The sequence below is a fragment of the Pontibacter litorisediminis genome (assembly GCF_029360645.1).
GTDB lineage: Bacteria > Bacteroidota > Bacteroidia > Cytophagales > Hymenobacteraceae > Pontibacter > Pontibacter litorisediminis.
Genome location: NZ_JARDUA010000001.1, coordinates 459,330 through 517,000, shown reverse-complemented (window position 1 = coordinate 517,000; position 57,671 = coordinate 459,330). Strand labels below are relative to the sequence as shown.

At 51.6% G+C, this 57,671-nt stretch carries 48 protein-coding genes (2 of these 48 cut by a window edge); 38 read left to right on the top strand and 10 right to left on the bottom strand.

Annotation, left to right across the window (positions count from 1 at the left end; translation table 11 throughout):
• Positions 1-489 carry the beginning of an acetyl-CoA carboxylase biotin carboxylase subunit gene (gene accC / locus PXG97_RS02270; RefSeq protein WP_276496098.1) on the bottom strand. 1,017 nt of this gene lie to the left of the window's left edge, so 489 of the gene's 1,506 nt are visible here — the first part of the coding sequence; its start codon is at positions 487-489; its stop codon lies off the left edge, out of view.
• Between the two features lie 208 nt (positions 490-697).
• Between accC and PXG97_RS02265 the strand changes: the two genes are divergently transcribed.
• Together PXG97_RS02265 and PXG97_RS02260 are read left to right on the top strand one after the other, a co-directional pair.
• Positions 698-1,936, top strand: a complete 1,239-nt coding sequence (locus PXG97_RS02265; RefSeq protein WP_276496097.1) for an aminotransferase class I/II-fold pyridoxal phosphate-dependent enzyme — start codon at positions 698-700, stop codon at positions 1,934-1,936.
• A gap of 105 nt (positions 1,937-2,041) precedes the next feature.
• Positions 2,042-2,233 carry a histone H1 gene (locus PXG97_RS02260; RefSeq protein ID WP_276496096.1) on the top strand — a complete coding sequence of 64 codons (192 nt, stop codon included), beginning with the start codon at positions 2,042-2,044 and terminating at the stop codon, positions 2,231-2,233.
• A 77-nt stretch (positions 2,234-2,310) separates the two neighbouring features.
• Here PXG97_RS02260 and tyrS read toward each other — a convergent pair whose 3' ends face one another.
• Positions 2,311-3,615: a tyrosine--tRNA ligase gene (gene tyrS / locus PXG97_RS02255; RefSeq protein ID WP_276496095.1), complete on the bottom strand. Its 1,305-nt coding sequence runs from the start codon at positions 3,613-3,615 to the stop codon at positions 2,311-2,313.
• 241 nt (positions 3,616-3,856) lie between these two features.
• Between tyrS and PXG97_RS02250 the strand changes: the two genes are divergently transcribed.
• Positions 3,857-4,243, top strand: coding sequence for a hypothetical protein (locus PXG97_RS02250; protein WP_276496094.1), 387 nt, complete (start codon positions 3,857-3,859; stop codon positions 4,241-4,243).
• A 75-nt stretch (positions 4,244-4,318) separates the two neighbouring features.
• On the top strand, positions 4,319-4,999 hold the full coding sequence (locus PXG97_RS02245) for a hypothetical protein (RefSeq protein ID WP_276496093.1): 681 nt from the start codon (positions 4,319-4,321) through the stop codon (positions 4,997-4,999).
• A gap of 69 nt (positions 5,000-5,068) precedes the next feature.
• On the opposite strand, the gene PXG97_RS02240 is transcribed toward PXG97_RS02245, so the two are convergent.
• A complete protein-coding gene (locus tag PXG97_RS02240; protein WP_276496092.1) occupies positions 5,069-6,217 on the bottom strand; it encodes a hypothetical protein in 1,149 nt (382 codons plus the stop codon).
• A gap of 212 nt (positions 6,218-6,429) precedes the next feature.
• On the opposite strand from PXG97_RS02240, the gene holA reads away from it, so the two are divergent.
• From holA to trmB, 9 genes are all read left to right on the top strand, one after another.
• On the top strand, positions 6,430-7,476 hold the full coding sequence (gene holA, locus PXG97_RS02235; RefSeq protein WP_276496091.1) for a DNA polymerase III subunit delta: 1,047 nt from the start codon (positions 6,430-6,432) through the stop codon (positions 7,474-7,476).
• 224 nt (positions 7,477-7,700) lie between these two features.
• Positions 7,701-10,844, top strand: coding sequence for a tetratricopeptide repeat protein (locus PXG97_RS02230; protein ID WP_276496090.1), 3,144 nt, complete (start codon positions 7,701-7,703; stop codon positions 10,842-10,844).
• A 33-nt stretch (positions 10,845-10,877) separates the two neighbouring features.
• On the top strand, positions 10,878-12,566 hold the full coding sequence (locus PXG97_RS02225; protein WP_276496089.1) for a TonB-dependent receptor: 1,689 nt from the start codon (positions 10,878-10,880) through the stop codon (positions 12,564-12,566).
• 9 nt (positions 12,567-12,575) lie between these two features.
• A complete protein-coding gene (locus tag PXG97_RS02220; protein WP_276496088.1) occupies positions 12,576-13,673 on the top strand; it encodes an HU domain-containing protein in 1,098 nt (365 codons plus the stop codon).
• Position 13,674: 1 nt separating this feature from the next.
• Positions 13,675-14,385, top strand: a complete 711-nt coding sequence (locus tag PXG97_RS02215) for a MotA/TolQ/ExbB proton channel family protein (protein WP_276496087.1) — start codon at positions 13,675-13,677, stop codon at positions 14,383-14,385.
• 2 nt (positions 14,386-14,387) lie between these two features.
• Positions 14,388-14,789, top strand: a complete 402-nt coding sequence (locus PXG97_RS02210) for an ExbD/TolR family protein (protein WP_276496086.1) — start codon at positions 14,388-14,390, stop codon at positions 14,787-14,789.
• Between the two features lie 11 nt (positions 14,790-14,800).
• On the top strand, positions 14,801-15,727 hold the full coding sequence (locus tag PXG97_RS02205; RefSeq protein WP_276496085.1) for a hypothetical protein: 927 nt from the start codon (positions 14,801-14,803) through the stop codon (positions 15,725-15,727).
• 61 nt (positions 15,728-15,788) lie between these two features.
• Complete coding sequence (locus tag PXG97_RS02200) at positions 15,789-17,039, top strand: bifunctional folylpolyglutamate synthase/dihydrofolate synthase (RefSeq protein ID WP_276496084.1); 1,251 nt, start codon at positions 15,789-15,791, stop codon at positions 17,037-17,039.
• 2 nt (positions 17,040-17,041) lie between these two features.
• Positions 17,042-17,701, top strand: a complete 660-nt coding sequence (trmB, locus tag PXG97_RS02195) for a tRNA (guanosine(46)-N7)-methyltransferase TrmB (RefSeq protein ID WP_276496083.1) — start codon at positions 17,042-17,044, stop codon at positions 17,699-17,701.
• A 138-nt stretch (positions 17,702-17,839) separates the two neighbouring features.
• Here the strand turns inward: trmB and trpF are convergent, their stop codons facing one another.
• Positions 17,840-18,463, bottom strand: coding sequence for a phosphoribosylanthranilate isomerase (gene trpF / locus PXG97_RS02190; protein WP_276496081.1), 624 nt, complete (start codon positions 18,461-18,463; stop codon positions 17,840-17,842).
• 232 nt (positions 18,464-18,695) lie between these two features.
• Here trpF and mnmA point away from each other — a divergent pair, with 232 nt between their 5' ends.
• From mnmA to PXG97_RS02165, 5 genes are read left to right on the top strand one after another with little or no spacing between them, the layout of a single operon-like run.
• Complete coding sequence (gene mnmA / locus PXG97_RS02185) at positions 18,696-19,823, top strand: tRNA 2-thiouridine(34) synthase MnmA (RefSeq protein ID WP_276496079.1); 1,128 nt, start codon at positions 18,696-18,698, stop codon at positions 19,821-19,823.
• Positions 19,823-20,557, top strand: a complete 735-nt coding sequence (locus PXG97_RS02180) for a hypothetical protein (RefSeq protein ID WP_276496078.1) — start codon at positions 19,823-19,825, stop codon at positions 20,555-20,557. The genes mnmA and PXG97_RS02180 overlap by 1 nt, the downstream gene beginning before the upstream one ends.
• Positions 20,558-20,559: 2 nt before the next feature.
• Positions 20,560-22,221 carry a S8 family serine peptidase gene (locus tag PXG97_RS02175; protein WP_276496077.1) on the top strand — a complete coding sequence of 554 codons (1,662 nt, stop codon included), beginning with the start codon at positions 20,560-20,562 and terminating at the stop codon, positions 22,219-22,221.
• A 47-nt stretch (positions 22,222-22,268) separates the two neighbouring features.
• Positions 22,269-22,922: a ribulose-phosphate 3-epimerase gene (gene rpe / locus PXG97_RS02170; RefSeq protein ID WP_276496076.1), complete on the top strand. Its 654-nt coding sequence runs from the start codon at positions 22,269-22,271 to the stop codon at positions 22,920-22,922.
• Positions 22,923-22,933: 11 nt separating this feature from the next.
• Positions 22,934-25,366, top strand: coding sequence for a TonB-dependent receptor (locus tag PXG97_RS02165; RefSeq protein ID WP_276496074.1), 2,433 nt, complete (start codon positions 22,934-22,936; stop codon positions 25,364-25,366).
• Between the two features lie 87 nt (positions 25,367-25,453).
• Here the strand turns inward: PXG97_RS02165 and PXG97_RS02160 are convergent, their stop codons facing one another.
• Both PXG97_RS02160 and PXG97_RS02155 read right to left on the bottom strand, forming a co-directional pair.
• Positions 25,454-26,326: a DUF2911 domain-containing protein gene (locus PXG97_RS02160; protein WP_276496073.1), complete on the bottom strand. Its 873-nt coding sequence runs from the start codon at positions 26,324-26,326 to the stop codon at positions 25,454-25,456.
• A gap of 1,049 nt (positions 26,327-27,375) precedes the next feature.
• On the bottom strand, positions 27,376-27,708 hold the full coding sequence (locus PXG97_RS02155) for a hypothetical protein (RefSeq protein ID WP_276496072.1): 333 nt from the start codon (positions 27,706-27,708) through the stop codon (positions 27,376-27,378).
• Positions 27,709-27,874: 166 nt separating this feature from the next.
• Here PXG97_RS02155 and PXG97_RS02150 point away from each other — a divergent pair, with 166 nt between their 5' ends.
• The 5 genes from PXG97_RS02150 (at position 27,875) to hisB (ending at position 36,725) form a co-directional block, all read left to right on the top strand.
• Complete coding sequence (locus PXG97_RS02150) at positions 27,875-31,594, top strand: MBG domain-containing protein (protein WP_338088589.1); 3,720 nt, start codon at positions 27,875-27,877, stop codon at positions 31,592-31,594.
• A 742-nt stretch (positions 31,595-32,336) separates the two neighbouring features.
• Entirely contained in the window at positions 32,337-33,188 is an 852-nt protein-coding gene (hisG, locus tag PXG97_RS02145) for an ATP phosphoribosyltransferase (protein WP_276496070.1), read from the top strand.
• A 4-nt stretch (positions 33,189-33,192) separates the two neighbouring features.
• Complete coding sequence (gene hisD, locus PXG97_RS02140) at positions 33,193-34,482, top strand: histidinol dehydrogenase (RefSeq protein WP_276496069.1); 1,290 nt, start codon at positions 33,193-33,195, stop codon at positions 34,480-34,482.
• Positions 34,475-35,521 carry a histidinol-phosphate transaminase gene (hisC, locus tag PXG97_RS02135; RefSeq protein ID WP_276496068.1) on the top strand — a complete coding sequence of 349 codons (1,047 nt, stop codon included), beginning with the start codon at positions 34,475-34,477 and terminating at the stop codon, positions 35,519-35,521. The genes hisD and hisC overlap by 8 nt, the downstream gene beginning before the upstream one ends.
• Before the next feature lie 100 nt (positions 35,522-35,621).
• Complete coding sequence (gene hisB, locus PXG97_RS02130) at positions 35,622-36,725, top strand: bifunctional histidinol-phosphatase/imidazoleglycerol-phosphate dehydratase HisB (protein WP_276496067.1); 1,104 nt, start codon at positions 35,622-35,624, stop codon at positions 36,723-36,725.
• A 58-nt stretch (positions 36,726-36,783) separates the two neighbouring features.
• On the opposite strand, the gene PXG97_RS02125 is transcribed toward hisB, so the two are convergent.
• The gene (locus tag PXG97_RS02125) at positions 36,784-37,194 is read right to left on the bottom strand and encodes a hypothetical protein (RefSeq protein ID WP_276496066.1); all 411 of its coding nucleotides are present in this window, start codon (positions 37,192-37,194) and stop codon (positions 36,784-36,786) included.
• A 277-nt stretch (positions 37,195-37,471) separates the two neighbouring features.
• Here PXG97_RS02125 and PXG97_RS02120 point away from each other — a divergent pair, with 277 nt between their 5' ends.
• The 9 genes from PXG97_RS02120 (at position 37,472) to aroF (ending at position 46,831) form a co-directional block, all read left to right on the top strand.
• Complete coding sequence (locus tag PXG97_RS02120) at positions 37,472-38,959, top strand: M20/M25/M40 family metallo-hydrolase (RefSeq protein WP_276496065.1); 1,488 nt, start codon at positions 37,472-37,474, stop codon at positions 38,957-38,959.
• A gap of 262 nt (positions 38,960-39,221) precedes the next feature.
• Positions 39,222-40,634, top strand: coding sequence for an anthranilate synthase component I family protein (locus PXG97_RS02115; RefSeq protein WP_276496064.1), 1,413 nt, complete (start codon positions 39,222-39,224; stop codon positions 40,632-40,634).
• A gap of 1 nt (position 40,635) precedes the next feature.
• Entirely contained in the window at positions 40,636-41,199 is a 564-nt protein-coding gene (locus PXG97_RS02110) for an anthranilate synthase component II (RefSeq protein ID WP_276496063.1), read from the top strand.
• Between the two features lie 65 nt (positions 41,200-41,264).
• Positions 41,265-42,272, top strand: a complete 1,008-nt coding sequence (gene trpD / locus PXG97_RS02105) for an anthranilate phosphoribosyltransferase (protein WP_276496062.1) — start codon at positions 41,265-41,267, stop codon at positions 42,270-42,272.
• A gap of 45 nt (positions 42,273-42,317) precedes the next feature.
• On the top strand, positions 42,318-43,133 hold the full coding sequence (trpC, locus tag PXG97_RS02100; protein WP_276496061.1) for an indole-3-glycerol phosphate synthase TrpC: 816 nt from the start codon (positions 42,318-42,320) through the stop codon (positions 43,131-43,133).
• On the top strand, positions 43,130-43,750 hold the full coding sequence (locus PXG97_RS02095) for a phosphoribosylanthranilate isomerase (RefSeq protein WP_276496060.1): 621 nt from the start codon (positions 43,130-43,132) through the stop codon (positions 43,748-43,750). Before trpC ends, PXG97_RS02095 begins: the two co-directional genes overlap by 4 nt.
• Positions 43,751-43,862: 112 nt before the next feature.
• A complete protein-coding gene (gene trpB / locus PXG97_RS02090; protein ID WP_276496059.1) occupies positions 43,863-45,053 on the top strand; it encodes a tryptophan synthase subunit beta in 1,191 nt (396 codons plus the stop codon).
• Positions 45,043-45,819: a tryptophan synthase subunit alpha gene (trpA, locus tag PXG97_RS02085; protein ID WP_276496058.1), complete on the top strand. Its 777-nt coding sequence runs from the start codon at positions 45,043-45,045 to the stop codon at positions 45,817-45,819. The genes trpB and trpA overlap by 11 nt, the downstream gene beginning before the upstream one ends.
• A 1-nt stretch (position 45,820) precedes the next feature.
• Positions 45,821-46,831, top strand: a complete 1,011-nt coding sequence (gene aroF, locus PXG97_RS02080) for a 3-deoxy-7-phosphoheptulonate synthase (RefSeq protein ID WP_276496057.1) — start codon at positions 45,821-45,823, stop codon at positions 46,829-46,831.
• A 503-nt stretch (positions 46,832-47,334) separates the two neighbouring features.
• Here the strand turns inward: aroF and PXG97_RS02075 are convergent.
• Positions 47,335-49,383 (bottom strand): S9 family peptidase, encoded by a 2,049-nt coding sequence (locus tag PXG97_RS02075; protein ID WP_276496056.1) that lies wholly within the window; start codon positions 49,381-49,383, stop codon positions 47,335-47,337.
• Positions 49,384-49,751: 368 nt separating this feature from the next.
• Between PXG97_RS02075 and mgtE the strand changes: the two genes are divergently transcribed.
• The 5 genes from mgtE to hisIE all read left to right on the top strand — a co-directional run bounded on the left by mgtE (position 49,752) and on the right by hisIE (position 54,334).
• Positions 49,752-51,095: a magnesium transporter gene (gene mgtE, locus PXG97_RS02070; protein ID WP_276496055.1), complete on the top strand. Its 1,344-nt coding sequence runs from the start codon at positions 49,752-49,754 to the stop codon at positions 51,093-51,095.
• A gap of 397 nt (positions 51,096-51,492) precedes the next feature.
• Positions 51,493-52,074, top strand: coding sequence for an imidazole glycerol phosphate synthase subunit HisH (gene hisH / locus PXG97_RS02065; protein ID WP_276496054.1), 582 nt, complete (start codon positions 51,493-51,495; stop codon positions 52,072-52,074).
• A complete protein-coding gene (hisA, locus tag PXG97_RS02060) occupies positions 52,071-52,793 on the top strand; it encodes a 1-(5-phosphoribosyl)-5-[(5-phosphoribosylamino)methylideneamino]imidazole-4-carboxamide isomerase (RefSeq protein ID WP_276496053.1) in 723 nt (240 codons plus the stop codon). The genes hisH and hisA overlap by 4 nt, the downstream gene beginning before the upstream one ends.
• Positions 52,787-53,545 carry an imidazole glycerol phosphate synthase subunit HisF gene (gene hisF / locus PXG97_RS02055; RefSeq protein WP_276496052.1) on the top strand — a complete coding sequence of 253 codons (759 nt, stop codon included), beginning with the start codon at positions 52,787-52,789 and terminating at the stop codon, positions 53,543-53,545. Before hisA ends, hisF begins: the two co-directional genes overlap by 7 nt.
• A gap of 177 nt (positions 53,546-53,722) precedes the next feature.
• Positions 53,723-54,334, top strand: coding sequence for a bifunctional phosphoribosyl-AMP cyclohydrolase/phosphoribosyl-ATP diphosphatase HisIE (hisIE, locus tag PXG97_RS02050; protein ID WP_276496051.1), 612 nt, complete (start codon positions 53,723-53,725; stop codon positions 54,332-54,334).
• A gap of 61 nt (positions 54,335-54,395) precedes the next feature.
• Here the strand turns inward: hisIE and PXG97_RS02045 are convergent, their stop codons facing one another.
• A complete protein-coding gene (locus tag PXG97_RS02045; protein ID WP_276496050.1) occupies positions 54,396-55,271 on the bottom strand; it encodes an alpha/beta fold hydrolase in 876 nt (291 codons plus the stop codon).
• Positions 55,272-55,426: 155 nt separating this feature from the next.
• On the opposite strand from PXG97_RS02045, the gene PXG97_RS02040 reads away from it, so the two are divergent.
• Positions 55,427-57,100 carry a hypothetical protein gene (locus PXG97_RS02040; protein WP_276496049.1) on the top strand — a complete coding sequence of 558 codons (1,674 nt, stop codon included), beginning with the start codon at positions 55,427-55,429 and terminating at the stop codon, positions 57,098-57,100.
• 16 nt (positions 57,101-57,116) lie between these two features.
• Here the strand turns inward: PXG97_RS02040 and alr are convergent, their stop codons facing one another.
• Positions 57,117-57,671, bottom strand: the 3' end of a protein-coding gene (gene alr / locus PXG97_RS02035; RefSeq protein WP_276496048.1) for an alanine racemase. It continues 597 nt past the right edge of the window; only the last 555 of its 1,152 coding nucleotides appear in the window; its start codon lies beyond the right edge, outside the window — the gene reads right to left on this strand; the stop codon is at positions 57,117-57,119.

Genomic DNA, 57,671 nt, shown 5'->3' with positions numbered 1-57,671 from the left:
GGCACTGGCTTTGATAAGAATCGGGAAACCCACACGCTCCGCGATTTGCTTTGCTTCTTCTACATCCGTGATAGCGTGCTCGGTACCCGGTACCATGGGGATGTTATATTTAGCCACAGCCGCCTTGGCAGCCAGTTTGCTCCCCATAAGCTCGATTGCCTCAGGTGAGGGGCCTATGAAAATAATACCGGCTTCCTCCGCCGCTTTCGCAAAGCCAGCATTCTCAGACAAGAATCCATAGCCGGGGTGAATGGCATCTACTCCAAGCTCTTTACAAATCTGTATGATCACGTCTCCCCGGAGGTACGATTCGCTGGATTTCGGACCGCCCACGCAAACGGCCTCATCGGCAAACCGCACGTGCAGGGCATTTCGGTCTGCCTCGCTATATATGGCTACAGTCTTGATACCCATTTCTTTAGCGCTACGCATCACGCGCAGGGCGATCTCACCACGGTTGGCTACCAGAATCTTGTTGATTTTTCTCATGCAGAAGCTACGGTATATTTTACTCAAAGAAACGTTTTTGAGGGCAAAGTTAAAAATGCTATCTTAAAAATGCCTCCTACAGTATAGGGCAACAATTGTATATGAGATGAATAAACCATAACTTTGCGCTGCAATATACCTTATTGGATGCAGTAAGGAATGAGGCATTGAGATCAGAAATTATCCCGAAAACCTAATTATTACACAAGTGGATTTATTTGAAAAGTTGTTGACCAACCGTGGTCCGTTAGGCAGCCACTCACATTATGCACATGGCTATTTTACGTTTCCTAAACTGGAGGGCGAAATTGCCCCGAGAATGAAGTTCAGGGGGAAAGATGTGCTGACGTGGAGCCTGAACAACTACCTGGGCTTGGCTAACCACCCGGAGGTGCGCAAGGCGGATGCTGACGCTGCGGCGGAGTGGGGCATGGCGACACCAATGGGTGCGCGCATCATGTCTGGTAACACGAACCTGCACGAGCAACTTGAGGCTGATCTGGCTGACTTTGTGAAGAAGGAAGACGCGATGCTGCTGAACTTCGGTTACCAGGGCGTATTGTCTATTATAGATGCGTTGGTTGACCGCCACGATGTGATTGTGTATGATGCCGAGTCTCACGCCTGTATTATTGACGGGCTGCGCCTGCACCAGGGCAAACGCTTTGTGTACGCCCACAACGACATGGAAAGCTTGGAGAAGCAACTGGTTCGCGCCACGAAATGGGCAGAGAACACAGGCGGTGCAATCTTGGTGATCACTGAGGGTGTGTTCGGTATGTCCGGCAACCTTGGCAAGCTGCATGAGGTAGTGGCTCTGAAAGAGAAATTCAACTTTCGCCTGTTTGTAGACGATGCCCATGGCTTCGGTACAATGGGCGCTACTGGCGCTGGCACAGGGGAGCATCTGGGCGTGCAGGACGGTATCGACGTATACTTCTCCACGTTTGCCAAGTCTATGGCCAGCATTGGTGCCTTTGTGGCCTCTAACGAGCAAGTGATCGAGTATCTTCGCTATAACATGCGTTCCCAGATCTTTGCAAAGTCGCTGCCGATGCCATTAGTAGTGGGTGCCCTGAAGCGCCTGGAGCTGCTACGCACTAAGCCGGAACTGAAAGATAAACTGTGGGAGATTGTGCATGCCCTGCAGAGCGGCCTGCGTGAAAAAGGCTTCAATATCGGTACAACAGAATCGCCTGTTACGCCAGTGTTCTTGAACGGCCAAATTCCGGATGCCACACAGCTGACGTTGGACCTGCGTGAGAACTACAGCATCTTCTGCTCAATCGTGGTGTACCCGGTTGTGCCTAAGGACGTGATCATGCTGCGCCTTATCCCGACTGCGGCACACACACTGGCTGACGTGGAGGAGACGATCAACGCTTTCGAGAAAATTGCACAAAAGCTAGACAAGGGACTATACTCTTCGCCAGCAGTTACGGCTTAATGGCTCCTAGAGGCATATATTAAAATTTGCTAATCTTTGCTTGTTTGTAACAAATGTGTATATTAGAGCTATAAAATCAAATGTTTCACTATAACAATTGCTCTAATGAACAACAACTTTAGCAAACTGAAGGACTTGGTTATGTCACTGGAAAGCGACTTCGAAAAGTTCTATGAGAAAGGCAATGCCGCTGCTGGTACTCGCGTACGCAAAGGCATGCAGGACCTGAAGAACATGGCGCAGGACATCCGTAAGGAAGTTCAGGACATGAAAAACAGCACTGCTGACAAAAAATAAGTTTCAGACAGACTGAATAAAACAAAAAAGGAGGCCAATTCTGGCCTCCTTTTTTGTTTTATTCTATTGAATTTCAGTTAATTAACTGAAATTAAGTAGTAGTTTTTCTTTCCTTTCTGCACGACCAGGTATTTTCCCTGCAGCAGTTCGAATGCTACGGCCTCATCAGCGTTCTGCACCTTCTGACGGTTCACGCTCACGCCCCCGTTCTTGATCATGCGGCGCGCCTCACCCTTCGACTCGAACACCTGTCCCCCCGTTACCTCCGACAATAGGTCTGTTACGGTTGGAGCATTGGCATAATCAGCCTGGCTTACCTGTATTTGCGGCACACCCTCGAACACAGACAGCAAAACGTCCTCTTTTAGGCCTTTTAACGTCTCTAAATCACCTTTTCCAAATAAAATTTCAGAGGCATCTACGGCAGCGTTGTAGTCTTCCTCGGAGTGTACATGAATTGTAACATCTTTAGCAAGGGCTTTCTGCAGTAAACGCATGTGGGGGGCCTGTTTGTGCTCTTCAGTTATCTTTTCGATCTCCTCCTGTGGCAGCAAAGTATACACTTTTATAAGCTTCTCCGCCTCCTCATCCGACAGGTTAAGCCAGAACTGGTAGAACTTGTATGGAGAGGTCAGGTTCGGGTCGAGCCATACGTTACCGCCCTCAGACTTGCCAAATTTAGTACCATCCGATTTGGTTACGAGCTTGCCAACCATGGCGTACGCTTTGCCGCCATCCATGCGGCGGATCAGCTCAGTGCCCGTGGTGATGTTGCCCCACTGGTCGGAGGCGCCCATCTGCAGTTTCACCCCTTTGTTCTTATAGAGGTGGTAGAAGTCGTAGCCTTGGATGAGTTGGTATGCAAACTCCGTGTAGGAGAGGCCCTCGGCGCGGTCACCGTCTTCGTCGGCGTTGATGCGCTTCTTCACGGAGTCCTTGCTCATCATATAGTTTACGGTGATGTGCTTGCCCACTTCGCGCAGGAAACCCAGAAAGCTGAATTCCTTGAACCAATCATAGTTGTTCACGATCTCGGCAGAGTTGGCGCCGCAGTCAAAGTCGAGGAACTTCTCCAGCTGCTTTTTAATGCCATCCTGGTTTTCGCGCAGGGTAGCCTCGTCCAGCAGGTTGCGCTCCGCTGATTTACCGGAAGGGTCGCCGATCATGCCGGTGGCACCACCCACCAGGGCTAAAGGTTTGTGGCCGGCACGCTGCAGGTGCACCAGCAGCATGATGGTGGCGAGGTTGCCAATGTGCAGCGACTTTGCCGTGGGGTCGAAACCAATGTAACCGGAAGTCATTTCCGATGCAAGCTGCTCTTCGGTACCTGGCATGAAATCATGGAGCATGCCTCTCCAACGCAGTTCTTCAATAAGATTCATCTATACCTTCGTTCATCTGTTCTAGGCAAAGATAAAAAAGAGTTGGCAGATTGGGGTGGGGTTGGAGCGGAAAGGGTGAAGGAATGGTGGGGATTATCCTAATATGCTATATTAGAAGGGGAAGAAACTTGAATCTTAGATTAAGCTTCATACCGAACGATACCATACATAGAGCAGAGAAGCTGAATAGGAGTTCCGTTTAGCTGCTAGTTGACTTTAATTAAAAGTATAGAACTTCCCTATGAATAAGAAAAAGAACTGGATAATACATAAGCTTATACCAGGTATCCTTTTCTTTGGCAGCTTATCAGCAATTGTAGTTTATATCCAATGGGAGCAAAACCTTTTGAGTGAGTACCCTCGATATACAATAGGAGTTGCTACTGAAACTTATTGGACTGTAGCATCGGGCAAAAAGCTTCGTTTTGAATATGTTGTGAACGGAGAAAGTTACCTTCGTTTAAACCGCTACAATGATAGAAGTCGAGTTCCTGGTAAGTACTTTGTGAAATTTAGTGCGGAAAGACCAAGTGTAAGTGAAATTCTTCAAGATATACCTGTACCAGACAGCATAATAGCAGCCCCATCAGAAGGCTGGCAAGAAATTCCAGTAAAGCTTGAGAACTAAAAATAACTGAAGTCAACAAAACCTATAAGTTAGCTACGCCATCTTATAGCCAACCCCGTTAGGCACTAGTTAAAAATGAAAATAATAGTTCTATTAATATTTACTCTAGCTTTATTGTCTTGTAATGATTCAAGTCAAAACAATAACACCATTGGCCCTGATGTTGAAGAAAGCCCAAGAGACACAGTATTGATTAAGATTGACAATACAGAAGACAAGTCGTACGATGTTGGCTTCTATTCAAAGTCATTTACATACTGTTGGATTGCTGATAAAGACACACTAGATCTTAAAATTGGAGTGACAGAACATGTTAGGGACAGCTCGGTACAGCTCAGGATATTTCACCGTAATCCAATTTTATTTTCAGATGCATTGGATAAGATAAATGAAAGTTTACCCCTAATTAAGCAAGATTTTAATTTAAGTAAGCTTAGCTACCTCTATTTCGAACCGCCAATTTTCTACAAAGACATGACAAAAGAGCTTACCAAGAGCTATGAAATTCAGTTCGGACAGAAAATTATTAAATATGAGCAACTGAATGAGTTTTTAATGGATTCATGGTTAGAAAAAAAAGTTGGTGCCTTCCTGAGTCAGTTTAACAAGAGCACAAGAAGATATGGAATAGAAAAATTTCAGTTATTAGAAAGAGAAGATTATAAAAAGTATATCCCCAAATCTGACTTGAGTGAATATCCTTCATTTTCAATCCACGGAATGGGAGTATCAGTGATCATAAAAAAAGAAAAATAAAAGCGGGCACCCTACAATGTGCCTAAGCCATGCGTCGCCTGAAGGGTTCGCATGACTCATATAAGCCCGTTATAACCTCCTCAACTCCTCCGCAATCTTTTTGTTCCACCGCTCCTGCGCCACTTTATCTAAGCCATGCCTGGTTTCGGCGTCGTACTGGTCCTGCAGCTGGTTCATCTCCCGAAACGACTCAATGTAGTGGTACTGGATAATGCTATTGTAGTCTTCCACGGATAGAATGTCAGGTGTGATTTTCTTTTTAAAACGCTCTGCCACCAGCTTTACCAGGTCGAAGTGTTTTTGTTCGTGGTTTAAGGTATAAGCATTGCGTGAATCTGATTTCGCCCAGGAAGAGCTTTGCAGTACGTATACCTGCATGTCGAGGTGGAGGCGTAGTTCGCCGTTCACGACTTCGCTCCGGCCTTTATAGGCAAAACCCGGGAATACAGCCGCCGCATATTTACTTGGTTTGGAAGGGCTACCGGTAAAATCGCTCCAGACAAGCGGGCGGTCAGGCGAGAAGAAAACCGTGTCCGGCGCGGAGGCAGCAGTATAGTCCTTGAAGATTACTTTTATACTTCTGGCCAGCCTTGAATTGGTGCTGGCGTTTTCTTCTATCCACTTGTTAAAGTAAGCCAGCACCCCTGTCAGCGACTGCCGCAGCGCCGGCTCCACTGCCTCTACCTGGCTGGCCGGCCTGTTGTAGCGCACGCCGCCTTTATACTCGGTCAGGGGGATGATCTCGCCGTCGCCCTGCAGCTCAAACTTCATGGCCGTTACGGCCTGGCCCTGCACGCGCCCGTTGGCGGCAGGCGCTTCCTTTACTTCAAATTCTTTCAGCGTGATGATGACCGGGCGCAGTTTTTTATTGACAGGGATGCCCTTGCCGATAAACTGCTGTACCGCCTGCAAGCCACCCCCTTGCAAATCCACGGGTACGGCAGTAGTGGCGGGAGCTTTGCCGGGAGCGGGGGCAGGTATGACGTGCGCCACCGCTTTCTTGTCGGCACGCTCATCCTCCACACGGGCCACATAAAACTCCTTGGGGGTAAAACCAAGCGCTTCTGCCTTCAGCACAATAGGGGCAATGCCGGTGTCTGGCCTAATTGCCGAGAGCATACTTACCAGCAGGAGCACGACCACCCCCCAGAAGGCCAGTTGCTTTACAAATCTTCTGCTGCGCTGCGCCGTGCGGCTGTTTTTATAGGAGAAAATCATGGAAATAAATTATAAAGCAGCCTAGAACTATGCCTCTGAAACGTATGTTCCTGGCTGTGTGGTATAAAACACTTAAAGCTGCGAGAGAGTTCTGCTTTCAACAGCTGCCATTATTCCGGTTTTATACTTTGTGTTTCGGGGGGATGCCTTAATTTTGTAGGAGTGGGGCTGCAAGTATAAATGGCCCTGTTTTTAGCAATCCCTACATTCCTATGGCCCAAACACCCGAAGGCATTCTAGAGCAACTAGAGCAAAGGCAGTTCGCCCCTGTATACTTTCTGCAGGGCGAGGAGTCGTACTACATTGATACCATTGCCGACTACATCGAGGAGCACGCGCTGCAGGAGCACGAGAAGGGTTTTAACCAGGTTGTGCTGTATGGCAAGGATGTGGATGTGTCGCAGGTGTTGCTGCAGGCCAAGCGCTTCCCGATGATGTCGGACAAGTCGGTGGTGATCGTGAAAGAGGCGCAGAGCATCCTGGACATTGAGAAGGAGGAGGGGATGCGCCAACTGGAGGCTTACCTGCAAAACCCACTTGCCTCCACCATACTTGTCTTCTGCTACAAGCATAAGTCGCTGGATGGGCGTAAGTCGCTGGCCAAGGCGGTGCAGAAGCATGCGGTGCTGCTCACCACCAAAAAGCTCTACGACAACCAGGTGCCGGCCTGGGTAAACGGTTACCTCAAGAGCAAAGGCATGAAGGCTACCCAGCCCGCGGTGCAGCTTCTGGCAGAGTATATCGGCTCTGACCTCTCTAGGCTGGCCAACGAGATCGATAAGCTGCTGATCAACCTGAAGCCGGGGGCAACGGTGGACGAGGGGCTGGTGCAGGAGAATGTAGGCATCAGCAAAGAATACAACATCTTTGAGCTGCAGTCGGCACTCATTGCCCGCGACGCACTAAAGGCCAACCGCATCATCCATTACTTTGAGGCCAACCCCAAGAATAACCCGCTCATCCCGAACCTGACGATGCTGTTCACCTTTTTCACCAAGATCCTGACGCTGCACACGCAGGCCGATAAGTCGGAGGCGGGCCTGAAGAAAAGCCTCGGCAACCAAGCCTGGAAGGTGAAGGACTACATGCAGGCCATGCGCGTGTACCCGTTGCCACGTTGCGTCGATATCATCCATTTCATCCGGGTGGCCGACTTGCAAGTGAAGGGGATCACGGGCGGCGATATGAGTGAGGCGGATATCCTGCGCGAGCTGGTTTTCAAGGTGCTGCACCCGGTGCCCCGCGCATTGGCTTCCTAGGTTTTTTTATCCACAGGTACAATATTTTAGGCTTTCGGCCATTGTTATAGTGATTCTGCTATACTTAGCGGCTTGTCCTTATAAAATGTGCAAAGGCCGTTGCGGCTTTCCAAAAATTACTAACTTTGAGTGAGGTAGTATGAGGAGCAGGAAATAACAGTTGTTTGATACTTTCTCCTTTAATCAGAATAAAACGATGTGCCCTGCGGGGCGAACACGCAAATATGAAGATAGGTTACAAAATAGCACTTGCATCGGTCCTGACGGGCGGCTCCCACGTGGTGGTGGCGCAGCACACGCAGGCTTTCACCTCCGAGGAGCGATACTTTCATGAAGGCGTAGAGCTTTTTGACCGTGCCAAGTATGGCGCGGCGCAGGAGGCCTTCAAAAAGTATATCGAGCTCATCGGCAACGACGCCAAAACTGCTGATGCGCAGTATTATTATGCCCTGAGCGGCTTGTACCTGCTGCACCCGGATGCCGAGCAACTGGTGCTAAACTTTGCCCGCAAGTATCCGACGCACCCTAAAACAGCCCTGGCCAACTATGAGTTGGGTCTGTACTACTTTGAGCAGAAGGATTACAAGAAAGCGGTGGAGCTGCTGAAGGATGCGCCTACGCACCTGCTCAGCATCAAGCAGAACAAGGAGCTGGAGTTTAAGCTGGGTTATTCCTACTTCGCTACCAAAGATTTCGATAACGCCAAGATCTGGTTCGATAAAAACAAGACTACTGGTTTCCGCGAGGACGACCACCGTTTTGCCTATGCCTCTAACTACTATGCCGGCTACATCTCCTACCGCAAAGGGGATTACGCCGCGGCGAAAGAGGATCTGAAGATAGCCGAGAAAAACGAGGCTTATGCCCGCATTGTGCCTTATATGATCACGGAGATCCTGTACAAGGAGAATGATGTGTACGAGGTGATCCGTTACGGTGAGGCGGCGCTGGCCAAAAAGCCGGAGGTGCAGCAGCGCGATGAGATTGCCCTGCTGGTGGGGGATGCCTACTACCAGCGCGCTGAGTACAAGACTGCAGAGAAATACTTTAGCCAGTATGCCGAGGGGAAACGCTCGCTGGACCCGGTGATACAGTACAAGATCGCTTTCACGGATTACAAGAACAACAACTACAAAAACGCCATTGCCAACTTTAAGTCAGTAGCGCTTAAGAAGGATACTTTGGGGCAGAACGCGGCTTACTACCTGGGCCTGAGCTACCTGAAGGAGAATAACAAGCAGTTTGCCCTCACGGCTTTTGACCAGGCGCGCAAGAACGACCTGGATAAGGCCGTAACCGAGGCGGCTACGCTGAAGTATGCGCAGGTGAACTTTGACCTGGGTAACTTCCGTGAAGTGATCAACTCCCTTTCTGATTTCTCGGCCAAATACCCTAAATCGGAAGAAGCCGAGGAAGCAGACCGGTTGCTGAGCGAGTCATACTTTGGCTCAAATGACTATGCGGCTGCCATCCGCCACATCGAGGCCATGGACAAGAAAAGCTGGCGCATCCTGCAAACCTACCAGCGCGTGACCTACTTCCACGGCGTGAACCTGTTTAACGACAGCAAGTTCCCGCAAGCAGTGGCCATGCTGGATAAGTCGCTGCAGTACCCTTATGATAAGGAAGTGACGGCTGCCAGCCATTTTGTGAAAGGCGAGGCCTATTCTATCGGGCAGCGTTACAACGATGCGATCAACAGCTACGCAGCGGTGTTCCGTACGGCGCCAAACAACAAAGAGGATTACTACATCAAGTCGCGCTACGGCATTGGGTACGCATACTTCAACACCAAAGAGTACGACAAGGCCCTGACGCACTTTAAGGCGTACCTGGACAACGTCCAGCCAAGTAACCCGAACTATAACGACGCCACGGTGCGCCTGGCGGATACCTATTACGTCAACAAGAATTACAACGAGGCCCTGCGCCTGTACGAGCGCGTCATTTCCAGCAGCTCACCAGACCGTGATTACGCCTTGTTCCAAAAAGGGGTGGTGCTGAGCATTCAGAACCAGAACGCCAGGGCCAAAGACGCGCTGCAGGAGCTGATCAACAACTATAAGACATCCCGCTTCCGCGATGATGCGATGTACCAGTATGCCGTGATCGACTTTGAGGCAGGTAACTACCAGGCGGCAGTGCAGGGCTTTACCAGGATGATCAACGATGTGCCGGACAGCAGGCTGGTGCCTAACGCGCTGCAGAAGCGTGGTCTGGCCTACTCTAACCTGCGCCAAAACGACCTGGCTATTGCCGATCAGAAACGCGTGCTGGATGAGTACCCGGATTCCAAAGTGGCGAGTGGAGCGCTTTACAGCCTGCAGGAAGTACTGGGGCAAGAGAACCGCAGCAGCGAATTCGACAAGTATGTAGACCGTTACAAGTCTGCCAACCCGGAGAGCAACGCTTTGGAAAGCATAGAGTTTGAGGCCGCTAAGACCTTGTACTTTAACCAAAACTACAAAGAGGCGGCCGCCAAGCTGGAGAAGTATGTCAACACCTATCCAAAAAGCTCTTTCCTGCCGGACGCCCGCTACTACCTGGCCGACTCGTACCTGCGCAGCGACAGAAAGCAGGAAGGCGTGAAGGTGATGAAACAGGTGGTACAGGAAAACCGCTCCGAATTTGTGAACCGCGCGATACAGCGTGTGGCTGACCTGGAGTTTGAAGTGGGCAACTATCCGGAGGCCATCAAATACTACAGCCGCCTGCGCGATTTGGCTACCAACCGAAAGGAGCAGCAGACAGCGCTGCTTGGCCTGATGCAAAGCTATTTCCGCACCAACGACTATGCCGCCACCAAGCGGGTAGCAGGCGAGTTGATCAGCCAGGGCAACGCCTCGCTTAACGCTTACAACTCGGCGTTGCTGTTCAGGGCCAAGGCAACGCTGGCGCAGGGTAACCTGAGCCAGGCGATGACGGAGTTGAAGGAAACCACTGCTTCAGCAACCGACATCCACGGGGCAGAGGCTCATTACCTTATCTCAGAGACGATGTTCAAGCAGAAGCAGTACCAGCAGGCGCTTGACCATGCCTTTGAGTTCAGCAACAAGTATGGCAGTTACGACTTCTGGTTGGGCAGGACCTTCCTGCTGATAGCCGATATTTATACTGCACAAAATGAGATGTTCCAGGCGCGTGCCACGCTTAACTCCATTATTGAGAATGCGCCTAACCAGGAAGTTGTGGCGGAGGCGAAGCAAAAGCTGGCCAAGCTGGAGGGAAAGCCTCAGCAGCAGCAGCAAGCGCAGCCGCAAAACCTGCAGCAACAGCGCCAGCGGAAGCAGCAGAACCAGGACGCAGTAATCCTGGAGCCGGTGGATACTACCACCCAGCCGATCGACACAACTGGGCAGCAGAACTAATCCGATTATCAGATTTAGAAGAGAAGCATCACCATGAAAAATAAATTAAGATTAGCATCGCTTGCCATTGTTCTGAGTGTAGGCTACAGCTACTTAAACACAGCACAGGCGCAGAATCAAGGCTGGTCCGAGGGAGGAAAACTGGAGGACGCTGAGGTTGTGGTGGAGAAGAACCGTGTGATCGAGCTGCCACAGGCAGCCCGTAACTATGAAAAGTTCCGGATCAACCCGCCTGAGATCGCTGACCGCAACGTTCGCTACCGTTTCTCAGACTACCGACTGCCAGACCAGGACGTGGACCTGCAGATGAAGGTGCTGACAATAAAGCAGGACGAGTTAACCAAATTGTACGGCAACTATGTAAAAGCTGGCTTGGGTAATTATGGTACCTTATACTTAAAAGGGTACTTCCATAACAAGCGCAGTAAGGATGCGAGCATCGGTGCCAACGTGAGCCATGTGTCTTCATCCAGAGGTCCGGTAGACAGGGCTAACTCTGCTGTAAGCCAATCTGATATCGGCCTGCACGGGGAGCGTTACCTGCAGGGCCTTACTGTTGGCGGCGACCTGAAGTATGGCCGGGAGAAACGCTATTTCTACGGCTACGAGCCGGTAGAGGGTGTGGAGGTAGATCGGGACACGATTAAGCAGGTGTTTAACCGCATTCATGCGCAGGGCTATTTCCACAACCACAATTCTAATTCGCCTTTCCTGTACAGGACTAACGCCCGCTTCCGCTATATCAATGACAACTATGAGATGAACGAGAGCAACTTTGCTGTGGACTTCCGCAGCGAGTATGGCATCGACGACATCTCAGCATTTAAAGTGGATGCCGACCTGTCGGTGCTGTCGCATAAAGACTCTGCCGATGTGAGCCGTGGTCTCTTTAAACTGACCGCTGCCTACGAGCGCCAGTTCGAGGTGGTGCGCCTGACGATAGGTGCGCGGGTGGCTTACACGGGCGACGAGGTGAACGATGCCCGCCAGATGAACGTGTACCCTATGGTGCGCGTAGGGTTGGAGCCGATAAAAGGAAACCTGCTGATATACGGTGGTATTGGGGGCGACCTGGAAAGAACTACTTTATATGAGCTGACGCAGGAGAATCCGTTCCTGGCGCCAAACGTGCAGGTGGCCGACGTGAACAAAGGGCTGGAGATTTACGGTGGCTTTCAGGCAAACATCGCCAACTATGTGCACCTGAACGGCCGCGTGGCATACCAGAACTTCCGCAACCTGTACTTTTACAACAACTCCGTGGCAGACCCTGCTAAGTTTGAGCTGCTGTATGACGACGGTGTGACAAATGTTTTCAATATTTATGGCGAGGCCTCTTTCAACTATTCGGATGAGGTGCGGCTGGGTTTAAAGGCTGATTATAACAGCTATAACATGGCTAGCTTGGAGCAGCCCTTCCACCGTCCGGAGCTCATGGCCAGCGTTTACGGCACCTACAACTTCTACGACAAGATTCTGTTTAATTCAGAACTTTACTATATTGGGAGTTCATTTGGCCGTATTACCCGCCCGGATGGTACCTTTGAGTTACGTGAAACTGACTCGATCGTGGACCTGAACCTGAAGGCGGACTACAAGTTCACCAATAACTTTACTGTGTTCCTGATGGCCAATAACTTGTTTGGGAAAAAGTACGAGCGTTTCGTAAATTACCCGCACAAAAGTATAAACCTGATAGGAGGCGTAACTTACTCATTCTAAACTTTGCTTATGGTTGAGAAGCACATCAAGTCACTGCTGTATGATCACGACTGCGTCATCATCCCGGACTTTGGCGGGTTGATCGCACGTTACGTGCCTGCCCGTATAAACCCGGTAAAGCATACGCTCTCGCCGCCATCTAAAAAGATAGCTTTTAACGAGAAGCTTATTCTGAACGACGGGCTGCTTATCAGCACCATTGCGCACCATAACCAGATACCAAAAGCGGAGGCGCAGCAGCGGGTGGCAGAGTTTGTGCACAGAGCCAAAAGCAATCTGCAGCAGGCCAACAAGTATGAGCTAAGCGATATCGGCGTTTTTCGCTACAATGCGGAGCGGCGCCTGGTGTTTGAGCATACGGAAGCGGATAACATGCTGGAGGAGAGTTTCGGTTTGCCAGAGCTCTCTGCAAGGCCTGTGAAAGTAGAGGAACCGGCCGTGCTGCGAACTCTTATCAAGGAGCGGCAGCAGGAACTGGTGGAGGAGAGGCAACCGCTTCGCCGTCGCATCAAGCGTGCGTACAACGTTGCCGCCGGACTTGCCTTGGCAGGCCTTTCGGTGTCGGCCCTGTACTTCCTGTCGCTGCAGGACGGGTATAACCTGAGCAGCCTGAATCCAATGGCAGTCTTCGCCTCGAGCGGCCACACCACCACCGTCGTAGATGAGCAGGAGCCGCTGGTTGAGGAGGGAACGCCATCTTTGCAAGAAAGTCCTGTTGCCCCTGAAGCTTATACTTCGGAGGCAACAGAAGCGGAAAGTTTAACTTCAGGAAGCGATGCGGATGCATTTGCGCCTGAGGAGGTTGCAGAGGCCGAGGTGCCTGTGGCGGCAGAAGCAGAAGAGACAGCCCCGGCACACATAATTTATACAAGAGACGGACGTTCTTATATCATCTCGGGAGGGTATGCCCGCCTGGAGAATGCCGAGCAATACCGTGCCACCCTGCTAAAGGAGGGCCACGAAGAGGTGCACATTCTGTTGCCACAGCCTGGCAGCAGGCTGTTCCGTGTCTCGCTAGCAGGTTTTAACTCTGGCGAGGAGGCACAGGAAGCCCTGAACAACTATAGAAAGAAATTCGGAGAAACACTTTGGGTACTTAATAATTAACATGACATCGCTGTTATTACAAATCACAACCGCGGCTGACGCCGACACAACCGTAGCACTGGCAGAGGGGGCTGAAGCTGCTGCTGAAACTTCCGTTTCACTTTTAGATTTGGCCATGAATGGCGGGTGGGCCATGATTCCGCTCGCGCTCCTGTCTTTGGCAGGCATTTATATTTTCGTGGAGCGCTACCTGACGCTGAAGAAGGCGGCGAAGAATCCGGAGGGCTTCAACGACCGCATCAAAAGCATGGTGCTGGCCGGCGATATCAATGGGGCTAAAATGCTTTGCGCACAGACGAACACCCCCGTATCCCGCATGATCTCTAAAGGCATTACGCGCATCGGGCACCCGCTGAAGAATATCGAGACCTCTATTGAGAACCAGGGTAAGATCGAAATCAGCCAACTGGAGAAGAACCTTGCCGCGCTAGCCACGGTTGCCGGTGCTGCGCCTATGCTGGGTTTCCTGGGTACGGTAACGGGTATGATCGGTGCCTTCATCGCCATTGCGCAGGCAGAGGGCTCTGTTAGCCCGAAGTTACTTTCCAGTGGTATCTACGAGGCCATGGTAACCACAGCAACTGGTCTGATTATTGGTTTGCCAGCCTATGTTGGGTATAACTACCTGGTGTCTAAGATAGACAGCATTGTGCATGCCATGGAGTACTCTTCTATAGAGTTCCTTGATCTATTACAAGAACCACAGCTTTAAGGATGAACATTCGCTCTAAAAACAGGATTAACGCAGAGTTCAGCATGTCGTCTATGACCGACATTATTTTCCTGTTGCTGGTTTTCTTCATGCTGACGTCTAACTTCGTGACGCCTTCCGGCTTGCCTGTTAGCCTGCCAAGCAGCAAGACCTCCGACATTGTGATGCAAAAGATCAGCATTACGATCTCTGAGGACCTGAAGTACTACCTGAATGATAAGGAAATTGCGCCGGAGGACATCGAGCCGCAGCTTACCGCCTTGCTGCAGGACGCTGGAACAGAGCAGGGGGCTGTGGTGTTACACGTAGATAAAAGCGTACCGGTAGAGCACCTGGCAAGGGTAGCCGGCATCGCCAAAAACCTGAACGCAAGTGTAACACTGGCCACTGTGCCAAATGAATAAGAACGCATACTATGGCAATTGCCCTTTCTAAGGAAGAAGAGAAGAATAAACGCATCGCCGCCGGTGTCAGCATCGGGGTGCATGTGCTTATCCTGCTTTTCCTGATCTACATGCTGGCTTGGCGCGCGCCAGACCCACCTGCACCGGAACTCGGCATCCAGCTGAACTTCGGCACAGATAACGTGGGCAGTGGCAATGTGCAGACCAAGGCCGTGCCGAATGAGTCTAAGAACGTAGAGGACAGCAAGCCTGCGCCGACACAGCCAGACCCTGAGCCGGAACCGCAGCCAGAGCCAACGCCGCAGCCAACTCCTCCGGCACAGCCTGTGGAGACACCGAAGGTAACTACGACCACGGCCCCGGAGCCGGTTTCGGTGAAGGAGGAAGTGAAGCCAGTACCTAAGCCGCAGCCTAAAAAGGAGGAGGTGAAGAAGCCGGAGCCAAAACCTGAGCCTCCAAAGGAGGAAGTGGTGAAGAAAGAGCCCGAGAAGCCACGGGCCCTTTACCCAGGCCAGCCTACCACTAGTTCGGGCACGGGTAAAAACGGCTCTTCGGATGCTGCCACGGGCAACAACAACGGCGACGATACCGGCAAGGTAGGCGATAAGGGCAGCCCGGACGGAGATGTGAACGCCAAAGCACTGTATGGCAAAGCGGGTGGTGGAGCCGGCGGCTCCTTGAACATGCCTGGCTGGCGTTACGACATTGAGCCGAAGCGAGACCCATACAGCAACGAAACAGGTGTGATCCGCTTTAAGATACAAATCGATGCTGACGGTAACCTTGTCAGCGTGGAGCGTGTCGAAAGCACAGTTTCGCCGCAGGTGGAGAAATGGTATCGCGACCAGCTTTACAAGACCACCTTTAGCCGTACAGGCTCGGGCGCTGCCACTTCGGGGGCTTCCGGTGTTGTTACGTTCAGAATTACGTCCCGCTAATTTTTATTTTCTTTTGATGACCTATCAAGAGTGTCTTGATTATTTATACCAGCAATTGCCGATGTACCAACGCATCGGCAATGCTGCTTTTAAGAAGAGCCTGGACAATATTCTGGCTCTTTGCGAGGCGCTAGGGCAGCCGCAGCACCAGTTCAAGAGTATCCATGTGGCAGGCACCAATGGCAAGGGCAGCAGCTCGCACATGCTGGCGGCGGTGCTGCAGGAGGCCGGTTACAAGACCGGGCTCTATACTTCACCGCACCTCAAGTCGTTTACTGAGCGCGTTCGCGTAAACGGGCAGGAGCTCCCGCAGGATTACCTTATACAATTTGTAGAGCAGCACAAGCAGCTGTTCGAAAGGATACAGCCGTCGTTCTTTGAGATGACGGTGGCGCTCGCTTTTAAGTATTTTGCCGAGGAACAGGTGGATGTGGCGGTGGTAGAGGTTGGCTTAGGCGGCCGCCTGGACTCCACTAATATCATCACGCCTGAGGTCTCGCTCATCACCAACATCAGCTTTGATCACCAAAGTATGCTGGGCGATACCATTGCTGCGATAGCTGCGGAGAAGGCCGGCATCATAAAACCGAATGTGCCGGCCGTGATAAGCATGCGGCAGCCTGAGGCGGAGGAGGTGTTTATTGCCAAAGCAAGCGAAGTAAAGGCCCCTCTATACTTTGCCCAGGACTTTTATAGTTTGGATCTGACGGAAAGCACTTTGCTGCGGCAAGTGTTCCATGTATCACGGGAAGGTAAATTATACTTGCAAAACCTGGAACTAGACTTGGCAGGGGGGTACCAGAAGTATAACCTGCCGGGGGTATTGCAGGTACTGCAGGTGCTGCAAGATCAGAAAGGGCTTCTTATACCTGAGGCGGCCATTCGAAGCGGGCTTGCTAACGCCAAAAGCATCACTGGCCTGAAAGGGCGCTGGCAGGTGCTGCAGCAGGAGCCGCTTACCATCTGCGACACGGGCCACAACGAAGATGGCATCCGGCAGATACTGCAAGGGCTGGAGCAGCTGCATCCAAAGCAGGTGCACATGGTTTTCGGTGCTGTGAATGATAAGGATGTGATGAAGATCCTGCAGCTGTTGCCTCAAAGGTATACTTACTACTTTTGCCAAGCCAACATACCGCGCGCGCTTCCGGTGCAGGACTTGGTGCAACAGGCTGAAGCGTCGGGCCTAAAAGGAAGCTTCTACCATTCGGTGCCGGAGGCCATAGCGGCGGCCAAGGCAAATGCTGCCCCGGATGAGGTTATTTTTATCGGAGGTAGTACCTTTGTGGTCGCAGAAATTGAAGAACTATAGGCATGGGAAGATCTAAACTAGCAAAATTTGCCGCTATTGCTGAGCGGGAGAATGTAATAGAGCCCGGGGATGAGCTGTATGGCCAACTGGCGGGTAAATGGCGTGAGCAGCATTTCGAGAATCAGAACCCCATTATTCTGGAAGTTGGCTGTGGACGCGGTGAGTATACCGTTGGGATGGCACGCCTGTTCCCCGAGAAGAACTTTATTGGCTCCGACATAAAAGGGGCGCGTCTTTGGAAAGGCAGCACGCTGGCAGAAGAGGAGGGACTGGAGAACGTAACGTTTCTGAGAACCTTCATCGAAAACATCCAGGAGAATTTTGCTGAGAACGAGGTGGACGAGATTTGGATCACGTTTCCGGACCCACGCCCCCGTGACCGCGACATCAAGCGTCGCCTTACTTCGTCTCGCTTCCTGGACCTGTATGAGCATATCGTGAGGCCCGGCGGCATCATTCACCTGAAGACGGATAATTTAGGCCTTTACGAGTATACCCTGGAGGTGCTGCAGGAGCGAAAGGTAAAGGGCCTGGTTAACACGGCAGACCTTTACAAATCTGATCTCCAAGCGCATACCATGGGTATCTACACCACCTATGAGAAGCGCTATCTGGCCGAGGGTGTTCCGATCAAATACCTGCAGTATACGGTGAGTTACTAAGCATAATAAACCTTCTGTTCCGGGTAAAAGATAAGCGGCCTGATGAAATGTAGTTTCATCAGGCCGCTTTGTTTATACTTCTGAGAAGCTCAGGTGTGGTGTTCTTTAAGCAATTAGATCACAACGCTTCCTAACTTCCTATGCTTCCTCTATTTCCTCAAAAATGTCGGCCAGTTCATCAAAGTCTTTCAGGCCTGGCTTTATCTCATGGCCGCCTGTCAGTCCAATGCCTTTCGGCTTGATAGATTTCAGCACAGAGGTAACGTTTTCTTTCTCTATTCCGAAGCCTAGGTACACTTCGAATTTCTTTGCAAGTTCGGCCAGAAAGCTGGAGTTGGTTTCATCGATCGAATCGAAATCGTCGGAGAAGATGATGAAGGAGTGCACGTAAGGGCTGTAAAGCTCCATCATTTCCTGTAATTCACTTTCAACGGTGTCTTTGTTGATGAACACCTTCTGTATGACCGGGCGGTTGATTTCCTCTATCTCGTCTATCAGGTAGGGCACGTCCAGCTGAATAAGGTCCAGGTTATACTCATCTGCCAGCTCATTGATCATGTCTGGCCTGGCGCGCAGGAACTCACCCGCAGTCTGTACGCCCGCTACCCAACCCATTATCTCCTTCAGGGTTTGCGGTTGCACACGCTCCGGGTCATCCAATTTCAGGTTGAATCCAATTATGTCTACACCCATGCCAGCGCAGTAACGCGCATCGCTCAGGTTGTTTATGCCGTTCACTATCACAGAGGTACGTAGGCCCATACAAATTAATGCTTTATGATTAGTTTTAGATTTTTACACAGAGTTTCAGAGGCCAAAGTAAAGGCGATTTTCCTTTAGAGCCAACCTTTTTCAGATTTTTCCGGGGTATTTATACTTTAGGCCTGTCAGGGTAAAGGTATAAATTAGAACCTGAAACTTAATAAGTGTGTTGTTGTTGCTATATTTGTATCAAATTGCTAAATTTTTTATTCGACATACACTTTTTAGATAGATGAGTACTAAAGGAAGGGTATTGGTGGCGATGAGCGGTGGTATCGATAGTTCGGTGGCGGCCGTTATGCTGCATGAGCAAGGCTACGAGGTAGTGGGGATGACCATGAAGACCTGGGACTACGCCTCCAGCGGCGCCAGCAAAAAGGAAACAGGCTGCTGCTCACTCGATTCCATCAACGATGCCCGTAATATTGCCGTTCAACTAGGTTTCCCGCACTATATCATAGATATCCGTGATGAGTTCGGTGATTTTGTAATCAACCATTTTACGGATGAGTACTTGGCTGGCCGTACGCCAAACCCGTGCGTGCTGTGTAACACGCATATTAAATGGGATGCCCTGCTGCGCCGCGCCGACAAACTCGGCTGCGAGTTTATTGCAACCGGCCACTATGCTAACCTTCGCCAGGAGAATGGGCGTTATGTTATTTCCAAGGGCTTGGACGAGACCAAAGATCAGTCGTATGCCTTGTGGGGTATTTCGCAGGAGAGCCTGAGCCGCACCATTTTTCCGCTGGGTGGCCTGCATAAAACTGAGATACGGGAGATGGCTAAGGAGCGAGGCTTTACTGAACTGGTGAACAAGCCAGAGTCCTATGAGATCTGTTTTATACCTGACAACGATTACCGTGGGTTCCTGAGACGCCGTGTAGAGGGCTTGGAAGAGCGCGTTGCTGGTGGCGAGTTTGTACTGGAAAACGGTACCGTGGTAGGCAAACACGAAGGCTATCCGTTTTACACCATCGGCCAGCGGAAGGGCTTAGGTGTCGCTTTAGGCTTCCCGGCTTATGTCACACGCATTGAGAAGGATACCAACCGTGTAGTGCTAGGCAATTACGATGAGCTGGCCAAAAATGCCATGACGGTGGGTAAGCTGAACATGTCTAAGTATGAGAACCTGATCGGGCAGCCCATCCCCACGGTAACGAAAGTACGTTATAACGATCCGGGCACGGAGGCAATCATTGAGCAGGAGGGAGACAAAATGAAAGTTCACTTCCTGAGCGGCGTACATGCTATTGCCCCTGGTCAGGCTGCTGTTTTCTACGAAGGCAACGACGTGGTGGGCGGTGGCTGGATTGAGTCGAACTATAATTCAGAATATAACCTGAACGTGTTGCAATAATGAGACGAGCCCTGTTGCTTTTGGTTGTTCTGGTCGGCCTGGTGGCTGCCTGCGAGGATAAGTATAAAGACCCGGACCCAAAGGCGATGGGCTATGACTACTACCCGCTTGAGGTGGGCGACTGGCGCATCTATAATGTGACGGACATCCGCTACATGAGCGATGTGGGCGATACCACTCGTTTCCAGTTGCGTGAGCGCGTGGATACAACTTTCGTTGATCAGACGGGGCAACTTAATTACAAGATCATCCGTTCAATTCGCGCCAACGAAAACATGAACTGGGTGGATGACTCAGTGATGACTGTTGTGAAGACAGATGCCATGGTCATGCTGACTAAGAATAATACGAAGTATGTGAAGCTTGTTTTTCCTGTAAAGGAGGGAAATCAATGGACAGGAGATGCCTATAACAATAACAGGGCTCCAGGCTATGCTTTGCATACGTTACATGGGAAGGAACTGTATACTTATTCGGCTGTCGGAGCTCCTTATAGTGTTAATGGACAAATCTTTTCTAATACAGTTGAAGTAATTCAGGGTGATTATACCTCATACGATGTAACCTTAGACGAGCGCAAAGAAGTTTATGCTGAAGGAGTTGGTATGATTTACAGGCTTTTTACTCGTATTATCTATACTTCCTGTTCCGATGATGATTGTGAATTTGGACCTGAATACAAAATTCACGGCCATGAACGCCACGAAGAATTAGTTGACTACGGAAAAGAATAAATATGCGTCATCTGCTCCTCTTCCTCTGCCTGTTGCTGTACCTGCCTGTAGTGGCGCAGGATGCTGGCACTGCAGAAGGAGAGGAGCAGAAGCGTTTAATCTTCTTCAAGGATAAAGCTAACTCCCCGTATTCCCTCTCTAAACCCCTTGAGTTTTTATCCTCTAAAGCGCTGGAGCGGCGTCAGAGGCAGAAGATTACCCTTTCTTCCCGAGACCTCCCGGTAAACCCATCTTATGTAGCTGCGCTTACAGACGCTGGTGCCACTGTTTGGTATACTTCGCGCTGGTTTAATGCAGCAGTGGTGCAATGTACGGCAGAGCAGCTACAGCAGCTGGAGGCGCTTCCTTTTGTAAGAAAGGCACAAACACTAAACAGAATAGCCGCACCCGTTGATAAGCGGCAACAGGGAGTGCAAAGTATGGCAACAGTGGCGGCCGTGGCAGAGAATTCTTTACCCATTCCTGAACCCAGTGACTACGGACCCGCTTTTCACCAAGCGGACATGCTGGGCGCTGATGAACTGCACTCCGACTTCTATAACGGCAGCGGTATGACCATTGCCGTTTTTGACGCCGGCTTTCCGGGGGTACAGAATATTCCGGCATTTGCCCATCTTTTTGAGAATAATCAGCTGAAGGGCACCTATGATTTTGTACGGAAGCAGGAGAGCGCGCTGACAGCCGATGCACACGGCACTGCCGTGCTCTCTACCATGGCGGCCTATGAGCCGGGTGTACTGATAGGTACGGCCTACGGCGCCAACTACCTGTTGCTGCGCACAGAGGATGCCGCCACTGAGCATAATATAGAGGAGGTAAACTGGCTTTTGGCCGCGGAGTATGCCGATAGTGCCGGAGCGGACGTGATCAACTCCTCCCTTGGTTATACTATGTTTGATGCACCTTCCCAAAGCTATACTTACGAGGACTTGGACGGCAACACCTCCATTGTTTCCAGAGCGGCAGATTATGCGGCCGCCACGGGAATGCTGGTGGTGACAAGTGCCGGAAACGAAGGGAACAAAACCTGGCGCTTTATTTCGGCCCCGGCTGATGGGGACTCCGTCCTGGCTGTGGGCGCTGTAGACTCTTTGGGCGTGAAGGCTGGTTTCAGCTCTTTCGGCCCAACTGCGGATGGGCGCATCAAGCCGGACGTGGTGGCGCTGGGGCAGGGGGCATACTTCATCCTTCCCAACGGAAACCTGGCGCGTGGCAACGGCACTTCTTTTGCCGGGCCCATCATAGCAGGTTTTGCGGCGAGCCTATGGCAGGCTTATCCTTTTAAAACGAATATAGAGCTGATCCAAATGCTGCGTAACAGCGGCAGCAATGCCAGTAGCCCCAATAACAGCATCGGCTATGGCATACCGAACTACAGCCGCACCGTTACCTCGGCACCTGTACCCCAAGGCAAGACGTCGCTGTTCATCACAAATCCGGTGCAGCAGGAGCCTATTTTACTTTACCTGGGGCAGGAGTGGTTGCAGCAGGTGGAGGTCCTTATCCTGGATGCCACCGGCAAGCAGGTGTTCCGCCAGAATATAGCGCAGGCCCAACCGGAGCAGCCACTCAAGCTAGAGCCGCAGCGTCTAAAAAGTGGCTTATACTTGTGCCGCATCCGCTCCGGAAATAAAATAGCAACCCTTCGGTTCGTGAAGCTGTAACTACACTTCAGCACCTGAATCTTAAATAAAAATTTACCTTTGCAGGTATGAGACCTATTATTGCCCCTTCTGTACTAGCTTCTGACTTTGCTAACCTGCAGTCGGAGGTGGAGATGCTTAACAGTAGCCAGGCCGATTGGCTGCACATCGATATTATGGACGGCCGCTTTGTTCCGAACATTTCGTTTGGTTTTCCGGTGATGGAGGCGATTAAGCGCTACGCGCAAAAGCCAATGGATGTGCACCTGATGATCGTGGAGCCTGAGCTGTACATAGAGCGTTTCCGGGAGGCGGGTGCCGACACAATTTCTGTGCATGTAGAGGCCTGTACGCACCTGCACCGCACGCTGCAGCAGATCAGAGCCACTGGCGCCAAGGCGGGCATTGCCGTAAATCCGCATACTTCGGTGCAACAGTTGGAAGATGTAATTGCTGATGCTGATCAGGTGTGCCTGATGTCGGTGAACCCGGGCTTCGGCGGCCAGAAGTTTATTGAAAATACTTACAGGAAAATTGAGGCGCTGAAGAACCTGATCATCCAGCGAAACTCTCAGGCTCTGATTGAGGTAGACGGTGGCGTGAACCAAGACAACGCACCGCTGCTGCTGGAGAGGGGGGCTGATGTTCTGGTGGCCGGAAGCTTCGTTTTCTCTTCTGCCGATCCAGTACAGACCATCGCTACGCTGAAATCATCAAAATAAAGACTCCCCGGATGCTGAGATATCTATCGGTGTGGTTATTCATACTTTTGCCTTTAGGTGTAGCAGCACAACAGGCCAGGCTTACCGGACAGGTGCTAAACCAACGCGGGGAGCCGCTGGAGTTGGCCACGGTTGCCGTGAAGAACAGCAGTATCGGCACGCAAACAAATGCAGCCGGCGAGTTTGTACTTGCTGTGCCGGCGCAGCGCGAGGTGGTGGTGCTGGTTCGCTACCTGGGCTATAAAGAACTGGAGCAGACCTTAAGGTTACAGCCTGGTGAAAGTAGAACACTGAATTTTACACTGGAAGCTGATCCGCAGCAACTGCAGACGGTGGATGTGCGCGGCAAAAGCGATGAGGACCGGGAGCAGGTGAGCGTAACGACCCTGGACCCGCGCGAGATCCGCCATTTGCCATCTGCCTTCGGTGATTTTAACAAGGTGCTGGTTACGCTGCCAGGCGTAACGAGTAACAATGAGCTCTCCAGTACATACTCCGTGCGCGGCGGCAACTACGACGAAAACCTGGTCTACGTCAATAACATCGAGATTTACAGGCCATTTTTGATTTCCTCGGCGCAGCAGGAGGGGCTTTCTTTCGTGAACCCGGATCTGGTGGGGGATATACAGTTCTCCTCCGGTGGGTGGCAGCCCAGGTATGGCGATAAGCTGTCGTCGGTGCTTAACATCAAGTATAAGCAGCCTACTGCCTTTGCGGCCTCGGTTAGCGGCGGCCTTACCGGCGGCACGGTGCACCTGGAGTCCGCCTCGAAAAACAAGAAAGTATCTTACCTCTTCGGAGCCCGCCATAAAAACGGGCAATATATTTTAAAGGGGCTGCAGACCGACGGCAAGTACAACCCGATTTTTACGGATGCACAGGCCTATGTACATGTTGACTTAACCAAAGACTCGCTTGACCGCGGGCGCACCACCCTGGGCGTGCTTACGAGCTATGCCAACAACGACTTTAGGGTAGAGCCCGAAACACAGGTTACAACCTTTGGCACCCGCAACACGCCGCTGCGCCTGCTCATTGCCTTCGACGGGCAGGAACGCATGGAGTATGCCACCTACCAGGCCGGTATTAACCTGGCACATCGCTTCACGGCTGGCTATACTTCTGAGCTTATACTTTCCGGGGTGCACTCGCGGGAGCGGGAGTTCCGGGATGTAGAAGCCGGCTACCGCCTCTGCGACGTAGGCACCAACGGCAATAACTTTGGCGAGTGCCAGCAGGAGCGCGGGGTAGGAAGCACCTTTAACCATGCCCGCAACACCTTGCTTGCCCGCATCCTGTCGGCGGAGCTACGGAACACCTTGCGTTTTAGCCAACGCAGCAACCTTCAGTTTGGGGCAAAGCTTGGGATTGAGAAGATAGAGGACCAACTGCAGGAGTATGGCTTCTCCGACTCTGCTGATTACGTGACGCAGGATTTCTACCTCAGTTCTCAGCTCAACCTGAGTACACTGCGCTACAGTGGCTTTCTGCAGCACACGGTTGAGCTGGATTCTCTGAAGACGATCACTTACGGCATCCGCGCCACCTACTGGGACTATAACCAGGAGCTTAATGTATCGCCAAGGGTGCAGTATTCCTTTATCACCCGCCGCAACCCGAACCTTTCCTTCAAAGGGGCGCTCGGGTTATACTTTCAACCCCCTTTCTATCGCGAGCTACGTGACTTTAGCGGTGTGTTGAATCCCGGTCTGAAGGCCCAACGCGCCATACATGCTATTGTAGGGAGCGATTACCTGTTCCAAGCCTGGGGCCGAGACTTTAAGCTGACCACCGAAGCATACTATAAATGGATGACCAACGTGATCCCGTATGATCTCGACAACGTGCGCCTGCGCTACTATGCCAAAAACAACGCGAAGGCTTACGCGGCAGGGTTTGATGTGCGCGTGAATGGAGAGTTTATACCCGGTGCGGAATCGTGGCTGAGCCTGGGGGTGCTCTCTACCAAGGAGAATGTCGAAGGAGACTCCATATCTATCTACAACGGGCAGGGCGAACGTATCGGCATGCAGGAGCAGGGCTTCATCCGCCGGCCCACGGACCAGTTGCTGAATGTGGGAGTATTCTTCCAGGATCATTTGCCGGATAACCCAACGGTGCGCATGTACCTGAACCTGGTGTATGGCAGCGGCCTTCCTTTTGGACCGCCACGGCAGCCTGAGTACCGAAATGCCTTTGACGGTCGCTCGTACAAGCGCATCGACATTGGCTTCTCGAAGGTGATCGTGGTGGAGAGCGATGTGGTGCAGCGCAAGAAGCTAGGTCTGGAAAGTTTATGGGTAGGCCTGGAGGTGCTTAACCTCATCGATGCAAAGAACTGGGTATCCTACAACTATGTGAGCGATGTAAACAACGTTACCTATGCCGTTCCGAATTACCTGACGGGTCGTCGGCTAAACCTGCGTTTTGTGGCTAAATTTTAAAGTATAAACCAGTTGCTTAGAGTATAAGCACCTTATAAAAAGAAATGGGAAGCAACATGTTGCTTCCCATTTCTTTTTAAGGCTTAGTTAGCGCCGCTTCTTCCATTCGCTATAAGCTGTCTCTATTTGCTTCGCGTAAGTTTTGTAGCTATCTGGCTCTGAGGTACCCAACTGCATCGCTTTCGCCGATAAGGAAGCGGCCATTTGATACTCGTTATTGTAGGCAAAAAGCTTTGCCTTGATCCAGTTATTATAAAAATTCTCTTTGATAGCAATGGACTTATTGATCCATTCCAGGGCTTTCTGGTGATGCTCTTTGCGTGGCAACATGTACTCCGCACATTGGGCCCAAGTATACCAATCATCTGGGGCCGCGTTTGCCAGGGCGTAATTGATGTTCTCCAAAGCCTTTTTCTCAATATCCGTTTCTATACTAAGGGATATCATCGTGTTTTCCCACGCCAGGTTTAGCTTGGCTTTGTTCATGCTGATATCGGAAAAAGAGAACAGCATTGTTTCTGTGAACTCTTTTGTTTTAGATGGCTTTACCTCCAGGTAAGCCACATCGTCCAACTCGTTGTACCCTTCCAAGCCCCAGAGGGTGGTGTCCCTGTTTAGCACCACATGCCAAAGCGAATCGCTCTGCGGGAAAATGAAAAAAGAGTAAGTACCAGCTGGCACCCGTTCATTGTTTAGGAAAAGCTCGTCCTGGAATGTAACCAGCGTTGCTTCGTTGGCACCTGCCCGCCACAGCTGCCCATAAGGCACCAAGCCTCCAAACACTTTGCGGCCTCTAACACTAGGTGCATGGTAGTTTACAGTGATGTCGGTTAGCCCTACAGTTTGGCGCAGCATGGCAGCCGGACTGGCCTGTGGCAGCTTTACCTGGGCAGATGCCTCGGTGCCCCCAAACAAGTATGTGGCTGAAAGTATAAAAAAGAGTAGCAGGTATCTTCTCATGGTAGTAGGAACATTACTTGGTGCTTATATACAGTAAAAACTATGCCAATAAACCAGTAGTTCGCGCCTGCAAAGCTAATAAACTTTTCAAGATGCGTTTTTGACATTTGCCTTCCTATTCTAACTCTTTACCGTCTTACAACTTTTCCAGCATGTAGTTACACTCTATTATTCTAACCATTCACATAATTTTAATACTATAGCTAGTTATAGTAAAATAAATAGTTGTAAAATTGCAACTACAATTATAATATATAGTATAGGAATCAGAATAAATATAACTGATGTAACGGCTAGGTTATTTCTTGCTTAGCCATACGTTCCCATTCGCTTTTTGAACTTTCTATAGCATAGTAATCTATGGCCCATCCGGGGCTGTGTGGAACCTCTGCGTGTGTAGGCACTTCTTCTGGAGGTGTACATGCTATAGTTATGTATTAGCCGGTAAAGAAACATTTTAACCTTTTACATATGAATGCTAAACGTTTACACGCGCACAATTTTACTGGGCCCAAGCTGTTCTGGCTACTTTGGCTGGTAACAGGGCTGATGCTGTTCGCTGCTACAGGGGCTGTAGCGCAGACGGTGACAACAGACAAGGATGATTATCAGCCAGGGAATTACGTAATAGTGACTGGTACGGGCTGGGAGCCAGGCGAAACAGTTGTTCTCGACTTCCACGAAACGCCTCAGGTTTGCAGTACAGACAATCATGAAAGAAGCACAGTTGCCAAAGAGGATGGAAGCATCTATTATGACCAATTCTTGATAAATACCTGGCATCTGGGTGTGGCGTTTGAGCTGACTGCAACAGGGCAGACTTCTGGCTTAATCGCCAAAGCATATTTTACAGATGGAAACATCAGCTTCGCTGCTTCTGGCCTGCCGGATGGGGTTTCGATTGCAGTGAAATGGGAACATCAGCAAGGGCAGAATATCAGAACTGGCAGTTCAGATTTTGTCACGCCAAACTCTTCTTCAACGGTTGGTTTAAACAATGTATCATTAAACTATACTTATCCAAGTACAGTAGTTGCCAATCAAATTACCTACAACTTTACCTCAGGGTCTCCAGCTAGTGGATTCAATACAGGTACGGGAAGTTCGGTCATCAATGTTGTAGGTAATTTCCAGCCTGCTGCCCCAACAATCACTGGTATTTCTCCTGATACAAAACCAGTTGGCGTAGCAACCTTTACCTTAACAATTACCGGTACCAACTTCTTGCCAACCTCTGTAGTACGGTTCAATGGCTTCGACAGGCCAACAACACGAATAAGTGCCTCAGAATTGAAAGCCACTATCTCAGCTGAAGACATCACTTCAGTAGGATCATTTCCGATTACAGTATTTACCCCGGCTCCGGGTGGAGGAACTTCCAATGCTTTGCATCTAGCCGTTACAAAAGCTCCTCAGACCATAGCATTTGATCAACTGGCAAGCAGGACGTTTGGGGATAATGCATTTGAACTAGGGGCAGTAGCAAGTAGCGGGCTGGCAGTAAGTTATAGCAGCAGCAACACGAACGTAGCCACTATAAACGGGAATATGGTTACAATTGTGGGTGTAGGCACAACCACAATCACTGCCTCACAAGCCGGAAATAGTAATTATAATGCTGCAATACCCGTAGAGCAGACGTTGATGGTAGATAAAAAGACAACCACTATTACGCTCAACAATCTTCTACAGGTGTATAACGGATCTGCACGTACGGTCTCGGCAACCACTCCCGAGTTAGGTACGAACGGCATTTCCGTTTCTTACAATGGTTCTGACGTCGCTCCGACAAATGCTGGAAGTTATGCAGTAACAGCAAGTTTAAATAATCCCCATTATACAGCCGAGGTGGCAAGCGGTACCATGGTTATCAGTAAAGCGTCCGCTACAATCAACGTTGGAGCGTTACAGCATATTTATGATGGCCAGGAAAAACCAGCTTCCATAAGCATTGACCCCACAGGCATAACAGGGCTCACCGTTACCTACAACGGCTCCTCTTCAGTGCCAGTTAATGCTGGGGAGTATGAGGTGGTGGCTTCTTTAACAAACTCCAACTACGAGGCTGAGGAGGTTAGCCGTAAACTGGTGATCGCGAAGGCCGACCAGGAGATCAGTTGGGCGAACCCACAGGGCATCGTATACGGAACTGCCTTATCAGCAAATCAACTCAATGCTACCTTAACTTCAGGTGATGGAGGACTGGCATATAGTCCTGCCACAGGAGCTATACTTGCCGCAGGCACCCATACATTACGTGTAACGGCTGCTGGCACGTCGAATTATAATCCTGCAGCGGCTACGGTTTCGTTGAATGTTGCTAAGGCCACGCCAGTGCTAACACTAAATGTAGGCGGCCCCTACACCTATGATGGTACATCCAAAGTCATTGCCAGTGCAACGCTTGAGGGTGTTTTGGAAAGTGATGACTTAGGAGCGGCCACCATTACCTACAGCAAAGAAGGTACTCCGGTTGCCTCCCCTGTTGAGGCAGGCACTTATGCGGTATCAGCCACATTTGAAGGAAACGACAACTATACTGCTGCGCAGGCCACCGGATCCCTTCTTATCAGGAAAGCAAATCTTGTCGTGAAGGCAAATGATGAGAGCAGGGTTTATGGAAATCCTAACCCGACCCTAACCGGAGATATTATAAGTGGGGCGGCGGCTGGTGACGCGCTTACGGTGACTGCGTCTACCACGGCAACGCCGGCATCAGGGGTTGGCCAATACCCTATAACAGTTTCTGTTTCTGGAGCAATGATAGCCAACTATACTGTAGAAGCGCAGGAAGGAACGCTAACGGTTACTCCTCGCCCTGTTACGGTGGCTGCCTATGCTGCAGCAAAGACTTACGGGGATGCTGACCCAGCCCTGAGGCACCAGATCACTTCAGGTTCTCTGGTGAATAACGACACGTTCTCAGGCGCCCTGGAGAGAGAAACAGGAGAGGATGCCGGGGAATATGCGATCCGCATCGGCACCTTGAGTCTAAGTGGCAACTATGCTATGTCTTTCTCAGGTGCTGTGTTTACGATCAACGCTAAGCAGATTACCGTAACACCGCTTGCGAACCAGTACAAGGTTTACGGGCAGGACGATCCGGTTCTTAAGTATGAGCATACCGCTTTGGTGGGCAACGATGTATTCTCAGGCTTGTTGAGCAGGGAAGCAGGCAGTAACGTAGGCGCGTACAAAATCTTGACCGGCAGCCTGCGCCTGAGTAGCAACTATACTTTAACTTTTACTGAAGGTGTTGATTTTGAGATTGCGCCAAAGCAGGTGACAGCCTCTATTCAAGCAGAAAACAAGGTATATGACGGCTCCGTTGCCGCTACTGCCACAGGTAGAGTGCCTGCAGAGGAGTTGATAGCAGGGGACGAGGTGCCTGTAACCGTACAAAATGCCCGCTTTGCCGATAAGAATGTGGGTGTTGGCAAAACGGTACTGGCAGATGTTTCCATCGGCAACCCTAATTACAGCTTAACCGCGGCTACTGCCACTACCTCTGCCGCTATCACACCAAAACCAGCTTCTGTCACACCTACAGCCAACGCCAAAGTGTACGGTACTTCAGACCCAATTCTGAGTGGAACGCTTGCTGATTTTGTAGCGGCGGATGGCATCGTAGCTACGTATGGTCGTGAACCGGGTGAGCGGGTAGGATCCTACGGTATTCGCGCTAACCTAAGCCCAGCGGCTGAGCTCGGCAACTACAACATCACCTATCACCCAGCTACTTTTGAGATTACACCTGCTCGATTGGTGGTGGTGGCTGACAACGCTAGTAGAGCCTACGGTGATGAGAATCCTGCGCTGGCAGGCAGCATGACTGGTGTGGTGCAAGGCGATGACATCTCGGCCATCTATACCACGGCTGCAACGACGAAAAGTGCGGTAGGAACCTATGAAATCGTGCCACAGGTGAGTGGTGGCGCCATAGCGAACTATACGGTAGAGACCTCTAAAGGCACGCTAACAGTGACAGCCAGAGCAATCAGCGTTACCGCAGACGCGAAGGCCAAAATGTTCAACCAGGCTGACCCAGCGCTGACGTACCAGGTTACTACCGGGGCATTGGTAAACGGGGATGCCTTCAGCGGATCATTGGCCAGGGTAGCCGGTGAGACTCCAGGGGTTTACGCGATAAACCAGGGATCCTTGACAGCCGGAACGAACTATGCGCTTTCCTACAACGGAGCAAGCCTCACAATCTATGCGATCCCTACGGTTAGCATCGAGAATCCAGCTCCTGTGCAATACGGCTCTACAGTGAATGTTGCAGCTAAATACACAGGCATCGTAACCGCACCAAAGTGGGTATGGGGCTTCACATCCGATACCAACGGCTCTTTCAGCGGGGAAAGCACCATTACAGGATCTACCACTGTGCCTAATTTGCCAGGGGTGTATACATTGGTGCTAAAGTATAAGAATGCCGTAGGTGATGAGTTGACCACCGAGCCCGTCTTCATCTCTGTCTTCGACCCGGAAGGTGGTTTTGTAACCGGGGGTGGCTGGATCAACTCTCCGTCAGGAGCACTTTCCACAGAACCGGATGCAACCGGAAAAGCCAACTTCGGTTTCGTGGCCAAGTATAAAAAAGGTAAAAACGAGGTGGAAGGTAACACAGAGTTCCAGTTCCAGGCCGGGAAGCTAAACTTCAAAAGCTCAGTGCACAACTATGGATCGCTGGTGATTTCCGGTGCTAAGGCCACCTATAAGGGCAAAGGCTACATCAACGGCGGCACCACAGAGTATGATTTCATGGTGGTTGCCACAGATGGCCAGGTAAGCGGCGGCGGAGACAACGACAAATTCCGCATCAAGATCTGGAACGGGGGCGAGGTGGTATATGACAACGCCCGGGGTGAAGCGGAGAATGCAGAACTGGGCGTGGCCACCATTCTGGGAGGTGGCTCTATCGTGATTCACGAGAACAAGCCGCTGGCAGGGGGCTCGAGCACTAAGAAAGTTGTAGCGGCAACCGAAACACTTGAGGTAGAGGGTGCCCGTTTCCACAACTACCCGAACCCGTACAACGACAAAACAACCATTTCTTTCACGTTTGAGAAGGAGGAAAGCTTTGCGTTGGAGGTGTTCGATGCAAAAGGAGCCCGTGTGATGAAGTTTGCGGAAGGCATGGCCGAGGCAGGGAAGGCTTACGAGTATGAGTTCGCCGCTGGAAACCTGCCGGAGGGAATATACTTCGCCAGACTGGCTACGGCATCCGGGGTAAAAACAATCAAAATGGTGCTGAAGCGTTAACTTCTGTTTTAACATCAGTATTCACAAAAGCCGGCGGGTAACCCTGCCGGCTTTTGTGTTATCAGCAAGTATAAGCAGCACAAGGAGGCTTCGTTTCTTGTTTCGCGATAGCTGTGGCTCCAGATTTTTTTAAATAATTCAGCATATGAAGTAAAACTTTAGCAGGCAATATATGTGGCTGAATATGATGCTTCTAAGGTTAGCACTATGAAGCAAGCTTCTTCTATATAGAAAATGTAGATGTTTTCTGTTCACTAAAAAGAGGCAACATTTTATTTAAACGGGGGTATAGTAAGCCAGACACTGCAGAATGATGTGGTGTTACCTTAAATTTTAGCCAGATAAAAGTAGCTTACTAAATATGATTGTTTGTAGATTTATTTTGCAAAAACTAATAAGGCTCATTGCTGAATAAGCCTTGCTTACTATAACTGCTCTTACCCGGTCTGATCAGGACGTATCACCAAACTGAAGTTTTAGCTTCTGTTTCATTTTTTTTTCAGCACAAAAGGTATTTACTTTGTGCCAAGTACATGAGCAACGTTTATACACATAGCACCTCTTATAGCTGGACAACGCCTGTTGCCCCGGCTGCGCATGTACATTTCCATCACATCCACCATTCCTCGTAAGAGGAATCCATACTACTATATTGCCCCCGACGGGCGTTGACCCGTACTATACTTTGCCAGTGGCAGGGTATACAGCCTCATTATTGTTCATACTACACGTACACTATAAAATGCTAAGAATAGCAATCCAGAAATCTGGTAGGCTCAGCGACGATTCACTGAACCTGATCCGCGAGTGCGGCATTTCTTTTATCAACAGCTCTCTCAAACTAAAAACAGAATGCACCAATTTCCCGCTGGAGATCCTTTTCCTGCGCGACGATGACATACCGGGCTATGTAGCCGATGGCGTGGCAGACATTGGCATAGTAGGGCAGAATGTGCTGGTGGAAGAGGGGAAAGCACAACTGACTGTAGAGAAGCTCGGTTTCTCCAAGTGCCGTCTCTCCCTGGCCGTCCCGAAAAGCGCGGAGTATAACTCGATCCAGGACCTGGCAGGAAAGAACATTGCCACTTCCTATCCAAACCTGCTACAGGCATTCCTGGATGAGCAAGGGGTGCAGGCGCATATCCACACCATCAGCGGTTCGGTGGAGATCGCCCCAAGTATAGGCCTGGCAGAAGCCATCTGCGATATCGTGAGCTCTGGCAGCACGCTTATCAGCAACGGCCTAAAGGAGGTGGAGCGCGTGTTTAAGTCAGAAGCCGTGCTGATCGCGAGTCCGGAACTGACGGACGAGAAGCAGGAGATTCTGGAGAAGCTCCTTTTTCGCATTCATGCTGTGCAGCGCGCCCGCAAGGCCAAGTATATTCTGCTGAACTCGCCGGACGACAAGATCGAAGAGATCAGCAGGTTGTTGCCAAGTATAAAAGCGCCCACGGTGCTGCCGCTGGCCGAGGAAGGCTGGAGCTCGCTGCACTCCGTGGTGAACGAGGATGATTTCTGGGAGATCATCGAAAAGATCAAAGCCGCGGGCGCGCAAGGGATATTGGTGGTTCCTATCGAGAAGATGATCATATAAGCATATGAGAAAGATAATCAAACCTGCCCCGGATACCTGGGCAGAACTGATAAAGCGCCCGACCAAGAACCTGGAGGAACTGGAGCCCGGAATTCTGGAGACTTTCAGGCTGGTGCAGGAGCAGGGAGATCAGGCTTTGCTGCAGCTGGCGCAGAAGTATGACGGGGTGCAGTTGCAGCAGCTTTTGGCTACTGAAGAGGAAATAGCGGTAGCGGATGGTAAAGTGCCGCAGGAACTTAAGGAGGCTATTTTGCAAGCCTATAGCAACATACAGTTGTTTCATACACAGCAGGCCGAGCCGGTGAAGCAGGTAGAAACCATGAACGGTGTGAACTGCTGGCGCAAGAGCGTAGCCATTGACAAGGTGGGGCTATACATACCTGGAGGCACTGCGCCACTGTTTTCCACCCTGCTGATGCTGGGAGTGCCGGCGCGCATTGCCGGCTGCAAGGATGTAGTGCTTTGTACGCCGCCTGCCAAAGACGGCAGCATTCACCCGGCCATACTTTACACGGCCTCCCTCTTGGGCATTACACGCATTGTAAAAGCCGGAGGGGCACAAGCCATCGCAGCCATGGCCTTTGGCACGGAAAGCGTTCCGGCCGTGTACAAGATCTTTGGCCCCGGCAACCAGTACGTTACGGTAGCCAAGCAGCTGGTGAGCAAAACAGGCGTAGCCATTGACTTGCCAGCCGGCCCGTCGGAGGTGCTGGTGATGGCCGACGATAGCGCGAACCCTGCCTTTGTGGCGGCCGACCTGCTCTCGCAGGCCGAGCACGGCGCTGATTCGCAGGTGGTGCTGCTCACTACCTCGGAAGAGGTGCTGCAGCAGGTGGAGCAGGAACTGGAGGCGCAGCTGAACGTGCTGCCGCGCAAGGAGTTTGCCGCCAAAGCCTTAGACAATAGCCTCGGAATCATACTTAGCAGCCGAGAGGAGATGCTTGACTTCTCTAACCTTTATGCCCCCGAGCACCTGATACTTTCTGTCTCTGATTTTGAGGAGGTAATGGACGGCATCACCAATGCTGGATCCGTTTTCCTGGGCCACTACAGCCCGGAGTCTGCCGGCGATTATGCCTCTGGCACCAACCACACCTTGCCTACCAATGGCTACGCCCGCGCTTACAGCGGCGTGTCGCTGGACAGCTTCGTGAAAAAGATCACCTTCCAGTACATTACCCGCGAGGGGCTGCAGCACATTGGCAAAACCATTGAAACCATGGCTGAAGCCGAGGGGCTGGAGGCGCACAAGAATGCCGTTACCATCCGACTTAAAGAACTAGCCCGTGTTTAACCTGAACGATATCATTCGCCCGAACGTGCTGAAGATGAAAGCCTACTCATCGGCCCGTGATGAATTCAAAGGCAATGCCAATGTGTTTCTGGATGCCAACGAGAATAACCTCGGCAGCCTGGCAGGAGAGAACTATAACCGCTACCCCGATCCGCACCAAAAGAAGCTGAAGGCCCGCATTGCAGAGATCAAGGGCGTGCAGCCGGAGCAGATCTTCCTGGGTAATGGCTCAGACGAGGCCATAGACCTGCTGTTCCGTATGGTGTGCCGTCCGGGGCAGGACAGCATGCTGCACCTGCCGCCTACCTATGGCATGTATGAGGTATCGGCTAACCTGAACGAGGTAGAGCTCCAGGCCGTGCAGCTGACAGAGGATTACCAGATTCCGGTGGAGGAGGTACTCATCAACATTAAACCAACCACAAAGGTCATCTTCGTCTGCTCGCCCAATAACCCTACCGGCAACCTGATCGCGCAGGAAAGTATAAGCGAGCTGCTGCGTGCCTTTAACGGATTGGTGGTGGTGGACGAGGCCTACATCGACTTCGCCGACGCCCGCAGCTGGACCGCCCGCCTGCAGGAGTTCCCGAACCTGGTGGTGCTGCAGACCTTTTCCAAAGCCTGGGGAATGGCCGGTCTGCGTTTGGGCCTTGCCTTTGCCTCACAGGAGATCATCTCTGTTTTGGATAAAATCAAGCCGCCGTACAACATCAACGAAGCCACGCAGGAACTGGCCCTGCAGGCGCTGGAGCGTGGCGAGGCGCTAAAGGATATGGTGGAGGAGATCGTGCAGGAGCGCGAGCTGCTCATGGAGGCTTTGCCTGATTTGTCCGCCGTGGAGTATGTTTACCCTTCTGATGCCAACTTTATACTTGTTAAAGTAAAAGATCCAAACGGTTTGTATAACTTTCTTTTAGATAGAGGTATAGTTGTTCGGAACCGCTCCTCTTTGCCAGGGTGCGAAGGCTGCCTGCGTATCTCTGTGGGTACGCTGGAGGAGAACCAGCAGCTGCTACAAGCCATGACAGAATTTAAATAAAAGCGTAGCACGTATCTCGTATCACGTAGCAAGACTTATAGCAAGTTAATCTCTTAAAGTCGTGATACCTGATATGTGCTACATGATACGGATTCAAAAAATGAAAAAAGCACTTTTTATAGATCGCGACGGCACCATCCTGGTGGAGCCCAAAACCGACTACCAAGTAGACTCCTTCGAGAAGTTCGCCTTCATACCGAAATCCATTACCAACCTGGCCCGCATCTACCGAGAAATGGATTACGAGTTCGTGATGGTAACCAACCAGGATGGCCTGGGCACCGACTCTTACCCGGAGCATACCTTCTGGCCTTACCAGAACAAGATGCTGGAGATATTGGAAACAGAGGGGATAAAATTTGACGAGATCCTTATTGACCGCAGCTTTGAGCACGAGGGACTGGAGACGCGCAAGCCGGGCGTAGGCATGATGCAGCGCTACCTGGCGGGCGAGTACGACCTGGCAAACAGCTATGTGATCGGCGACAGGCTAACGGACGTGAAGCTGGCCCAAAACCTGGGGGCAAAGGCTATTTTCATCGGCGAGTCCTCTGCCGACGGGGCCGCCTTGCGCACCACCGACTGGGATGATATTTATACTTTCCTGAAGCAGCAGGGTGCCGGCCGCACCGCGAGCATACGCCGCAGCACCTCCGAGACAGATATACAGGTGGACCTGAACCTGGACGGCTCTGGCAAGATGAATATCAGCACCGGCATCGGCTTTTTCGACCACATGCTGGAGCAGGTAGCCAAACACGCAAAGATTGACCTGAACATCAACGTAAAAGGAGACCTGCACATCGACGAGCACCATACCATCGAAGATACTGGTCTAGCCCTTGGCGAGGCTTTCCTGCAGGCGCTGGGCGACAAGCGCGGCATCAGCCGTTACGGCTTCTTTATACTTCCGATGGATGAGACGCTGGCGCAGGTGGCTATCGACTTCAGTGGCCGTCCCTGGGCCGTGTGGAGGGCTGACTTTAAGCGTGAGAAAGTAGGGGATATGCCGACCGAAATGTTCTTCCACTTTTTTAAATCCTTTTCAGACACCGCAAAGGCGAACCTGAACATCAAAGTGGAGGGTGACAACGAGCACCACAAGATCGAAGCCATCTTCAAGGGCTTCGCCCGTGCCATTCGCATGGCGGTGGAGCGAAACCCGCACGATTCTTCCATTCCAAGCACCAAAGGGATCCTTTAGAAGGCACATAAACCAAAAGAGGCGCTACTGAACTGTAGCGCCTCTTTTGGTTTATACTTTAAGCATGCGACCTCAGCCAGTCTTTGGCGGCCGAGATGTCATCAAAAACCTTTATATAATCCGGGAAATCTGCCAGCTTTATACTTTTATCCACCGAAAGCCGGCTCAGAATGCTCGGGGAGTATACCCACGCAAATTCCTGCAATCCGTTCTCGCGCATTCGTGGGAACCAATCGGAAGCCACCCACTTGGAGGCAGTGGACCATTGCCCCTCTACAAATGTGTTATCATTCAGGATGCGGTAACACGCTTTTTCCTTCATCAGCTCCAGCATCTTCTCACAGCCACTCACCACCGAGTTGTAGTTCTGGTACCCTCGCCAGTTTACATAGATCCATTCTTCCATAGGGTTGAATTCTATGGCAATGTGTTGTTCTCTGTAAAGAAGTTCAGTTCGTGTTTGTCTCATTACGAAGTCAGCTCTTACGGAAGGATCACAAAGGTAAGCACCGCAAAAGGAGTAATTCAAATAAATTCAGGTTTTCCTTTACGCGAACCAAGATGGGTAGGAGGCCGTTTAGCCGCAAAACTCTGAAAAAAGCCTGGTGGTAAAGCATTTCAAGGTGCTTCATTTGCTCATGTCTAACAATATCAATAACTTAAGGGTAGAACCTGTGTTTAAGGTTTTTTTCGTTTTATTTTTCAAAGATGTCTTCGCCGCAGCGGTTCTGGGCATCTTCCTTTTTATGAAGTACGCTGTTATCCTGTTGATCGCCCTTTTTAGTCTCACTACACCTTCTCTCGCATCCTTTTGCCCGGACAGTACTGCTGTAGCATCACGGTCGGTTGCAGCCGAGAAATTAGCAGCTGTTGTACGCTTCCAAACAGTATCCGCTTTAGATTCTGCCAATTTTAGGTTTAGCGAATTTAAAAAGTTACACGCCTACCTGGCCAAGGCCTTCCCGCTGGCGCACGAGCGCTTGCAGGTGGAGGTAATTAACGATTTTAGTCTGCTGTATACCTGGCAAGGGCAGGACACCCGTTTAGAGCCGGTGCTCTTTAGTGCCCATACGGATGTGGTACCTGTAGAAAGTGCGTCGGAGGAGGCGTGGCAGGAACAGCCCTTTGCCGGAGAAGTAAAGGACGGCTACATCTGGGGCCGAGGCACCATGGATGATAAGTATCGGGTGGTGGCGCTGCTGGAGGCCGTGGAGCAGCTCCTGGAGCAGGACTATGAACCGGAGCGTACCTTGTACTTGGCTTTTGGGCACGATGAAGAAATAGGCGGCGAAGGTGGAGCCAGTATGATAAGCCAGCACCTGGAGCAACAGGGGGTGCAGCTAGAGGCCGTTTTCGATGAAGGGCTAGCCATAGCCGAAGACGTGCTGCCCGGGCTCACGGAGCCGGTTGCCTTGGTGGGCACCGCTGCCAAGGGCAATCTCAACCTGCTGCTTACCGTGAGCGGTGGGGGAGGCCACTCTTCAGCCCCGCCAGCTGACACGCCTATCGATATCCTCAGTCAAGCTATCAAAAGGCTGCACGAGAACCCATTTGAGCCGCGCCTGATACCCGCCACCCGAGAGATGCTGGAGATATTGTCCGGTAAAATGGGCGGCAAGTATAAATTCGCGATGCGCCATTACGGCTTGTTTAAAGGCAAAATTCTGAGAAAGCTCTCCGAAGACCGCGCTACGGATGTGCTGATCCGTACCAAACTGGTTCCCACCATGCTGTCGGCAGGAGAAAAGCACAATGTATTGCCACGCGAGGCGTCTGCGGTCCTCAACATCCGCATCCTGAACGGGGAGGATGAGCAAAGTGTGCTGCGGCATGTGCGCAAAGCCATAAAGGATAATCGGGTTAAGATAGAACGCTATGGGGTTTATACACCTCCTTCGCCGGTTACTGCCACAGATACCTGGGTTTACGGGGCATTGAGCGCCTCTATACTGGAAACCTTTCCGGATGTATTGGTGGTGCCGGCGTTGTTTCCCGGGGCCACCGATGCCAAGCACTATTCCAACCTAACCGATAATATCTTTCGATTTGCCCCGCAGGTGGTAAACCGGGAGAGTGCGCTGCTCATCCATAACGTGGATGAACGCATGGCGGTGGAGGTATTGGAGAACAGCATTAGCTTTTATAACGCGCTGATTCGTAATACCTGCGGCGGGAACACGATGGAGCAACTAGCGGATACGGACGAGGGACCTCTACTGCCAGACACGGAATAGAGTGAAATTAAATATGGAGCAAAGTTTGGTTTTATGGGTTTAGCCTGTACTTTTGCAACAGAAGGATTTAAAAACCTTACCAGATAAAAAACGAAATGATTCAGAATCTTCATATGGCATGGTGGTGGCACGTTACACAAAGTATCGTGAACAGCCGTTCTATGCCGCATATGAAGTAACATATAAAGCATTACCAAAGGAATAAAAGGCCTGCTGTTCACACGAACAGCAGGCCTTTTTGTTTTTCATCACCTCCACGCACATGAGCAAGTATAAACTAACCACCACCTACAAACAACTCCTGGCCGACACGCTGACGCCGGTGAGCGTGTACCTGAAGCTGCGCGACAAATTCCCCAACAGCATCCTGCTGGAAAGCTCCGACTACCACGGCGCCGAGAACAGCTTCTCCTACATCTGCTGCAACCCCATGGCCAGTATAAAAGCCGAGGATGAGGTGCTGACAGAGGCTTTCCCGGACGGCAGTGTACGCACCACCGCTATTACCAAAGAAACAGATGTGCCGGGCTTGCTGGCAGGCTTTTCAAAAAGCTTCGAGGTGGAGGAGAACAAGCAGTTTAACTTCATCCATAACGGCTTGTTTGGCTACATGAGCTATGATGCCGTGCGCTATTACGAGGATGTCGAGATCAGCAGGAAAGAAGGCCGCGCCAGTATTCCGGATCTATACTATGCCGTGTACCGCCACATCATCGCAATCAACCACTTCACCAACCAGGCCTACATCTTTGCGCACAACTATAACCAGGGAGATGATGACGGCATAGCCCAGCTGGAGGCGATCCTGAACAGCCGCAACATCCCGAGCTTTACGTTCAAAACCACGGGCGAAGAAGAGCACAATATCTCCGGTCAGGAATTCCTGCAGAACATTGCTAAAGCCAAGGAGCACTGCTTCCGCGGCGATGTGTTCCAACTGGTGCTGTCCCGCCGCTTTGCCCAAGGTTTTCAGGGGGATGAGTTTAACGTCTACCGCGCCCTGCGCTCTATCAACCCTTCGCCCTACCTGTTCTACTTCGACTACGGCAGTTTCAAGATCTTTGGTTCCTCGCCGGAGGCGCAGCTGGTGATCAAAGACCAGAAGGCGAGCATCTATCCGATTGCCGGCACTTTCCGTAGAACCGGGGATGACGCTGCAGACGCCGCGCTGGCCGAGAAACTGCTGGCCGACCCAAAGGAAAATGCCGAGCACGTCATGCTGGTGGACCTGGCCCGCAACGACCTGAGCCGCAACGGCCACAGCGTGGAGGTGGAGACTTTCCGCGAGATTCAATACTACTCGCACGTGATTCACCTGGTGTCCAAAGTGTCCGGCATTCTGCACAACCAGGAGGATGCTTTGAGAATGGTGGCCAGCACTTTCCCGGCCGGTACGCTCTCCGGGGCACCCAAGCACAAGGCCATGCAACTCATAGACAAGTATGAAACCACCAATCGCAATTTCTACGGCGGCTGCATCGGCTTTCTCGACTTCAACGGCAACTTCAACAGCGCCATCATGATCCGCTCGTTTCTGAGCAAAGACTATCGGTTATACTTCCAGGCAGGTGCAGGCATTGTGGCCGCCTCTAACCCGGAGAGCGAGCTGCAGGAGGTAGACAATAAATTAATGGCGCTGCGCCGCGCCCTGGAACTGGCCCAAAACATCAACTAACATGGACGTACTCGTAATCGACAACTACGACTCATTTACCTATAACCTGGTGCACCTGCTGCAGGAACTAGGAGCCACTGTAACAGTGCGACGAAACGACAAAACCACACTCGAAGAGGTAGGCCAGTATGAAAAGATCATGCTCTCGCCGGGCCCGGGTATTCCGGATGAGGCGGGGTTGCTGAAAGAAATTATCCGCACCTACGGCTCCAGCAAAGACCTGTTCGGCGTGTGCCTCGGGCATCAAGCCATAGGGGAAGTATACGGTGGTAAGCTGTTTAACAGCAGCGAAGTATGGCATGGGGTGGCAACGCCGGTGCAGGTGGTTTGTGAGGAGGAGCCGCTTTTTAAGGGACTCTCCAAAGCGTTCGAAACCGGCCGCTACCATTCCTGGCTGGTAGAAGAGGAGCTGCCCGATTGCCTGGTGCCGACGGCCGTAGATGAGCAGGGCCGCATCATGGCACTGCGCCACAAAAGCCACAAAGTGCGCGGCGTACAGTTCCACCCCGAGTCGGTGCTGACCAACTATGGCCGGGAGATGATCAAGAACTGGTTAGATAGTTAAGAGTTGAGAGTTAAAAGTTAAGAGTCGTGTTACGTGTGTCGTGATACTTGATACTAAGAAAAGAAATGAAAGCAATACTGAATCACTTATTCGAACATAAAACCCTGACTAAGGCGCAGGCGCGGGAGGTGCTCTCGGATATTACCAAGGGCAAGTATAACCAAAGCCAGGTGTCCTGTTTTCTGACCGTGTTTATGATGCGCAGCATTACAGTGGAGGAGCTGGAGGGCTTCCGTGATGCGCTGCTGGAACTGTGCCACCGGGTGGACCTGGATGCCTACAACCCGATTGACCTCTGCGGCACGGGCGGCGACGGAAAGGATACCTTTAACATCTCCACGCTATCTTCTTTTGTCGTAGCGGCGAATGGCGTGGCCGTGGCCAAGCACGGAAACTATGGCGTGTCCTCTTCCTGCGGCTCGTCCAACGTGCTGGAGGCGCTGGGTTTTAAGTTTACCACCGATACGGATGCCCTGGAGCGCAGCATCGAAAAGTATAACATCTGCTTTTTGCACGCGCCGCTGTTTCACCCGGCCATGAAAAGCGTGGGGCCGATACGGAAGGATCTGGGCGTGAAAACCTTCTTCAACATGCTGGGGCCGATGGTGAACCCGGCTTTCCCGAAGCGGCAGCTGGTGGGCGTGTTTAGCCTGGAACTGGCGCGCATGTACGGCTACCTGTACCAGCAAACCGACACCCGCTATACGATATTGCATACTTTAGACGGTTACGACGAGATATCGCTAACGAGCCCGTTTAAAGTGATTTCGGACAGGCAGGAGGTGTTACTGGATGCCAAGGCGCTCGGCTTACCTACCCTGACACAAGAGCAGATTAAAGGGGGCGGAAGTATAAAATCGGCTGCCGACATCTTTGTGAAGGTGCTGAAAGGAGAGGGTACCGAAGCACAGACAGCCGTGGTATCGGCCAACGCCGCCATGGCCCTGCAATGCGCCCGCCCGGAGCTGGCGCTACAGGAGGCTGTAAGTATAGCCAAAGAAACACTTGAATCCGGTAAAGCTTATCAGGTATTTAACAGCTTAATAAATGATCAGAAGCTGGTGGAGGCATAGTCATCTTCAAATCTCCACATATCCAAATTTTTAAATCAGAACAACATGAACATACTCGATCAGATCATCGCCACCAAGTATAAGGAAGTAGCCGAACGCAAGGAGCTGTACCCGGTTAAGCTGCTGGAGAAGAGTTTATACTTTGAAACACCCTGCATATCGCTGGAGCGTTACCTGCTGCGCCCCGACAAGAGCGGTATCATTGCCGAGATCAAGCGCAAATCACCTTCCAAAGGCGATATCAATCCTTATGTGTCGGTAGAGCGAACCTCGATCAGCTACATGCAGGCAGGTGCCTCGGCGCTGTCGGTGCTGACGGACGGGCCATACTTTGGCGGTAAGAACGAGGACCTGCTGACGGCCCGCAAGTTTAATTACTGCCCGATTCTGCGCAAGGATTTTACGGTGGACGAATACCAGATCGTGGAGGCGAAGTCGATCGGAGCGGATGCCATACTTTTAATTGCGGCTGCCCTGGACCCAGCCCGTGTGAAGGAACTAGCGGCATTTGCCCGCTCCTTTAGCCTGGAGGTGCTGCTGGAGGTGCATAACCTGGAAGAGCTGCAGCAAACGCTCTGCGACGAGGTAACGGTGGTAGGCGTGAACAACCGCAACCTGAAGGACTTCGTGACAGACGTAAACACTTCGCTGGAACTGGCCAATCACATCCCGACCGGCATCACCAAGATTTCGGAGAGCGGCATCAGCAGACCCGAAACTTTGGTGACGCTTCGTAAGGCAGGCTACAACGGTTTCCTGATCGGGGAGACCTTTATGCAGAACAGCCGACCTGGGCAATCCGCTGCCGCCTTCATCAAGGAGTTTAAGCAGCAGCTGGCGCAACAGGAGGTATCGGCATGAAATTAAAAGTATGTGGCATGCGCGATCCGGAGAACATCCGGCAGGTGGCGGCGCTCAGGCCCGACTACATGGGCTTTATCTTCTACGAAGGCTCCAAGCGCTATGCAGAGGGTCACATCACTCCGGAGCTTCTGGCCGAGCTACCGGCAAGTATAAAAAAGACCGGCGTGTTTGTGAATGCTCCTTTCGAAAGTATAAAAGCCACCGTGGAGAAGTATAAGCTGGATGCGGTGCAGCTCCACGGGAAGGAGTCTCCGAGAGGATGTGCCGAGGTGAAGAACCTGGGCGTGGAGGTGATTAAGGTGTTCTCGGTGGATGATCGGTTTGTTTTCGAGAACACGCTGCTTTACGAATCCTGCGCTGACTACTTTTTATTCGACACCAAAGGCCAGGAGTACGGCGGCAACGGCATTCCTTTCGATTGGGAACTGCTCAAAGGCTATCTCTCCCCAAAGCCATACTTTTTGAGCGGCGGCCTGAACCTGGAGAATGTAAAGCATCTGGACAAAGTACGGCGCCAGCCTTACGCCTTGGATGTAAACAGCGGCTTTGAGCAGGAGCCGGGGCTGAAGAAGGTGGAAGAACTAAAACTGCTCTTCGAGCAAGTGAAGAGTTGAAAGTTAAAAGTTAAAAGTAATAGTATAAAACATGAACGCGATGAGTTATAGGGCTAGAGTTTGAGTTCATAAAACTCATAACTCAAAACTCATAACTCTTAACTAAAGAGAAATGAGCTATCACGTTAACGAAAAAGGATTTTACGGCAAGTTCGGTGGGGCCTACGTCCCTGAGATGCTGTATCCCAATGTGGAGGAACTGCGGCAGAACTACCTGCGCATCCTGCAGGAACCGAGCTTTCAGGAGGAACTGCAGGCGCTGCTAAAGGACTATGTTGGCCGACCTTCGCCTTTATACCTGGCGCCGCGCCTTTCCGAAAAGTATAACACAAAAGTATACCTTAAGCGTGAGGACCTGAACCATACCGGCGCCCACAAGATCAACAACACCATTGGGCAGGTTTTGCTGGCCAAGCGACTGGGCAAAAAACGCATTATTGCGGAGACCGGGGCCGGGCAGCATGGGGTGGCAACGGCTACCGTTTGCGCCTTAATGGGGCTGGAGTGCATCGTGTACATGGGCGAAGTGGACATTGAACGGCAGGCGCCGAACGTGGCCCGTATGAAGATGCTTGGGGCGCAGGTGGTGGCGGCCACCAGCGGCAGTAAAACTTTAAAAGATGCCACCAACGAGGCTATCCGTGACTGGATTAACAATCCGGAGAACACTTATTACATCATCGGCTCGGTGGTAGGGCCACACCCGTACCCGGATATGGTGGCCCGTTTCCAGGCGGTGATTTCAGAGGAGATCAGGGCGCAGCTGCTGGAGAAGGAAGGTACCGAGTTACCAACGTATGTGGTGGCCTGCGTAGGCGGCGGCAGCAATGCAGCGGGAGCGTTTTACCATTACCTCGATGAGCCGGAGGTGCAGCTGGTGGCCGTGGAGGCAGCCGGTAAAGGTATTCATTCCGGTGAGTCGGCGGCGACATCGGTGCTGGGTAAAGACGGTATCATTCACGGCAGCCGCACCTTGCTCATGCAGACGGAGGATGGGCAAATTACCGAGCCATACTCTATTTCTGCTGGCCTGGACTATCCGGGAGTAGGTCCTTTGCACGCGCATTTGTTCGAGAGCGGCCGTGCCCGCTTTGAGAGTGCCACCGACGAAGATGCCCTGCAGGCGGTATTGGAGCTGACAAGGCTGGAAGGCATTATTCCGGCGCTGGAGAGTGCGCACGCGCTGGCGGTGTTAGAGCGACTGCAGGCCAAGCCGGAGGATATCGTGGTGATCAACCTGTCCGGCCGCGGCGACAAAGACTTATCTACCTACCTAAAGCACTTTCACTTCGATGAAAAATAGAATCAAAAGCCTGTTTGCACAACAGCCGAAAGGGCTACTGTCGGTGTACTTTACGGCGGGCTTTCCCAACCTGAACGACACGGAAACCATTATACTCGAGCTGGAGAAAAATGGCGTGGACCTGATTGAAATCGGTATGCCTTTCTCCGATCCCCTTGCCGATGGGCCAACGATACAGGCCAGCAGCACCGTGGCCCTTAAGAACGGCATGACCATTCCGAAGTTGTTTGAGCAGCTGCAGGACATCCGCCAGAAAACGCAGATTCCGCTGGTGCTGATGGGCTACCTGAACCCGGTGATGCAGTATGGCGTGGAGCGCTTCTGCCAGAAAGCCGCGGAGGTAGGTATAGACGGCATTATTCTGCCGGACCTGCCGCTGCACCAGTATGTAGAGGAGTATAAGGAACTGTTCGAAAAGTTTAACCTGAGCAAAGTATTCCTGGTTACGCCGCAGACGCCGGAGGCCCGCATCCGAGAGATAGACAGCCACAGCAACGGCTTTATTTACATGGTGTCGTCGGCCTCTACCACGGGTAAAACAGTGGGTTTGGCTGAGCAGAGCCAGGCCTACTTCCAGCGCGTGGCCGGCATGCAGCTGCAAAACCCAGGCGTCATCGGCTTCGGCATCCACGACAAAGCTACTTTTGCCGCTGCCTGCAACCACGCCAGCGGAGCTATTATTGGCAGTGCCTTTGTAAAGGCGCTGCAGCGGGAGGGAAGCCTTTCGGAAAATATCAAAACATTCATCCAAAGCATCAAAAACTAACATGATCATACAACTGCAGCAAGGGATACCAGCAGAGCTGAAGGAGAACATTCTGAAGCAGGTGCAGGAAATCGGCTACAAAGCCAACGAAGTAATAACCCAGGAGGCGCACTACCTGGTGGCCATTGGCAAGAAGGAATTCGATATTCGCCAGATTGGCCAGCTGCCGGGCGTAGCGGATATTCACCGGGTATCGGAAGAGTATAAACTCATCTCGCGAAGGTGGCGCGTAAATCCTACTGTCATCGATTTGGGTGACGGGGTGAAGGTAGGCGAAGGTAACTTCAGCATCATGGCCGGCCCGTGCTCTATTGAGAGCGAGGAGCAGATAGAACGGGTGGTGGCGCACCTGGTGGAGAATGAGGTAAAGATCATGCGCGGCGGCGTATTTAAACCGCGCAGCTCGCCTTATGCTTTCCGAGGCCTGGGCATCGATGGCCTGAAAGTTTTTAACCGCATCTGCCGTGAGAACGGCATTAAGATCATTACCGAGGTGATGCAGGTGTCTCAGATAGAGGAGATGATCGATTATGTGGACGTGTTCCAGGTGGGAGCCCGCAACAGCCAGAACTTTAACCTGCTGGATGCGCTGGGCGAAGCACAGAAGCCGGTGCTGCTGAAGCGTGGTATCTCCGGTACATTAGAAGAATTACTGCAGGCGGCAGAATACATCTTCTCCAACGGTAACGAAAAGATCATGCTCTGCGAGCGCGGTATCCGTGGTTACGAAAAAGCCTACCGCAACATCCTGGACCTAAACGCGGTGCCGGTGCTGAAGGAGAAAACCCACCTGCCGGTCATCGTGGACCCGTCGCACGGCATCGGCCTGCGCGACTACGTGGCCAGTATGGCCCTGGCATCCGTTATGGCAGGAGCCGACGGCGTGATCTACGAAACGCACTACACGCCGGAGAAGGCTTTCTCGGACGGACAGCAGACACTGAACTTCCAGGAGTCGGAGCGGCTGATAAAGCGCATGCGCCAGGCGTACGAGTTAAGGGAGAGTTTTTAAATTTTCGTTGGAGGTTGATCGTTACTCGTTGATCGTGTAATATTCCCATGGCGCGAGCGTCCTCGCTCGTAACTAAATATAGCTTGGGCCTCTGGCCCAGACGGATTACAAATCCGACAGGATAGCAAGTCACGGATTGCAAATCCGCGCCAGCAACAGATATTTCCTGTTCTGACAGTAAAGTAAAAGCCTGGTTGCATCACATTTCCTGCCGTTGTTGGTGTTTTCACCAACAACCAAGTTGGTACAACTACTACGCTCTATTAAGAATTTAATCAGGTATTTATAGTTTGAACTGCGTTGGTTTGTTGCAGACAGTTAATGACGATTAGTTGTTGGTGAAAACACCAACAACGGCTAATAAAGGTATATAGGGTTAGCAATTCACTTTTACTACTGACTTTACACCCCTACAGTCCCCTCAAGGGGACATTCTGGACAGTAAAATGTAATAACTACAGAAACAAAAAGCCCGGTACATCACTGCACCGGGCTTTTATACGTTAGTTTACTTCTTTCTTCAGCGTTTCATCCAACCAGTTGAAGAACTCCCGCTGCCACACAATGGCGTTTTGCGGCTGGAGTACCCAGTGGTTTTCTTCCGGCAAGTACAACAGGCGGCTCTTGATGCCTTTGAGTTGTGCCAGTTGGAAAGCCTGCAGGCCTTGCTCGATTCCTACGCGGAAATCCTGCCCGCCCTGCACGATCAGGATCGGGGTATCCCATTTGATAGCAAGTTCGATCGGGTTGTATTCCTTGTAGCTCTGCGGAGATTTGGTATCCCAGTAAGGGCCTTTCAGCTCGTTGTTGGCAAAGAACATCTCTTCGGTAGTGCCATACCAGCTGCGCATGTCAAACAGGCCGTCGTGGGCGATAAACGTTTTGAAGCGGCCCTCGTGCAGACCTGCCAGCATGAAGACAGAATACCCGCCATAGCTGGCACCCACAGCACCCAGTCTGTCTTTGTCTACATAAGACTCTTTGGCCACATCGTCAATGGCGGCCAGGTAGTCGCGGATAGGTTGGCCGCCCCAGTCGCCGCTGATCTGGCGGTTCCATTCCTCACCATGACCCGGCATGCCGCGGCGGTTCGGCGCCACCACGATATAACCCTGTGCCGCCATTAGTTGTAGGTTCCAGCGGTAAGAGTAAAACTGCGTAAGCGCGGATTGCGGACCGCCCTGGCAGTACAGCAGGGTAGGGTACTTCTTGTTCGGGTCGAAATCCGGCGGATACACCACCCACGAGAACAGGTCCTTGCCGTCGGTGGCTTTGGTTACCCGCGGCTCTACTTTGCTCAGTGAAAGCTTAGCATATACTTCGTCATTCACCTTCGTGAGCTGCGTCAGCTTGCCGGATTTTGGCTCCAGGCGGTACAGCTCTGGCGCATGGTTCATATCCGTGCGCGACACGATCAGGTGGTTGCCAGCCTGTCCCACGATGCCGTTCACGTCGAACTGCCCTTTGGTAACCTGCTTTATACTTTTAGCGGCAAACTTGTCAAGGTTTTTCGGAAGTGGAACCTCGAACACGTGGATCGTGCCTTTGGTTGGGGCTACAAGCCAGATTTTGCCGCCGTCGTGGCTCCACTCAAAGGAGTTAATCGTTTCGTCCCAGTCTTTGGTCAGGTTATACTTCTTACCGGTCTTGGTATCAAGTACGATCAGCTCGTTCTGGTCGGCCTCGTTGCCGTCTTCATCCATAGCCAGCCAGGCCAGTTTAGAGCCATCGGCACTGTAAACCGGATGCGTGTCGTAGCCCAAGTTGCCTTCAGTTAGATTGGTCGTCTTGCCGCTGGCGACATCGTAGCGGTAGATGTCGGTGTTGGTGCTCACGGCGTACTCCTTGCCATACTTCTTCTTGCTCACGTAAAGTATGGCCTTGCTGTCCGGTGTCCAGATTATGTCTTCCTGACTACCAAAGGGCATCTGTGGCGTGTCATAAGGCTCGCCTTTCATGATGTCTACCGGGGTGCCTACTTTTCCATCGTTGTAAGGCGCAAAGAAAACATGCTGAAACTTACCGTCTTCCCAGGTGTCCCAGTGGCGGTAGTTCAGGTCGTTGTATACGTACGCATTAGATTTTTGCAGCTCCGGATAAATGTCGGTGCTGTGCACCTCCTTCACTTCTACTTCGCGGGAAAACAACAGGTGTTTTCCGTCGGGGGAGAAGCGCACGTTGCTCAGGCCGCCTTCGATGTTCGTTAACTGCTTTGGCTCGCCTTTGCCACCGGAAAGTTGCCACAGCTGCCCTTTGTGCAGGTACACGATCGTGCCGGTTTTCTTATCGATGTGCACCACGCTTTCGCCGCCTTTGGTAGACGTCAGCTGCGTGGGCTGCCCACCGGAAACTGGAATGGAGTAGAGGTTGCGTTCGCTGCTGTTCTCGTCCATATTGACATAGCTCACGCCATAGATCACGGATTTTCCGTCGGGAGTTATCGTTTCTGCAGAAACCCGGCCCAGTTTCCAGAGCAGTTCGGGTGTCATGCGCTGTTGTGCCTGCGCAAAGCTAACGGCAAACACTCCAGCCAGTAATAGTGTCTTTTTCATACTTCAAAAATAAACCAAAAGGCGGTATTCTGATGTATAAGGCAGCCTGAAATATGCAATTATTGCCCATTTTTGGCTATCCTCTTAGTATGTACCACCTGCTATCCCTTGCGCGTCCGCTTTTGGATTGCCTTCTGTACTGATTTCGGGAGGTGCTGCTTTCGTTTTGCCGTTTCTTTAGCTGAAATAACCAACACCTGACCACTACCGAGCCAGGCTTTTCTTTTACCGGGCCTGATTTTACCGTACAAGGAATCGTGAGCCAGGCAGGCGAGTTTTCGCTGGCAGGTTATACGTTGCCTCCGGCAGGTACTTGTCCTACAGTGGCTTGGTGTGAGAAATATATAAATCGATTTTTATTTGATAGGATGAACCCACTTACCACGGCAGTCAACCTCAGGGATCTGCAGCATAAGCACCCTCACGACATAGCAGAGATCATTTCAGACCTGAACGCGAAGGAGCGTATCCTGGCGTTCCTGCTGCTGCCCGGCGAAGTAAAGGCGGAAGTGTTCACCTATTTCAGCCATCCTGTGCAGGAGGAGATCCTCAAAGAACTTGGCTCCCGCGAAACAGCGGCCATGCTGGAGACCATGGCCCCCGACGACCGTACACAGCTTTTCGAGAATTTCCCGGACCTGCTCATCAAAGAGTCCATCAATTTCCTCTCGCCGGAAGAGAAAAGCATTGCTCTGAACCTGTTGGGCTACCCGGAAAAGAGCATCGCCCGCCTCATGACCCCTTATTACATACAGGCCAAAAAAGGCTGGACCGTTCGGCAGGCGCTCAACAACATCAAAAAGTATGGCAAAAAAGCCGAGACACTGAACCACATCTACGTGGTGGACAAGGAAAACAAACTGATCGACGACATCCGCATCGGGAAGTTGCTCATGGCCGAAGAGGAACAGACAATCGAGTCGCTGATGGACTACGAGGTGGTGAGCCTGGTCACGACCATGACGCGGGAAGAAGCCATAGAGCTGTTTAACAGGTACGACCGCGCTGTGATGCCGGTGGTCACAGAGAGCGGCGTGCTGGTTGGCATCGTAACTTTCGACGACATCTTTGACGAGATTGAGCGCCGGGATACCGAAGACATCCAAAAGCTGGGTGGTTTGGAGGCCCTGGAGTTATCCTACACCGATACGCCGCTGACAACCTTGGTGCGCAAGCGGGCCAGCGTGTTGCTCATCCTTTTCCTGGGCGAGATGCTGACGGCCTCGGCGATGGGCTTCTTTGAGGAGGAAATTGCCCAAGCCGTGGTGCTGGCGCTCTTTATCCCGCTCATTATCTCCAGTGGCGGTAACTCCGGTTCCCAGGCAGCCACCCTTATTGTGCGGGCTATGGCCATCAAAGAGCTGGGGATAAAAGACTGGTGGTATGTGCTGCGGAAAGAGATCCTGTCGGGGCTGTTGCTGGGCTTTATACTTGGTGCAGTTGGTTTTCTGCGGATTATACTTTGGCAGCAGGCAGGCTTCTACGACTATGGCGAATATGCCTGGCTGATCGGGCTGACCGTGGGCCTTTCCTTGATAGGTATCGTGTTGTGGGGAACGCTGACAGGCTCCATGATTCCTTTTTTGCTGCAGAAGCTGGGTCTGGACCCGGCCACTTCGTCGGCGCCCTTTGTGGCCACGCTGGTGGACGTAACCGGGCTGATCATCTATTTCTCTATTGCAGCCAGTATCCTCAGCGGTACTTTATTGTAGGAGGTTTGGGGATTGGGATGAAAAACTTAAGGTTTAGCTGTATTTTATACTTTGCGCGCCGTATATTTGTCACCATGAAAGGCACCATGGCTCATATGCACCATCATCATGCACGAAGCAACAGTTTCGGAGCCGCTAGCCTATGGATTTGCTAAACGTATTTCAATCAATACATCCAAAAGCCTGACTCCGACCAGAGTCAGGCTTTTTTGTTTCTGATCAGGATTTGAAGGATTACTGGATGGACAAGATTTATACTTTCAGAAGCTACAGTGGCGCGGATTTACTTTTGTGGCGGAGTATAAAAGTGTGGCTGTGATTCGCTTCTACAGCAAGGCAAGAACTGATTTTCGCGCCAACGTTTTTAACTTTTAACTCTTAACTCATAACTAACTAAATGAACCTAGTTATAGTGGATTACAAGGCGGGCAATGTGCAGTCGGTGCAGTTTGCGCTGGAGCGGCTAGGCGTGCAGGCAACCTTGAGCTCGGATGCCGAAACCATCAAGGCTGCGGATAAAGTGATTTTCCCGGGGGTAGGGCAGGCGGCTTCGGCCATGGCGCAGCTCCGGGCCCGCAACCTCGACAAGCTTTTACCCACGCTGGAGCAGCCGTTCTTTGGTGTTTGCCTGGGCATGCAGCTGCTCTGCCAGCACTCCGAAGAAGGTGATACCGACCTGCTTAACATCATTCCGCTGCCCGTAAAGCACTTCGAAACCGACCTGAAAGTGCCGCACATGGGCTGGAACCAGCTGGAACAACTTGAGTCTCCGCTTTTTGATGGATTGCAGGAGAAAGAGTTCGTGTATTATGTGCACAGCTATTACGTGCCGGTAAGTACCTATACCATCGCCCAAACCTCTTACCCGGAGCCTTTTTCGGCTGCCTTGCAGTATAAAAACTTCTACGCCGCGCAGTTTCACCCCGAGAAAAGCGGGTCTGCCGGTTCACAGATCCTTAAAAACTTCCTTGCCTTATGATGGAGATCATCCCTGCGATAGACATAATCGGTGGCCAATGCGTGCGCCTGACCGAAGGAGATTTCGCGCAGCAGACCACCTACGACAGCAACCCACTGGAGGTAGCCAAACGCTTTGAAGCCAACGGCATCAAGCGCCTGCACCTGGTAGATCTGGACGGTGCGCGAGCCAAGAAACCGGTTAACCTGGCGGTGCTGGAAACTATAGCGGCCAGTACGAACCTTACAATAGACTTTGGCGGCGGCTTACAGTCGGATGAGGCGGTGAGGCAGGCGTTCGACGCCGGTGCCGCACAAATCACAGCCGGAAGTATCGCCGTGCGCGAACCGGAGACCGTGAAAAGCTGGCTTTTAAAGTATGGCGCCGAGAAGATCATCATTGGGGCAGATTTTAAAGGCACCAACATCGCCATCTCGGCCTGGACTGAAGAGAGCAAATACCCGCTGCAAGACTTTATTTCCGGCTACGTACAGACAGGGGCGAAGCTGTTTATCTGTACCGACGTGAGCAAAGACGGCAAACTGCAGGGACCGTCCACGAACACATACCGCCACCTGAAGCTCACCTTACCGGAGGCCGGCATTATTGCCAGCGGGGGCGTTACTACTGTAGAGGACCTGGAGCAGCTGCAGGAGATCGGCGTAAAGGGCGCCATTATTGGTAAAGCCATTTACGAAGGCACCATTCAATTAATAGATTTAGTGCGATTCTTATGTTAACCAAGCGAATTATACCTTGCCTCGATATCAAGAGCGGCCGCTGCGTGAAAGGGGTGCAGTTCGAGAACATCCGCGACGCCGGAGATCCGGTGGAGCTGGCAAAGTGGTATGCCGAGCAGGGAGCCGACGAGCTCGTGTTCCTGGACATCACCGCTACCAACGAAGGCCGTAAAACCTTTGCCGAACTGGTGCGCGACATTGCCCGCCACATCGATATTCCATTTACTGTGGGAGGCGGTATCAGTTCGGTAGCAGACGTGGAAGTGCTACTGCAGAACGGGGCCGATAAGGTATCTGTAAACTCCTCTGCCATTAAAAGCCCTCAGCTGGTAGAAGAGCTAGCCAGGCACTTTGGCAGCCAGTGCGTGACCGTGGCCATCGACACCAAGTATACCGAAGCCACTGGCTGGAAAGTGTACACCCGCGCCGGCACCATAGAAACCGAACACAAAACAGTGGATTGGGCAAAGCAGGTGGTGGAGTTTGGTGCCGGCGAGATCCTGCTGACAAGTATGAATAACGACGGCACTAAGGCAGGCTTCGCGCTGGATATTACCGGAGAAGTCGCCAAAGCCGTTTCTGTGCCCGTGATTGCCTCAGGCGGGGCCGGAAGGATGGAGCATTTTGCTGACGCTTTCCTGGAAGCCGATGCGGATGCCGCCCTGGCTGCCAGTCTGTTCCACTTCCGTGAGTTGTTTATTCCGGACCTGAAGCAGTACCTGAAAGAGCAGGGCGTAGCGGTGCGGATTTAATTCTGAACCAGGATTTTCAGGATTAATAACAATTAACCGGATGTATACTTCACCCGTAGTGGCGCAGAAGTTTCTTCTGTTACAAAGTATAAAAGCGAATTTACGATTCGCGTCTATAGTATGGGCCAGAGTTTTGAAACTCTTCACTCATAACTTTTAACTCTAAACTTTCACGAAGTGAACTTAGATTTCGATAAAGCCGGCGGCCTGGTGCCCGCCGTGATACAGGATAACTTAACTGGCCAGGTGCTGATGCTGGGCTATATGAACCAGGAGGCGCTGGAGAAAACCAGGCAGCAGGGGCTGGTTACTTTCTTCTCCCGCTCCAAAAACCGCCTCTGGACCAAAGGCGAAACTTCCGGAAATACCTTGCAGGTGGTGAGCATTGCCCAGGACTGCGACGCAGATTCGCTGCTCATCAAAGTAACACCAAACGGGCCCACCTGCCACACCGGCAGCACTAGTTGCTTTGGAGAGGAAGAAACAGCTAACAGAGCCAAAGCCATTCAGTTTATCGCGCAGCTAGAGCAGGTGATTCAGGAACGCAAAGCCAATCCCGCGGAAGGTTCTTACACTAATTTCCTTTTTGAGAGAGGCGTGAACAAGATTGCCCAGAAGGTAGGGGAGGAAGCCGTAGAAACGGTGATCGATGCGGTGGCCGGCAAGCTGGATACCATGAAAGGCGAAGCGGCTGATTTGTTGTACCACTTGCTCGTGCTGCTTGCTGCCACTGGGCTGGAGCTAAAGGATGTGGTGGCAGTACTACAGGAGCGCCATCAGAAAAAGTAACAGGAGGTAATACTCGAAACCACCCGGAAGTAAAGTATACTTATCTCCTGGTGGTACCGAGCTATCGGGCTTCCACGAAGCTGCGGATTGCGTCGGCCACTTCACCGCCGCGCTCTTCCTGCACAAAATGGCCGGCTTCATACGTTATAGTTTTCGCCTCCGGAAATTCCTGCTGCCAACGTTCCAGGAAGTGCACTGGCAACAGCTTGTCTTTTTCGCCCCACAAAAACAGCTTGTTTATACTTCGTAGTTTTTCGCGCTGCTCCCATAGCGCATTAAAGTATGGGGTGGAAGTATGCAATGCTTTGGCAAAAGCCCAAGTACCCAGCCGCCGGGAGGGGGAGGAAAGTGGCTTTTGGTAGTGCTGTTTGATGTCTTTTGTCAGGTGCTGCCGGTTGTGGTAGCCCTGGGGCAGCAGCACGTTGGCCGAAAAGCCCAGCTGCAAGTATAAAAAACGGCCAATGCCACCCGCCATAAACCGGCTGATCTTCATAATTTTGGATTCTCCCTCCAGGCTCCACATCCAGGTGTTCAGGATTACCAGGTTCTTCACGTTCTCCGGGTACCGCAGCGCATAGCGCAGGCCTATTGGCCCTCCAAAATCATGCACCACCAACGTAATGTTCTTTAGCTGCAAGTGCTGGATGAGTTGCTCCAGGTTATCTGCGTGTGCCTCTGGGGTGTAGGCAAAGTCGGTTGGCTTCTCTGACATGCCAAACCCTACATGGTCCGGCGCAATGCAACGGTAGTTCCGGCTGAGGGCTTTTATCTGCTGGCGCCACACAAAAGACCAGGTGGGGGTGCCATGCACAAAAACAATGGCTTCACCTTCGCCCTCATCTACATAGTGCATCAAGCCTGCCTGCCCCGCAAAGGTATGGTGGCGGAATGGGTAGAGCAGTCGGTCGAGCCATTTGGGAGAGTTCATCGCTTCCATATGCCTTTTAGTTAATGTCCTGTTGTACGCAGCTTGTAAATATGTCGAATAAAGTGCTGATGTTCTAAAAGTTGGGCTGATTCGGTGAAGCAAAGCCCGTCATTTTACAGCGATTGTGCCAAATCTGCGTATGGAAGGCTAAACCGCACTTCTACATGCATGCGAACAATAACAAAAAATCTGCTAAAACTATTAAGTGGCTTAAAGCAGGTGCCTGGGTATTGGGCCTTGCGCTTCTGCTCTTCATAAGCCTGTTCTTTTTCACGGTGTGGCTGGAGAATAAGGTAGAGCGAATGGTATCAGAGCAGTCGAAAGGCATTTACAAGCTCCAGTTATACGGCCTGACAACCTCCCCGTTCATAGGTAGCCTGTCGGTAGACAGCCTGCGCCTGCAGCCTGATTATAAGAAATGGAAGCAACTGATGCAGCAAGGGCAGGAGGTGCCGCGCACACTCCTCGACCTGCATGCCGGTGCTATCCATTTGCGAAACCTAAGCTATGCGAAAGCACTGTTCAAGCAGCAGGTGCAGCTGGAGGAGATGGAGGTGCTTGAGCCCAAACTGCTGCTGTCGAATATGCGCGCTGATACTACCGAAACACACAAGCCACTGCATGAAACAGCTAAAGGCTTTATACAAGGCCTGGGGATAGGTAAAATTGATGTGCGCCAGGCAAGCTTGTATTACCGAGACGGGCCTAAGGGGGATACCTTGCTTTCGGTGCGCCGGTTTCGGTTAGCCGTGGATGACTTTCAGCTAGACAGCGCCTCCTATAATGCAAAGGATAGGGCTTATTACGCCCATAACTATACATTAGAGGCTAAAGATGCAGCTTATCTCCTGCCTCAGGAATACTATCGCTTTAGCTCGGACTCACTCTACACCAGCACGAAGAAAGGGGAGGTGCTGGTGCAACAGATAAAGCTGCAACCCATCCTGAGCCCGGCAGAATTAGCCAGAGCGAAGGGAGAAGCGGTGACCCACCAGGAGGTGGAGGTTGAGCAGTTAACCTTAAGGAACGTAGCTTTTGGGGAGCACTCTCGTACGAACAAGCTGCATGTGGGGCATGTGCTGCTGCAGACGCCTGCCCTCAATGCTTTCAAAGACAAGCAGAACTTCCAAGACAAGAGCAACAAAGAGCTGCCGCACCAGCTGGTGCAGCGCATCAAAACCCCTTTTCTTATTGATTCGGTGGAGCTGAAGAATGGCTATATCCGATACGCCGAGCTTGTACCGAAGGCGCAGGAGCGGGGGCATATTACGTTTCATCAACTCAATGCTATCATCACGAACGTCTCTAACATACCTGAGCAGATTTCTGTTGACAAGCCTGCCGTGGTACAGGCCAGTAGTATGGTCATGGACCGGGCCAAACTGCAGGTAACAATCCGCCTGCCGCTGCTGCATGAGAACTGTTACCACTCAATAGAGGGGGAGATTGGCCCCGCCAACCTGCAAATGCTGAATCCTATTCTGATACCAACCGCTTTTGTAGAACTGGAAAGTGGGGAGGTGCGCAGCGGCCGGTTTAGGGCAGAGTTGAACGAGACCCGTGCCAGTGGTGAGATGACTTTGCTGTACAACAACCTGAAGGTAGAGCTTCTTAGCAAAGGAACGGGCGGAGAGCAGAGCTTTGGAAAGGAGGTGCTTTCTGTGCTGGCAAACAAAATAGCCATAAAAGAGAGCAACCCCGGTGAAGGGGAAAAACCGCGCACCGGAGAGATTACTGTTACCCGCGATCCAAAAAAATCGGTGTTCAACTACTGGAAAGAATGCCTGAGCAGTGGCTTCTTGTCGAGTATGGGCTTGAACGGAATGGCCGAAAAGTAGCTTTGAAGAAAGCGCGCTAATCTACTACGTAGCGCGGTATGTTCAGGGGGAGGCGCGTAAGCAGCTCGTAATTAAGTTGCGTGCTGAGCTCCGCAAATGAGGCGACCGTTATATTTTCGTCGCCCTGTTTGCCGAGCAGCACTACTTCGTCTCCTTTCTGCACCTCCGGTAGGTTGGTCACGTCCACCATCATCACATTCATGTTCACGGTACCCACCACAGCGGCCCGGCGACCCTTTATGAGCACCTGCCCCTGGTTGCTAAGGGTGCGGCTGTAGCCCCAGGCATACCCCACCGGCACTATGGCCAGCAACATATCGCGCGGCGCCTGAAAGGAGTTTCCATACCCGATGTACTCGCCCTCTGGTACACTTTTCAGGCTCATGATCCGGCTTTTCCAGTTGATGAGGCGGCGCAGTGGGTCTCTTTTCTCTTGTTGCTGCCCCATATACTGGCTGTACGTCTCGGGGCTGGGCCAGAAGCCATACTGCATAATACCTACGCGCACCATGTCCAGGTGCGTTTCCGGGTAAGAGACCAGGGCGGCAGAACAGGCCGTGTGTAGCTGCCT

Bases quoted from the DNA above. Each gene is read 5' to 3' on its own strand.
- hisF (WP_276496052.1), top strand. From the start codon at position 52,787: ATGTTAACCAAGCGAATTATACCTTGCCTCGATATCAAGAGCGGCCGC.
- PXG97_RS02215 (WP_276496087.1), top strand. From the start codon at position 13,675: ATGACATCGCTGTTATTACAAATCACAACCGCGGCTGACGCCGACACA.
- PXG97_RS02120 (WP_276496065.1), top strand. From the start codon at position 37,472: ATGAAGTACGCTGTTATCCTGTTGATCGCCCTTTTTAGTCTCACTACA.
- PXG97_RS02260 (WP_276496096.1), top strand. From the start codon at position 2,042: ATGAACAACAACTTTAGCAAACTGAAGGACTTGGTTATGTCACTGGAA.
- aroF (WP_276496057.1), top strand. From the start codon at position 45,821: ATGATCATACAACTGCAGCAAGGGATACCAGCAGAGCTGAAGGAGAAC.
- hisD (WP_276496069.1), top strand. From the start codon at position 33,193: ATGAGAAAGATAATCAAACCTGCCCCGGATACCTGGGCAGAACTGATA.
- PXG97_RS02175 (WP_276496077.1), top strand. From the start codon at position 20,560: ATGCGTCATCTGCTCCTCTTCCTCTGCCTGTTGCTGTACCTGCCTGTA.
- trpD (WP_276496062.1), top strand. From the start codon at position 41,265: ATGAAAGCAATACTGAATCACTTATTCGAACATAAAACCCTGACTAAG.
- PXG97_RS02125 (WP_276496066.1), bottom strand. From the start codon at position 37,194: ATGAGACAAACACGAACTGAACTTCTTTACAGAGAACAACACATTGCC.
- PXG97_RS02250 (WP_276496094.1), top strand. From the start codon at position 3,857: ATGAATAAGAAAAAGAACTGGATAATACATAAGCTTATACCAGGTATC.
- PXG97_RS02115 (WP_276496064.1), top strand. From the start codon at position 39,222: ATGAGCAAGTATAAACTAACCACCACCTACAAACAACTCCTGGCCGAC.
- PXG97_RS02210 (WP_276496086.1), top strand. From the start codon at position 14,388: ATGAACATTCGCTCTAAAAACAGGATTAACGCAGAGTTCAGCATGTCG.
- PXG97_RS02150 (WP_338088589.1), top strand. From the start codon at position 27,875: ATGGTTACAATTGTGGGTGTAGGCACAACCACAATCACTGCCTCACAA.
- PXG97_RS02200 (WP_276496084.1), top strand. From the start codon at position 15,789: ATGTACCAACGCATCGGCAATGCTGCTTTTAAGAAGAGCCTGGACAAT.
- hisG (WP_276496070.1), top strand. From the start codon at position 32,337: ATGCTAAGAATAGCAATCCAGAAATCTGGTAGGCTCAGCGACGATTCA.
- trmB (WP_276496083.1), top strand. From the start codon at position 17,042: ATGGGAAGATCTAAACTAGCAAAATTTGCCGCTATTGCTGAGCGGGAG.
- PXG97_RS02230 (WP_276496090.1), top strand. From the start codon at position 7,701: ATGAAGATAGGTTACAAAATAGCACTTGCATCGGTCCTGACGGGCGGC.
- trpF (WP_276496081.1), bottom strand. From the start codon at position 18,463: ATGGGCCTACGTACCTCTGTGATAGTGAACGGCATAAACAACCTGAGC.
- PXG97_RS02220 (WP_276496088.1), top strand. From the start codon at position 12,576: ATGGTTGAGAAGCACATCAAGTCACTGCTGTATGATCACGACTGCGTC.
- trpC (WP_276496061.1), top strand. From the start codon at position 42,318: ATGAACATACTCGATCAGATCATCGCCACCAAGTATAAGGAAGTAGCC.
- PXG97_RS02040 (WP_276496049.1), top strand. From the start codon at position 55,427: ATGCATGCGAACAATAACAAAAAATCTGCTAAAACTATTAAGTGGCTT.
- PXG97_RS02075 (WP_276496056.1), bottom strand. From the start codon at position 49,383: ATGAAAAAGACACTATTACTGGCTGGAGTGTTTGCCGTTAGCTTTGCG.
- PXG97_RS02205 (WP_276496085.1), top strand. From the start codon at position 14,801: ATGGCAATTGCCCTTTCTAAGGAAGAAGAGAAGAATAAACGCATCGCC.
- mgtE (WP_276496055.1), top strand. From the start codon at position 49,752: ATGAACCCACTTACCACGGCAGTCAACCTCAGGGATCTGCAGCATAAG.
- tyrS (WP_276496095.1), bottom strand. From the start codon at position 3,615: ATGAATCTTATTGAAGAACTGCGTTGGAGAGGCATGCTCCATGATTTC.
- PXG97_RS02240 (WP_276496092.1), bottom strand. From the start codon at position 6,217: ATGATTTTCTCCTATAAAAACAGCCGCACGGCGCAGCGCAGCAGAAGA.
- PXG97_RS02165 (WP_276496074.1), top strand. From the start codon at position 22,934: ATGCTGAGATATCTATCGGTGTGGTTATTCATACTTTTGCCTTTAGGT.
- PXG97_RS02160 (WP_276496073.1), bottom strand. From the start codon at position 26,326: ATGAGAAGATACCTGCTACTCTTTTTTATACTTTCAGCCACATACTTG.
- rpe (WP_276496076.1), top strand. From the start codon at position 22,269: ATGAGACCTATTATTGCCCCTTCTGTACTAGCTTCTGACTTTGCTAAC.
- trpB (WP_276496059.1), top strand. From the start codon at position 43,863: ATGAGCTATCACGTTAACGAAAAAGGATTTTACGGCAAGTTCGGTGGG.
- PXG97_RS02180 (WP_276496078.1), top strand. From the start codon at position 19,823: ATGAGACGAGCCCTGTTGCTTTTGGTTGTTCTGGTCGGCCTGGTGGCT.
- trpA (WP_276496058.1), top strand. From the start codon at position 45,043: ATGAAAAATAGAATCAAAAGCCTGTTTGCACAACAGCCGAAAGGGCTA.
- holA (WP_276496091.1), top strand. From the start codon at position 6,430: ATGGCCCAAACACCCGAAGGCATTCTAGAGCAACTAGAGCAAAGGCAG.
- hisB (WP_276496067.1), top strand. From the start codon at position 35,622: ATGAAAAAAGCACTTTTTATAGATCGCGACGGCACCATCCTGGTGGAG.
- hisH (WP_276496054.1), top strand. From the start codon at position 51,493: ATGAACCTAGTTATAGTGGATTACAAGGCGGGCAATGTGCAGTCGGTG.
- PXG97_RS02245 (WP_276496093.1), top strand. From the start codon at position 4,319: ATGAAAATAATAGTTCTATTAATATTTACTCTAGCTTTATTGTCTTGT.
- hisA (WP_276496053.1), top strand. From the start codon at position 52,071: ATGATGGAGATCATCCCTGCGATAGACATAATCGGTGGCCAATGCGTG.
- PXG97_RS02225 (WP_276496089.1), top strand. From the start codon at position 10,878: ATGAAAAATAAATTAAGATTAGCATCGCTTGCCATTGTTCTGAGTGTA.
- PXG97_RS02095 (WP_276496060.1), top strand. From the start codon at position 43,130: ATGAAATTAAAAGTATGTGGCATGCGCGATCCGGAGAACATCCGGCAG.
- PXG97_RS02110 (WP_276496063.1), top strand. From the start codon at position 40,636: ATGGACGTACTCGTAATCGACAACTACGACTCATTTACCTATAACCTG.
- PXG97_RS02045 (WP_276496050.1), bottom strand. From the start codon at position 55,271: ATGGAAGCGATGAACTCTCCCAAATGGCTCGACCGACTGCTCTACCCA.
- mnmA (WP_276496079.1), top strand. From the start codon at position 18,696: ATGAGTACTAAAGGAAGGGTATTGGTGGCGATGAGCGGTGGTATCGAT.